The organism is Humitalea rosea, from assembly GCF_003253705.1.
GTDB lineage: Bacteria > Pseudomonadota > Alphaproteobacteria > Acetobacterales > Acetobacteraceae > Humitalea > Humitalea rosea.
In genome coordinates, this window is record NZ_QKYU01000013.1 from 55,374 (window position 1) to 111,577 (window position 56,204).

A 56,204-nucleotide genomic window follows, 5' to 3' on the forward strand; every position below is an offset into this window, starting at 1 on the left:
TGAGGGGATATCGGTCAGGATCACATCTCCTCAACGCCGGGCGAAACCTCGCGGTTTTGACGCGTCACGCAAACGTGAGATGGCTCAGTCCTGCCAACTCAGCCCCGCGCGACGCATCCGCACGACGACATAGGCGGCCCATGTGGCCTGCACCGCGAGAGCGGGCAGCACCACCAGAGGCTTCATCGTACCCGGCAAGGCCAGAAAGAGCCAAACCAGCCCCCCATGAAACAATGCGAAACCCCAATGAATGCCCGCCACCACCCGGATGGGAACGCCCGAAAGCTGTGCCGTCTGATAGAGATGCGCGCGATGCGGGGCCGCGACCGAGACCCCCTTGAGCGCCCGCCGGAGCAAGGTGAAGGCGGCATCGGCGAGCAGGCCGAACATCAGCAGCGGCACGATAAGGAACGAGATCTGCGCGGAATCGAACCCCGCCGCCGCAACCGCCAGCACCGCCAGCATGAAGCCGAGGAACTGGCTGCCCACATCGCCCATGAAGATGCGCGCGGGATGCAGGTTGAACGGCAGGAAGCCGAGGATGCCTGACCCCAACAGCAACGCTGTGGCATAGACGAACCAGCCCCCTTGCCCGGCCGCGACCACGGCCAGCACGGCGCAGACGATCAGGCAGGTGCCGCCGACCAGCCCATCCAGCCCATCCATGAAGTTCACCGCATTGGTGCAGCCGACGATCCAGAACACCGTCGCCAATGCGCCCCAGTATCCCAGCGACAGCTCCCCCACCCAGGGGATGGCGATCCGGTCCACCACCAGCCCCGAGCCGATCGCCACCAGCGCCGCCAGGGTCTGGGCCGCGAGCTTGGCCGAAAATCGCAAATTCTTCACATCGTCGATGAAGGAGACGATGGCGATCGCCAGCGCCGCGGCGATCACGCCGAGGAACTGCATCTCCTCGATCCGGGCGAAGCGCGCGGCCACATAGAGCGCGGCGATGCCGGTCATGAAGGCGACGACGATGCCGACGCCGCCGCCGCGCGGGGTCGGCACCTTATGCGCCTTGCGCGCCTCGGGCGGGTCCATGACCGGGAAGCGGATCATGAAGGCCACGACAAGCGCAGAGAGCAGCGCCAGCGCCGCGCCCAGGGCCAGATGCCGGGTGAGGGCCTCGAAGGTCACGGGAGCAGCACGCGCCCATCCAGCGCCGCATAGACATCGCCCGAATTGGCCGCATGCGGCAGGGCCTGGATCCAGGCGGCCATATCCTCGGCGCCGACCGGGCCTGGCAGCGCCAGACGATAGGATTCCCCGAGGCAGGCATTGAAGCGATAGGGCCCGAGCTGCCCCAGCCGCGAAAGGCAGGCCAAAGCCACGTCGCGCTGGATGGTGGTGAATTCGAAGGACAGCGCCGTCACCGCGCGGCTCAACCCGGCCAGCGCCTCGGCCTCATAGCCCTCCACATCGATCTTCACGAAGGCGGGCGGGCCATGCTCCGCCGCCAGCGCATCCAGCGTCGTCACCGGCAGGAGCAGCGCGCCATCCCAGACCTGGTCGTCCCAGCCCGCGGCCCCTTCGGCTGCGGCGATGAAGGCCTCTGAGGCGGAGGCCACGGTCGGGTTGCGGGAATTCAGCCGCAGCGTGGCGCTGCCTGGCGCCGCCCCCACCAGGGCCGCGACCAGCGCCACGCCCGGGTCACGGTGGAAGATCAGCCGCAGCGCGCGCAGCAGCGCCGGCTGCGGCTCCACCGCCACGGCCCTCGCATGCAGGCGCCGAAAGCTGGCGCTGCGATCCCCGACATGGGCGCCGATGTCGAAGCCGACATCGCCCGGCCGTAGGAACCGGGCGTGGAACCCATCCAGCAGCGCCGCCCGGCCAGGGGCGTAGTAGCTCCGCAGCGAGGCCCCGACCGTGCTGGCCCTCATGCAGCGAAGACCAGCGCGGTGCCTCCGGCGAGCTGCGGTTCCACCATCAACCCACCCGGCACCGGCCGCACCGGCAGCGCGCTGGCGGCGGCATTGCCGTCATCGGTGCGCAGCGTCACCCCGGCGAGAAAGGGCAGGCCAGGCGCCACCACACCGGGCAGCACCGCCTCCAGCGCCTCGGGCGGGAGGATGCGGACCCGCCCGCCCTGGGGCAGCGGCAGCGCGAAGCCGCCCGCCGGATCGGGCAGCAGCGGCAGGCCGCAGAGGCGGGAGAGCCGGGCGGCGCTCTCGGCCGGGCTGGCCGCGATGAGGAGGCTCTCCTCCAGCGCCACCGCGTGGTTGGCGTGGGTGAGCCAGCGCTCCTGCCACAGCAGTTCCGGGGTCAGATGCTGGATCAGTTGCAGCCGGCCCTCGGGCGCGTCCGGGAAGGGCAGGCGGGCGAAGCGGGCGCGGGGGCCGTCGGGCGCCTCGACCGGCCGTTCCAGCCAGGCGATGCCGGGGATGTCGAGCCCGGCGGCGCGCAGCCGGGCGAGGTTCGCCTCGGCATCCGCCATCGCGAAGGCGACGATGTGCTGGCCCTGGTAGCGGTCGAGGAACCGCGACAGCCCATTGTCGAACAGCGTGGGATCGACGATCCCCAGCAGCTCGACATAGCCCCGCCGCAGCATCGCGCAGCGGTTGCCGGTGCCGAGCAGCGCCGGCGGCGAACCGCCCGATTGCTGCGCGAAGGGGGAGAGGGTGAAGCCCAGCGCCTCATAGGCGGCCCAGACCGGGCGCGGGTCGGTCGCGCAGATCCCGACGTGGTCGAGCAGCGTCGCGGTGTTCATCGCAACTGCTCGTCCGAAATCATCGCCTCGTAATGCGGCAGGATCCATTCCGCCGGCTCGGCATCGGCATCCGCCTGCCATTCGCGCATGGCGGGATGCGCCAGCAGCGCCTCGACATAGGCGCTGGCCGCCGGCGGCAGCGTGAGGTTCCAGCCGTGGATACGGTTCACCACCGGGGCATACATGGCATCGGCGGCACCCGGCGCGGCGCCGTTCAGGAACGGCCCGCCGGTCAGCGCGATTGCCTGCGCCCAAAGGGCGGCGATCCGGGTGAGGTCGGCCGCGATCTCCGCCGACATGCGCGCGTCCCGCACTGCGGTGCTGGCCCGTGCGCCGAGGTTCATCGGGAAGGCCCGGCGCAGCGGCAGGAAGCCGCCATGCATCTCGGTCGCGATGCTGCGCAGCGTGCCGCGCGCGGCCCGGTCGGCGGGCCAGAGGGCGGGGGCGAGTTCCGCGCAATATTCGCAGATGGCCAGGCTCTCCCAGACCAGCGCGCCCTGGTGTTCGAGGAAGGGCACCAGCCCGGCCGGGGCCACGGCCTTGATCGCCGGGGTGGCACCGGCGCCATCCACGCGGGTCATCGGGATGGTCGTCACCGTGACCTTGAGCCCGGCGAGCCGCACGGCCATCCAGCCGCGCAGGGACCAGGAGGAATACCGCCGATTGCCGATTACGAGCCGTCCGTCCGACATGACCTTGCCTCCCCGATTTCCGGGCTGGTCTAGCCGCCCGGCGTCGCCGCCGCAAAGGGCGGCTGTTGCCAAAGCGGATCCTTCAGCTTCGCGACGAAAGCGGCATGGGCGGCCAGCGTCGCGGCATCGAGCAGGATCGGGCGCGGCACCCGCGGGCCGGCGAGCCCGGCGATCACCGCGATCGGGGCGTCATCCTCCTGCGCCGCATTGGCGGCCAGGGTCAGCCCCGGCTGCCGCCCGCCGCGCAGTTCCAGATAGACCCGCGCCAGCAGCTGCACGTCCAGCAACGCATTATGGGTAGTGCGTTCGGAGAGATCGATCTCGAACCGCCGGCACAGCGCATCCAGGCTGTTGGGGGCCGCCGGGTAGCGTTCGCGGGCGATGGCGTAGGTATCGACCATCCGCGACCGATCCAGCGGTTTTTGGCCGGCGCGTTTCAGCTCCGCGTCCAGGAAGCCGAAATCGAAGGGCGCGTTATGGGCGATGATCGGGGCATCGCCGAGGAATTCCATCATCTCCGCGACGATCTTGAAGAACAGCGGCTTGCCGCGCAGGTCGTCGCGGGTGAAGCCATGGACCTTGGTCGCCTCGGCCGGGATGTCGCGCTCGGGGTCCACCAGGCAATGGAAGGTGCGGCCGGTCGGAAGCAGGTTTTCCAGCTCGATGGCCGCGACCTCGATCACCCGGTCGCCGAGCAGCGGGTCGAGGCCGGTGGTTTCGGTGTCGAGGACGATCTCACGCATGGGACCGCACCAATCGGCGGATCGCCGCCTGGGTGTGGTGGCGGGACAGGCCGGTGGGGATCACCCGGTCGGCCAGGCGGCGTTTCTGGGAATCGGGCATCTGCCGCGCCAGGATGGCGGCGAAGCGCTCCGGCGTCATGCCCCGACGGCGCAGCACCCGCGCCCGCTGGACGGCGTGAGGGGCGGAGACGACCAGGATTTTGTGGATGTAGCGGCGTTCGGTGGCGTTGCGGGTCTCGAACAGCAGCGGGATATCCAGAAGGGCGATCGCATCGCCGCGGCGGCGGCAGGCGCGGAGGAAGCGGGCCTCGGCGTCCCGCACCAGCGGGTGGACGATCGCCTCCAGCCGTTTGAGCGCGGCGGGATCGGCCAGCACGGCGGCGCGCAGCGCCTCGCGCACCACCGCCCCATCGCGGACCGTGCCGGGGAAGGCGCTACCGATCGGGCGCACCGCGGCCCCGCCGCGCGCCTGCAAGGCATGCACGGCGGCATCGGCATCGAAGACCGGCACGCCGAGGCGGCGGAAGGCATTGGCGGTGGTGGTCTTGCCCATCCCGATGCTGCCGGTGAGGCCCCAAATTTTCATGCCCAGATATTCATTTGGGGGGGATGTCGGCCGCCACGACCCGGCGCAAATCGGCATCCACCTGGGGGTCCACGCCGAACCATGCGTGAAAGCCCGGGCGCGCCTGGTGCAGCAGCATCCCCAGCCCCTCGGCCCCGCGCAGCCCGCGCGCCCGGGCGGCCGCCAGCAGCGGGGTCTCCAGCGGCACATAGACGATATCGGCGACCACGGCGGTGGCAGGCAACGGCGTGAGGTCGATCTCCAGCGGCGGCTGCCCATGCATCCCGAGGCTGGTGGTGTTCACCAGCAGCGCCGCGCCCGACAGCTCCGGCCGGGCCGCGATCTCCACCAGCCCGCCCAGGCTGCGGGCCAGCGCCTCGGCGCGGTCCAGGCTGCGGTTCACCAGGATCAGGCGCGGGCAGCCCTCGTCCAGCAGCCGCGCGGCAATGGCCCGCGCGGCGCCGCCGGCGCCCAGCATCACCGCGGGCCCCGCATCCGCCCGCCAGCCCGGCACCTGCTCGCGCAACGACTCGCAAAACCCCCAGCCATCGGTGTTGCTGCCGATGATCCGCCCGTCGCGGAAGACCAGCGTATTCACCGCCCCGGCGCGCTCGGCGGTGGCCTCGCGCTCGTCGCAGAGGTCATAGGCCGCCTGCTTGTGCGGGATGGTCACATTCGCCCCCCGGAAGCCGAGATGCATCAGCGCGCGCACGGCGTCGGCGAAATGCTCGGGCGCCACCGGCAGCGGCAGATAGGCGCCATCGATGCCATGGCGTTCGAGCCAGGTGCCGTGGAGCAGGGGGGATCGGGAATGGGCGACCGGCCAGCCGAGCACCCCGGCCACCCTTGCCGCCCCGGTCAGGGGTCGCATGGGGGGAACAAGCGACACTGGCGCGCTTCGGTCAACTGGCCCTGGGCGTTTGCCAGTGGGCGCGGGCTCTGCCATCGGTGGCGAAATCATCCGAGGACTGTTGGTATGGCGCGCCCCCTGAAGATCGCGGTGCAGATGGACCCGATGGAAAGCATCGGCATCGACGGCGACAGCACCTTTGTCATGATGCTGGAAGCCCAGGCGCGCGGTCACGCGCTCTGGCACTACCATGTCCGTGACCTGACCTATGCCCATGGCCAGATCCGTGCCCGGGCGCATCCGGTCGAGGTCCGGCGGCAGAAGGGAAACCACTTCACCTTCGGCCCCGTCGAGACGCTGGATCTCTCGACCATGGATGTGGTGCTGATGCGCCAGGATCCGCCCTTCGACATGGCCTATATCACCGCAAGCCATCTGCTGGAGATGATCCATCCCAAGACGCTGGTGGTGAACGACCCTGCCTCGGTCCGCAACGCGCCCGAGAAGCTGTTCGTTCTGAACTACCCGGATCTGATGCCCGACACGCTGGTGACGCTGGACAAGGCTGAGATCGCCGCCTTCCGCCAAAAACACGGCCACATCATCATCAAGCCGCTGTTCGGCAATGGCGGGGCGGGGGTGTTCCATTTGCGGCCGGAGGATTCCAACGTGAATTCGCTGCTCGAACTCTTCGCCGAGCGCACGCGCGAGCCGTTGATGGTGCAGCAATATTTGCCGGCGGTGCGGGAGGGCGACAAGCGCATCATCCTGATCGACGGCGAGCCGCTGGGTGCCATCAACCGGGTGCCGGCGGCCGGCGAATCCCGCAGCAACATGCATGTCGGCGGCCGCCCCGAGCCCACCGTGATGACCGAGCGCGAGCGCGAGATCTGCGCCCGCATCGGCCCCGACCTGAAGAAGGCGGGGATGATCTTCGTCGGCATCGATGTGATCGGCGGCTACCTCACCGAGATCAACGTGACCTCCCCCACCGGGCTGCAGGAGGTCGCGCGCTTCGATGGCGTGCATCTTGAGGCGGCGATCTGGGACGCCATCGAGTCCCGGCGGACATGAGCCTTCCGGCCAGCCTGGCGGCCAATCCGCGGCTCTCCGCCTGGCCTATCCGATCCTGCGCTTTTCCGAGGTGCCGGTGGTCGGGGTCCGCCTGATCCGGCGCCCCGACCAGCCCTTCCAGGGCACGGGCGAACCGGGTTTCGCCCCAACCGTCGCGGCGCTGGCCGCTGCCATCCATGACGCTGGGCCTGCGCCCCCGCGCCATCCCTTCACGCCCGAGACCCTGTTGGGCTGAGGCCCCGGCTGGTAGCATGCCGGCCGTGGCACGGAGGCTGGCATGAGGCGATTGGGCTTGGCGGCGGTGATGATCGCCTTGGCATTTGGGGCCTCGGCGCGGGATCTGACCGTGGTCGCCGGCGGCGGCCCCTTGCAGGATCACATGCGGCGGACCCTGTTCCAGCCCTTCGCCGCGGCCAATGGCATCGCGGTCGCCGACACCGCCTATGACTACAATGTCGGGCCGATCCGGGCGATGGTGCGTGCCGGCAACGTGACCTGGGATGTGGTGCTGGTGGAGGCGCCGGATCTCGTCCAGGGCTGCGACGATGGCATGTTCGAGCGCATCGACTGGTCGGTCGTGGATCGCCAAAAATTCCTGCCGGGCGGCACCAGCGAATGCGGTGCGGGCGCGATCGGTTGGGGCGTCTCGGTCTTCTATGACAACCACCGGCATGCGAACGGTCCCGCGAGCTTCGCCGAGTTCTGGGATGTGGCGCGCTTTCCCGGCCGTCGCGCGATGCGGCGCGGGGCGCGCATGACCATGGAAATCGCTTTGCTCTCCGATGGCGTCGCCATGGCTGATGTCTATCCGCTGCTGGCGACGCCCGAGGGGCAGCGCCGTGCCTTCGCCCGGCTGGACCAGCTTCGCCCCTCGCTGATGTTCTGGAGCGGCGGGCAGCAGCCGATCGAACTGATCAATGCCGGCGAGGTGGATTACGCCTTCGGCTTCGTCGGCCGGACCGCCAATGCCATCCGCGCCGGGGCGCCGCTGGCGCTGCGATGGGAGACCTTGCTCTACACCTATGATTTCTGGGCGGTGGTGCGTGGCTCCGAACACACCGCGATGGCGATGCGGCTGATCGAAAGCCTGACCGATGAGGCGCCCTTGCTCGCCCTGTCGGCGGCCTGGCCGGTCAATCCCGTCACCGCCTCGGTCGCGCGGAACCCGGCGTTGCTGGCGGCCAATCCGCTGATGATGAGCAACCATGTCGATGGCGCCTTGCGGATGGATACCGAGTTCTGGCTGGAGCACGGCTCGGACCTCGAGCAGCGCTTCACCGCCTGGCTGAACCGCTAGGCCCTTGGCACGGCGGCACAACCGCCTCGCGGCGCTGCTGCTGGCGCCATTGTTGCTGCTGCTATGCGGAAGCTTCTTTATTCCGGTCGCGCGGATTCTGGTCACCGCCGTGGCCGATCCCGAATTATCCGAGGCGCTGCCGCGAACCGCGGCGCTGCTGCGCGGCTGGGACGGGCAGGGGCCGCCGCCCGAACCGGTCTTTGTCGCCATCGGCGAGGAATTGGCGGCGGCGCTGCGCGACCGCCGGATCGGCCGGGTCGCGCAGCGGCTGAATTTCGAACAAAGCGGGATGCGAAGCCTGCTGCTGCGGACGGCGCGGGCGGGGGTGACCTCGCGGGCGGCGCTGGTCGCGCTGGATGCGCGATGGGGGGCGCCCGAGACCTGGACACTGCTGCGGGGCGCGGCCGGGCCGGCAACAGGGCTCTATCTGCTGCGCGCCCTCGATCTTGTGCGGTCGCCGGATGGTGCGATCCAGCCCGTGCCCAAGGACGACGCGCTGTATCGGACGCTGTTCCTGCGCACGCTCTGGATTGCCCTGGTGGTGACGGCGATTTGCGTCGTGCTCGCCTATCCCGTCGCGGCGGTGCTGGCGGGCTTGCCGCCGCGCTGGTCGCGGATCGGAATGCTGCTGGTTCTGGTGCCGTTCTGGACCTCGGTCCTGGTCCGCACGACGGCATGGTTCGTGTTGCTGCAACGGGAAGGACCGTTGAATGCCGCGCTGGTGGCGCTCGGGCTGGTCGACCAGCCGGTGCAGCTGATCGGCACGCGCTTCGCCGTGGTGCTGGCGATGGTGCATGTGCTGCTGCCCTTCGCGATCCTGCCCGCCTATAGCGTGATGAAGCGCATCGATCCGGCGCTGATGCGGGCGGCCGCCTCGCTCGGCGCGCCGGGCTGGTGGCGGTTCCTGGCGATCCATCTGCCGCTGAGCCTGCCCGGCGTCGCGGCGGGGGCGGCCTTCGTCTTCCTGCTCTCGGCTGGGTATTTCATCACCCCGGCCCTGCTCGGCGGGCCGCAGGACCAGATGGTCGCCTCCTTCATCGCCTTCTTCATGAACCAGACGGTGAATTGGGGCATGGCCTCGGCGCTCGCCTGCCTGCTTCTGGCGATGGCCGGTGCCGTGCTGGCGCTGGCGCGCGGGCTGTTGCCGGGTGTTTTGTCGGGGCGGTTTCGCGCATGAGGCGCATCTTCGCCTGGGCGGTGTTGCTGTTCCTGATGGCGCCGATGCTGGCGGTGGTGCCGCTGTCGTTTTCGGGCAGCGAGGTTCTGCGCTTTCCGCCCGAAGGCTTTTCCTGGCGCTGGTATGTGGCCTTCTTCGCCTCCGACCGCTGGCTGCTGGCCAGTCGCAACAGCCTGATCGTCGCGAGCGCGGTCGCGGTGGTCGCGACGCTGCTCGGCACGCTTGCGGCGCTGGGGCTGCATCTTGCGCGGTTCCGTGGCCGAGGGCTGATCCTGGCGCTTCTGGCCATGCCGATCGTAACCCCGTCGATCGTGACGGCGGCGGCGGTGTTCTTCGCGTTTTCGGTGGTGGGGCTGACGGGATCGCTGGTGGGACTCGTGCTGGCGCATACGGTGATCGCCGTGCCCTTCGTCGTCATCGCTGTGCTGGCCTCGGTGCAGGGCTTCGATCCGGTGCTGCTGCGGGCGGCGGCGGGGCTTGGGGCCTCACCCGCGGCCGCGTTCCGCCGCGTGATGCTGCCGCTGATCGCACCGGGGGTGGCGACGGGGGCGGTCTTCGCCTTCGCCACTTCCTTCGACGAATTCATCATCACTCTGTTCATCGCGGGGCCGGGGCAATTCACGCTGCCAAGGCAGATGTATGCGAGCGTGCGCGAATTCCTCGACCCCACGATCTGCGCCGCGGCGGTGCTGCTGTTCCTGTGCTCGCTGGTATTGCTGCTGCTGTCGGAGGCCGCGCGGGGGCGGCGTTAGACGCCGAGCAGGCTCACATGCGCGGCGACGACCTTCCAGCCTTCCGGCATGCGCGCCCAGGTCTGGCTTTGCCGCCCGCGCTGGCCGCTGGCCAGGATCGCATATTCCGTGTTGGCGACGGCGAAGTCGCGGCCGAAGCTGGTGATGCGGGTGTTTTCCAGCCGGCGCGCCCGCGCCTGGTGCTGCGCCGGGGTGCGGGCGGCGCGGAACCCCGAGATTTCGGCGTAGCCGTAAAGATTCTCGGTCACGCCGTAACGCAGCGTCTGCGCGCTGTCCCAGAAACTGTCGTTCAGCACCGGCACGTCGTTCTCGACCAGGCCGCGATCGTAGCGTTCGAAGGCGGCGCGGACCTCGGCCACCACCTCGGGGATATTGATCTCGGGCGCATTGGTCATCGGATCGGTCCTGTCACTGCAAGGCTTGGGCGATGGCCGCCAGCCGCGCATCGCTGCCGCGCCAGCCGATGATCGAAAGCCCTACCGGCTTTCCCGCGACCATGCCCAAAGGCAGGCTCAACTGCGGCAGCCCGGCGAGGCCCGCGAAGGAGGTCAGCACCCCGATCCGCCCGGCCAGCCGATCCAGCTCCGCCAATGGCAGCCCGACCGGGGGGGCGGTGAAGGGCGTCGTCGGCATGCAGAGGATGGCGCCATCCTCCAGCAGCACCCGCGCACGCTCCACGGCACGGCGCCGGACGACGCAGGCAAGCTCGATCTGTTCGGCGGTGATCATCGAGGCCACCGCGAGGTTGCGCGCCACGCTGTAGCCGAAGCGCGGGTTCACCGCGTCGATCCAATCCTTGAAGGTCGCCCAGGCCTCGGCACGCTGCACGATATTGCGCTGTGTGCCCCAGATCTCCAGCTCGCCCGGTTCGGCGAGGCTGATCGTGGTGGCGCCGCCGAACAGGGCGCCAAGGCGCGAGACGGCCGGCGCCAGCGCCTCGGCCACCGCGGCATCGGCCAGGGCGAAGGCGTCCTCGGCGGCCAGAACGCGGGAGGCGGTTGCCTGGGGCAGGGTTTCGCCCAGCAGCACTTCGGCGGCACGGCCGAAGGTCTTGGCGTCGCGGGCGAACCAGCCGACGGTGTCGAAACTCGGCGCCTGACGGCACACGCCCTCCAGCGACACGCGCCCGAGGCTCGGCCGCAGCCCATATAATCCGCACAGGCTGGCCGGCACCCGCACCGAGCCGCCCGAATCGGTGCCCAGCGCCAGATCGCAAAGCCCCGCCGCGACGGCCGAGGCCGAACCGCTGGAGGAGCCGCCAGGCAGGCAGCCGGGGGCGGCCGGATTCGGCGGCGTCCCATGGAAGGGGTTGAAGCCGAGGATGCCGAGCGAGATTTCGCAGGTGATGGTCTTGCCGGCGAGGTTGGCGCCGGCGGCCAGCAGACGCTCGACAGCCCAGGCATGGGCCTGCGGCACCGGATGGGTTGCGGCCCAATCGGGGTTGCCGCCGCCGGTGCGATGACCGGCCACGTCGAACAGGTCCTTGGCGGCGAAGCTCAGGCCGGCAAGTGGCCCACCGGGCGCCCCGGGCAGAAAGGCCCGGGGGCCTGGCAGAAAGGCGTCGGCGGCGAATTCCATCGGGTTCTCCTTGGAAGACGCCGCCTATCGGCGCCTCAGGCCTTCTTTGCCTTACGCTTGGCGCGCTTCACGCCGGCGAGGACGGCTTCCTTCAGCGACGGGCTGGCCTTGAAACGCACGGTGGCGCCGGCCTTGACCGCGACCTTCTCGCCCGTGCGCGGGTTCAGCGCGGAACGCTTGGAGGTCTCGCGCACGATGAAGGCGCCGAAATCGGGGATGGTGAATCGGCCGTTCTCGATGATCTGCCCCTTGATGGCGGCAATGATATCGGCGGCAAGGCGACCGGCGGATGCAGTCTGCATCTCCGTCGAGGTGACGATGACGTCGGTCAGAAACTTCTTCGACACGCGGGGTGCTCCTGGTTTGGGGGATGCTCCTTAGCGCCTGTCGCAGAAAATGTCAGTGCTGCTTTGCAATTGCGGCTTCCGCCTCCAATTCCGCAACGGGGCGCCCGAACTTCTGAACGGCCCGGAATCGGCTGACCAGGTAATCGCCGGATTTGATCGGTTCGTACCGGGCGGGATGCTCGGGCGAGAGGCATTGTGGCAAAGCCCGGACCGGAGCGTCATAGTCCAGATTGAAGAAAGTCGGTATGGAGTAACGCTCTTTGCCGGATCGGTTCACAACCCGGTGCATATTCGAAATGTAAAGATCGTTGGTCCAAACCTTGAACATGTCGCCGAGGTTGACGACGAAGGTGCCCTCGACGAAGGGCGCGCGGACCCATTCGCCATCGCGCTTGCGCAGTTCCAGGCCGCCGATCGGGTCCTGTGTCAACAAAGTGATCATCCCGTAATCCGAATGCGGGGCGACTCCGAAGGCGCTGGCATCGGTCACCGGCGGCGACGGCGGATAGTGGAACAGCCGAGTCTGGACCATCGGCTTCTTGGTGTATTGCAGGAAAAAATCCTGTGGCAGGTCGAGGCTGGTGGCGAAAACCCGCAGAAGCCGTTTGCCGAGCGCCATGGTCTCGTTGAAATAGGCCTCGGCCGCCTCACGCAGCCAGGGGTGCTCCTCAGGCCAACGGTTGGGCCCGTGCAGCGGCAGGCCGGCCACGACCGAAGGGTCGTCCAGCGGCAGGTCCAGCGCGAACTCGTAACTTTCCTTGATATCCGGGGCGAAGCCGGGATGCTGGTTGATCCCCTGCGGCATGAAGCCGCGGCGGAAGCGGTCGTCGATCTTCAGCCGCATCCGCTCCTCGAGCGGCAGGTCGAAGTAGCGCCGGGTCGCGTCGAAGACGGCATCGACCACGGCCTGCGGCACGCCGTGGTTGCGGATGTAGAAGAAACCGATAGTCTCGCAGGCGTGGCGCAATTGCCGCGCCAGGGCGTCAATGGACCCGCCCGTATTCAGCGGGGTCAGGTCCAGGATCGGCATTTCCTCGGCCGTCGCGGCGCGCGGCATGGTGTCGTTGCTCATGCTCGTCTCTCCTCAGGCACCGATGACGCGGTCATGGCCGCTGTCCATCCAGAAAACCACGCGACGCTGGATTGCCATCACCGCCAGATGCAGCCCGATCCCCATCAAGGACAATATGATGAGGATGGCGAAGACGCCGGCCATGTCCAGATTGAAGTTCCGCTGCAGGATCAGATAGCCGAGCCCGGCCTGCGAGCCCACGAACTCCCCGACGATCGCCCCGATCACCGACAGCACGATCGCCACATCCAGCCCCACGAAGACATAGGGCAGCGCCTGGGGCAGACGTGCCATGCGAAAAATCTGCCAGCGGGTGGCGGTGAAGGCGACCATCAACTCCACCTGGTCACGCGGCACCGCGCGGAGGCCGACGATGGAATTGGCCAGCACCGGGAAGAAGGCGATGGTCGCGGTGATGATCACCTTGGACGACATGCCATAGCCGAACCAGATCACGATGATCGGCGCGATGGCGACTTTTGGCAGGGTCTGAAAGGCGACGATATAGGGATAGACCGTTCGTTCCAGCAACGGAAACAGCCCGACCAGCACGCCGATGACGAAACCTGAGCCGGCGCCGAACACGAAGCCGAGCATGACCTCGGCGAAGGTCACCCAGAAATGCGTGACGAACTCCCCGCTGGCGAGACCCGTCCACATCGCCTGCGCGACCGCCGAGGGCGCCGGAACCACGATGGCGGGAATGGCGAACAGGCGGACCGCGCCCTCCCACCCGCCGACGAAGGCAATGAACAGCAGGATCGCCAGCGGCACTTCCGGCTTCGCCCAGAGCCGCTTCATGCGTCCAGCGCCCCGAGCGACTGGAAATGCGCCCGGATCGCCGCGACATGCGCCCCGAAGCGCGGCGTCACCATCATGCCGAGGTCACGTGGCCGGGGCAGGTCCACATCGATGATCTCACTGATCCGGCCCGGGCGCGGCGACATCACCACCACCTTGTCGGCCAGGAACACCGCCTCGGGGATGCTGTGGGTGACGAGCATCACGGTCTTGCGGCTTTCCTCCCAGATGCGGAGGAGTTCGAGGTTCATCGACTCCCGCGTCATCGCATCCAGCGCCCCGAACGGCTCGTCCATCAACAGCAGGTCCGGGTCATGCACCAGCGCGCGGGTGATGCCGACCCGCTGTTGCATGCCGCCGGACAGTTCGGAGGGATATTTGTTCTCGAAGCCCGCGAGCCCGACCAGTTTCAGCAGCGCCCGCGCCCGGCCCTCATGATCGGCGCGCTTCAGCCGCTGGATGTCGATCGGCAGCAGCACATTCTGCAACACGTTGCGCCAGGGCAGCAGCACAGGCGCCTGGAACACCACGCCGACATTGCGCGAGGGGCCATCGATCGGCCGCCCCGCCAGCGACACCTCGCCCGAGCTGCGGGCCAGGATGCCGGCCAGGATCTTCAACAATGTGCTCTTGCCGCAGCCGCTGGGGCCGACGACGGTGACGAAGGCGCCGGGCGCGATATCAAGAGATACATCGCGTAAGGCCACCACATCCTCACCCGTCTGGGTGCGATAGATCTTGTTCAGCGCGCGCGTCGAAATAAGGGGCTGGGGCATGATCAGCCGATGGTGCAGGCCTGGGCCTGGGCGCGCACGGCGGCCGCGTCGAAGTCGTTGATCTTTTCGTAGAAGTTCGGAATGCCGATCATGAAGGTCGCCGGGTCCACGGCCCGCTGGATCAACCCGGCCTCCAGCATGAAGGACTGGATGCGGCCATAGGCCTCCGGCGTCGCACGGCCCCAGAGCTTGCCGCCATTCATCGCCTGCGCGGCCCGCATCGAGGCGAGCTGGGCTTCCAGGTTGTTCAGATCCCAGCGCGCCAGGGTCGCGTCATCCGCGCCGGTCGGCTTGGTCGTGGGGAAGCGCGCCCAATGCAACCGGCGCTGGCAATCGGGGCTGGCCATCACGAATTCCGTGGCCTTGGCGCAGCCGCGGGCGATCGCCTCGACCATCGCGGGTTCGCCCTTGGCCGTCGCCTCCATCGTGGAGAAGGTGAAATCCGGGAAGCTCGCCCAGGCGTCGTCGCGGATATAGCGCAGCTTCAGCCCGGCATTCTCGAATCCCGCCTGCGCCGATGCCCAGAAAAGCAGCGCCTGCACGCGGTTTGACCGCAGCGCCTCGATCGGCGGCGCGCCGAGGCCGACGGGGATGATGCGGATATCGCTGTCGGGGTTGATGCCACTGGCGCGCAGATAGGCGCGCATGAAGGCGATCCCGCCGGTCGCCAGGCTGAACACGCCGATGGTCTTGCCGCGCAGATCCTGCACGCTCTTGATCGGCCCATCCTCCAGCACCGACATCGACCAGTCGATCACGCCATTGTTCATGACGACGCGGACCGGGATGTTGTTCTGCACATTGGCCTGCACGACGACCGAGGAGTTGAGCTGGGCGAAGGCCACATTGCCCGCCACCATCTGTTGCAGCGCCTGCAACGAGGCCCCGACCGGCAGCACCTCCACCTCATAGCCATCCTCGCGCCAGTAGTTCAGCGCCAGCGGCAGGGTCAGCCAGGGGTAGGCGAGGTTCAGGTTGGTGGTGCCGACGCCGATGGCGACGCGACGCAGCCCGCCTTGGGCATGGGCGCCGCGGGTGGTGGCGGCCAGGCCGAACAGCGCCGGCAAGGCCAGCGCCCGGCGCCGGGTGAGATCATCGCGAATGGGGCTCATGGGGTTTCTCTCCGGCCGGCCGGGTTGTCGTCTGGGGGGCTTGCGGTCCAATGAGGACCAGCACCTTTCATGCCAGTCAGAGGTTACCCCCGGTCATGACCGAACTGCTCCACACGCTGATCGCCGGAATGCCCAAGGCGGAGTTGCACATGCATCTCGAAGGCTCGCTGGAGCCGGAGATGATGTTCCGTCTGGCGAAGCGGAACGGGATCGACCTCGGCTTCGCCTCCGAGGATGCGCTGCGCCAAGCCTATGACTTCCAGAACCTGCAAAGCTTCCTCGACCTCTACTACGCCGGGCTGCGCGTGCTGCTGACGCGGCAGGATTTCCTCGACATGACCACGGCCTATCTCGACCGGGTGCGGCAGGACAATGTCGTGCATGCCGAGGTGCTGCTCTCGCCGCAGGGCCATACCCGCCGCGGCGTCGATTTCGCCGAGATGTTTTGCGGCGTGCGCGATGCGCTGCGGGAGGGGGCGGTGCGGCATGGGATGACCACCGGCCTCATCATCGGCTTCCAGCGGCATCTGACGGAGGAGAGCGCCTTTGAGACGCTGCGCCAGTCCGAACCCTATGCGGCAGACATCCTCGCCTTCGGCCTCGGCGGCGCCGAGCTGGGCAATCCCCCGGAAAAATTCGCGCGCGTCTTCGCCGAATGCCGCGCCCGGGGCTTCCGCACCGTGGCCCATGCCGGCGAGGAAGGCCCCCCGGACTACGTTCGCGACAGCATCGACCTGCTGGGCGTGGACCGCATCGACCATGGCGTGCGGGCCGCCGAGGACCCGGCGCTGGTCGCGCGCCTCGCGCAGTTGCGGGTGCCGTTGACGGTCTGCCCGCAGTCCAATGTGAAGCTGCGCGTCTATGACACCATGGCCGAGCACAGCCTCGCGGCGCTGCTGCGCGCGGGGGTGATGGTGACGATCAACTCCGACGATCCGCCCTATTTCGGCGGCTATATCACCGACAATTTCCTCGACGCCCAGGCGGCCCTCAACCTGACCGAGGCCGAGATCTATCGCATCGCCCGCAATGGCTTCGAGGCAGCCTTCATCGACGTGGCGCATCGCGACCGGCTGGTGGCGGGGCTCGACGCCTTCTGGATACGCGAGGCGGGCGCGCTGCCGGCATGACCCATGTTGCAACAGCGCTGAGGCGTGACCAGACTGCGCAACGATCAAGGATGACCCGATGCGCCGTCGCACCCTCCTCGCCAGCCTGACGCCCCTGCTTCTGGCCGCACCCGCGCGGGCGCAGGCGCCCTGGTCGCCCGACCGGGCGATCCGGCTGGTGGTGCCCTTCGCCCCCGGCGGATCGCAGGATGTGCTGGGGCGTTTGCTGGCGCAGGCGGCGGGGCCGTTGCTGGGGCAGCAGGTGCTGGTCGAGAACCGCGCCGGCGCCGGCGGCGTGGTGGGCGCCGATGCGGTGGCCCGTGCCGCGCCCGATGGGTACACCCTGCTGCTGTCCACGGCGGGCCAGTTGACCATTGCCAAGGCGATCGGGCGGCGGCTGACCTATGACCCGCTCACCGATTTCACGCCGGTGCTCTACATCTCCGACAGCCCGGCCGCGCTGATCGCCGCCCCCAGCCTGCCGGTCGATGACCTGGCCGGGCTGTTGCGCCTGGCCAAGGAGGCACCGCAGCCGCTGCCCTATGCCTCCACCGGGGTCGGCACCAACACGCATCTGGTGATGGAGGACCTCAAGGCGCGGCTCGGGCTGAACATCGAGCATGTGCCCTATCGCGGGGCGGCCGGGGCCTTCACCGATCTGGCGGCCGGGCGGATCGCGATGATGTTCGTCTCGGTGCCCTCGGTGCTCGCCGCCTCGGGCGGGCTGTTCAAGGTCCTCGGCGTCACCTCCCGCACGCGCTTCCCGGCCATCCCCGATGTGCCGACCCTGATCGAGGGCGGCGTGCCGGATTTCGAGGCCAGCATCTGGACCGGCCTCTCCGCCCCGGCCGGGACGCCGCCCGAAATCGTCAAGCGGCTGGCCGATGCCTTCGGCCAGGCCGTGGCCTCGGATTCGGTGAAGGCGCGGCTGGCCGGGCTGGGTGCCACGCCGAACGGCGCCGATGGCGCGGCCTTCGGGGCGATGCTTCGGGCGGATCTGGAACGCTGGACGCGGGTCGCGGCCCCCCTGGACATCAAGCTGGATTAATCCCGGCCGATGCCGTGCTCCAGTGCTGCATCCAGCCGCGCCGGGTCCAGCGCATGCAGCAGGGGGTTGGTGCGGAGGTCGCGGCCCCATAGCGCCTCCAGGCTCGTGACCACCGCCTCCGTCACCGGCATCGCGACGCCGCGCGCGGCGGCCAGCCACAGGTAGAAGGCGAGGCCATAGGGCACGTCCTCGGTGACGTAGCGGGTGTCCATCGCGGCCGGTCCCAGCACGGCCCCGCGCGAGACCGCGATGGCCGCGGCCATGTCCTGCAGGCGCCCGAGCGGGACGCCGTTCGCGCGATGCAGAGACTCCTCCAGCCCCAGTACCGCCATGCCGAAGGATGTGGCGAGCACGTCGCGCTCGGCGGCCATGGCCTCCATCAGCCGGCAGGCGGCCGGCGTCATCATGGCGTATTGCGGCCAGGCCTCGGCGCATTCGATGCGGGTCGTGTTGGTCAGCGCCAGCACCGCATGGATGATCGGATTGGCATTGCCGAGGCCCGCCTGCAGCACATTCGGCCCGGCCGGCGAGGCATGGCCGAACAGCGCGGTGGCCAGCGCGCCCATCTCCATCGCCGCCCGCGCCGGCACCGCCGCCATATCCACCGCCGCCCGGATGGCCGCGACCCGGACGCGATCGGGGGCCAGGCGCCGTGCGGTGACCGGCGTCGTGGACATCGCCCCGATCGGCGGCCGGCCCCGCCCCGGGAGCATCGCATCCAGGGCGAGGGGGGCGAGGCTCGCCGCCGGCGTGATCAGCAAGGGCAGGCGCAGCACCTCGGCGATCCGCGGCAGCAGCGCCGGATAGGCATAGGCCGGCACCGCCAGCAGCGCCGCATCCGCGCCCGCCAAGGCATCCGCCAGATCCCAGGCGACGCGCAGCGCGAACCAGCCCTCGACGGCGCCCTCTGCGGTGACGCCGCCCTCGATCCCCGCCGTCCCGGCGCCGGAGGGCGACCACAGCACCACCGCATGCCCGCGTGAGGCCGCCAACACCGCCGCCGCCGGGCCGATGGCCCCGGCCCCAAGCACAGCCAGCCGCATCGGGCTACTTCGGGACCAGCGGGTCGCCGAGCGACAGCATCAGCCGGTTGGCATTGGCGAACATCGCGATGGAATGGATCAGGTCCAGCACCTCCAGATCATCCAGCCCGGCCGCGCGCAGCGGTGCGAGCTCCGCCGCCGTCATCGCCTGCGGGTCCCGCGTCATGGCCTCGGTGAAGGCGGAGATCGCCGCGCGGCGCGGGTCGGTTTCTGCCGAAAAGCCGCCGTCGAACACCGCCTGCATCGCCTCCGGCTTGCCGGTCGCATCGACGAAGCGGCGGGCATGGACGGAGGTGCAATAGACGCAGCCATTGACCATCGAGACCACCGCCGTCGCGTATTCACGGTCGGCGGTGGGCAGCCCGCCCTTGGCATACATGACGATGGAGAACAGCGCCCCGCGTTCGCCGAGCGAGCCCGGATCATGCGCCAGGGTGCGGGCATAGGCGCCGCTGCGCTGCGCCGGCGGGCAGGCCTCCAGCGCCGCCAACTCGGCCGGGGTCGCGGTTTCGGCGCGGATCGGGGTGAGGCGCGGGCGCCAGCCGACCGGCTTCAGGGTGAAGGAGGTCATGCCGCCTGCTCCTGCTGCAACAGCCGCAGCCCGGCCAGCAGCCGGATCTGGTAGGGCACGAAGGAGACAAGCTGCGTGATGGCAACGATGTCGCGCGGCGTCAGCCCGAGCGCGGTCAGCGCCGCGATCTCCGCTTGGCCGCATCCGGCGGGGTCGGTCGCGAGGATGTCGGCATGGCGGAACAGCACGGCCAACCTGCCGTCGCCGGCCGGGCCGGCAAGGTCTTCGGCCGCGACGATGGCCGGATCGGCCGCATCCACCAGCGCGCGAAACCGCCCGGCCAGGACCGGATCGCCTTCCCGCAACGCGACCCGCAACGCCAAAGCGGCGCGTTCGGCCAGGCTGACGCCGCCCGGATCGCCCGGCCGCAGCAATTCCCGGAAAGCGCCTTGGGCATGCTGCCGCGCCTCGGGGCGCTGGGCGCGCAAAAGGGCCAGCGGCGATCCGGGGGCGAGCCCGAGGATCTCCTCGATCAGATCGGTGTCAGGGCTCACGGGCGGCTCCGGCGAAGGGTTCGGCACCGACACTATCCAAGGGTTGCGCCGCGACATAGGGGCTCAGCCCGGGTCCCCCGGGGCGCGCTTGCGCAAGGGGCGGGACAGGGTCAGCGCGGGACCGGTAAAGCCGAGGGCCGCACAGAATGCCTCGGCCTCCGGGCTGCCCGGGGGCAGGGCGATATCCAGCCGGTCGCAGCCTGCCACTCGCGCCGCCTGGGAACCGGCCTTGACCAGCAGGCGGCCGATGCCGGAGCGGCGGTCCTCCTCCGCGACCAGAAGTGTGGTGATCCGGGCGATCGGGCGGTCCGATTGCAGGCTTGGCGCCCAATCCAGCACGATCAGCCCACAGGGCAGCCCGGTCCATCCCGTCGCGACCAAGGCGGCGGCGAAGGGATGGGCGGCCAGGGCCTCCAGCCGCGCCGCGATCCGTGGCGAGGCGTCGTGCAGCAGGGCGGCCAGATCGGCCGCATCCCCGCCGGCCGCGGCGCGCAGGTCCACCCCGGCACGTCGCGTCGCGGCCAAGGGGGGTGTCAGCCCCGGCCGATGGGGCGAAGGGGGCTCAATCGAGCCCCGAGCAGCCCAGCTGGCGCAATGAGACATTGACCCATTCGCGGTCGCTGGTGCCGGCCTCGATCTCGGCCATCTGCCTGGTCTCGGCGGCATGCTTGGCGGTCGCTGCCTTGCAGACGGCCTCGGCGTCGTCATAGCCCACGGCGAGCACGCCATCGGCATCGCCCAGCACCAGATCGCCCGGGGCGATGGTCATGCCGTCGATCGCGATGACCACGTTGATCTCGCCGGGGCCGTTCTTGTAGGGGCCGCGATGGCTCACCCCGGCCGCGAACAGCGGCAGGTTGGTCACCCGGATCGCATCGGCATCGCGGATCGAGCCATTGACCACGAACCCCGCGACGCCGCGCTTGATGGCGTGGGCGAGCATCATCTCGCCCATCAGCGAATTGGTCAGGTCGCCGCCGCCATCGACGACGATGACGTCGCCCGGCTCGGCCATGTCGATCGCCTTGTGCAGCATCAGATTGTCGCCCGGGCGGGTGCGGACGGTCAGCGCCGGGCCGGCCAGCACGCCCGCGGTGTGCATGGGCCGCAGGCGGGGCCCCGCGGCGGTCAGGCGGGACATGGAATCGCTCACATTCGCGACCGGCAGCGTGCGGAACCGTTCGACCAACTCGGGGCTGACCTTGCGGGTGCGGGGGTAGATGGCGAAACCGATGGGCATCTGGACTGTCTCTCCGGGGCAATCTGTGCGGGCTTCTGCACGCGGGTGCCATGCTGCATCATGGTGGGATGAGCACGACAACCCCCTTGCAGGTCTTTCTCACCCACACTGAGGAAGAATTCGCCGCCTATTACGGCCCCGCCGGGCTCGCCGGGCTGCTGGCACATGCCAGGGTTGTCCGCAACACGACAGGGCGGGTCCTGGCCGGGCGCGAACTGGCCGAGGCCGCGGCGGGGTGCCAGGTCATCGTCGCCCATCGCTCGGCGCCGGGTAACGCCGAGACCTTCGCCCATGCCCCGGCGTTGCTCGCCTTCCTGCGCGGCGCGGTGGATATCAGCACCATCGACGTGCCCGCCGCCTCGGCCGTCGGCGTGCTGGTGACGCGGGCGACGCCGGGCTTCACCGATGCGGTGGCCGAGCTTGCCATCGGGATGATGGTCGATCTGGCACGGGGGGTGTCCGCGGCGGTCTGTGCCTACCGGGCGGGGCGGGAGCCGGTGCCACCGATGGGCATGCAGCTGACCGGCGCCATGCTGGGCATTATGGGCTATGGGCGGATCGCCCGGCGCCTCGCGCAGATGGCCCTGGGCATCGGGATGCGGGTGCAGGTGCACGACCCCTATACCCCGCCGCGGGAGCCGGGCGTCGCCGCCGTCTCCTTCGCCGAGGTGCTGGCATCGTCGGACGTCGTCGTCTGCCTCGCGCTCTCCACGCCCGAGACCGCCGGGCTGTTCGATGCCGGCGCCTTCGCCGCGATGAAGTGGGGGGCGATCTTCATCAACCTCTCCCGTGGCGAATTGGTGGATGAGGCGGCGCTGGAGGCAACGCTGGACGCGGGGCATCTGCGCGGTGCGGCGATGGATGTGGGCCAGGCGCCGGACCAGCGGCCGCAGCCGCATCTGGCGCGGCGCGCGGATGTGGTGGCGACGCCGCATATCGGCGGGCTGACCGCCGAGGCGCGGGACCACCAGATGATGGATACGGTGCATCAGGTCGCCGCCCTCGCCGCCGGGCGGATGCCGGATGGCGCGGTCAATGCCGCGGACGCCCGCCGCCTCCGGCAGTTCTGGGCCTGACAGCGGCGTGACGCGGGTCGCCGTCGAGGCGCTCCGTTTCCTGCCGGGGCGGGAGGTTTCCGACGACACCGCGATCCTGACGCTCAAGAACCTCGTCGTGGAACCGCTGTGCCGCGGCCCGAGGCGCGGCTCGCGATCAACCACGCCGTGGACAAGGCCGCGATCATCGTCAGCCCGCATCACTCGGGTGCCCGCGCCTGCGCCTTGTCGCCCATCCCCTATGACCCGTACCGCGCTCGGCAGCTGTTCGATCGCTGCGGCATCGCGGGCCCGGTCGTGATCCGCACCCCTCTCGCGATGCCGGTCTCGCGATGCCGGCGAAGGCGCCGCAGGTCACCGAAGCGATCGCCGCCTCCCTGGCCGCCATCGGCGTGGCGACGCAAGTGGAGCTTCAACCCGACCGCCCCGCCTATGCCCGCGAGGTCGGGGCCAAGCGGATCGGCGACATGGCGATCTTCGATTCCACCCCCTACGGCAGCTTTCGCGTCCTGAACGACAAGGTCTCGGCCACGACCCAGGCGTTGTGGTGGCAGGGCCATGATGATCCGGCGCTGGAACTCCTGGTCCAAAGGGCCAATGCTGCGGTCGCGGAACCGGAGCGCGAAGACGCCTACGGCCGTTGCCTCGCCTGGCTTCGGCACACTCCGCCCTGGCTTTACCTGTTTCATCCAATCGATGTCTGCGCCGCGGGCCGGGCCATTGCCCCCCCAGCCCTGGATTGCAGAGGAGTGTTGCAATTCGTGGGACGATAGCCGGCAGCGGGCGAAAGGGATGATGCTCACGTCATCGCGACCGGGCGGTGCCACGCCGCCCCTTGCGCCGGAAGCCGCATTCTGCGCCCGTCCGGCCAGCACGAACATACCCTGTTGCTTAGATGAAAGGAGGCCGTGGTGAGTGGGATCATCAGCCCGAAGGGCGCCATCGACGCCCGGCGGGCGCCCGGTCGCGCCCCGGCCGGCACCTGGCCGCTCGCGCGGGTGATCGCCTTGCTCACCGCCCTGGCCACCATCCCGCCCACCGTCGTCGCCACCATATCGGCCTGGAACGCTGCCGAGCGTGAGGTCAGCTCCAATCTCGATGTCGCCAGCGAAGCGGCGCGGCGGGGCGCGCGGAACATCCAGCGTGCCTTGGGGGAGCAGAGGGCCGCCATGCTCGCCCTGGCGGCAACGGAAGGCCCGCATACGGAGAACCTTGCCTGGCTGGTCGCCGCCTGGCCGCAGGCGACGGGTCTTTGTGTCCTGCTCGCCGATGCCGCGGGCGGGGTGGTCGCTGCCAATGACAGCGTGAATGGCGCGGTGCCGTTGCCGCCACCAGCCCGCGCCGCGCTGATCGCCGCCGCCATATCCGGCACCAGCCAGGTCAGCAGCGCCTTTACAGTGGCCGGGTCGACCGAGGTGGAGACGCTCGTCGCGGTGTCGGCGGGGCCCGGCACCCGCATGGCGCTGGCGATCCGCGCCAGGGTCGGCGCCTTCTGGTTGCCGCTGCTGGACACGCTGCAATTGCCGGCGGGCTGGACGGCCTCCCTGGTGGACCGGGGCGGTGTGATCCTCGGCCATATACCGATCGGTGCCGGCCAGGCTGCCGCACGTCTGCGGCGGCCGATGGGCGATTGGCTGCGCTCCTCCGCGCGCGGCACCCAAGGGGTGATCCGCAACACGGCCGAGCTGGAGCAGGTCTATACCGCCTGGCATGACCTCGACGACGCGCCCTGGACCGTGATCGTCACGATCCCCGCGCATCTGGTGGAGGATGCGCGGTACACCGCGCTGATGCCGGTGCTGCTGGGGGGGGGGCTTGCCTTCATCATGACCGGCCTGCTGGGCTGGGGCGCCGGGCTGCGGCTTGGCTCGGCGGTACGCCGCATTGAGGGCGCGGCGGCAGGACTTGGGTCGGGGCCCGGCTCCGGCGTGCCGACCAGCTCGACCCGGATCACGGAAGTCGCCGCGGCCGAGGCGGCCATCGCCGCTGCGGCCGGCCGCCTGCAGTCGCAGGAGGCGGAAGCGCGGACCCTGGCCAGCCGGCTGGTGGTGCTCCAGGAATCCACCGCCGATGCGATCCTGGGGCTGGATCGCGCCTTCCATGTGACCTGGATGAATGGCCGGGCGCGACGGATGCTTGGCGAATTGGCCGAGGACATGCTGGGCAAGGGGCTGTTCGACATGCTGCCCGCCTGCACCGGTGGGCCGTTCGAGGCCGCCTACGTCCGCGCCATGAACGACCGGGCGCCGCAGCGCGTCACCGCTTGGCATGCCTCGCTCAACCGCTGGATCTCGGCCGACGCCTATCCCGGCGAGGATGGCGGCCTCACACTCTTTCTACGCGACGCGGGCAGCCATCGCACCGCCGAGGACGCGCTGCGGGAAAGCGAGGCGCGGCTGCGCGCCGTGCTGGACCATGTGCCGGTCGGCGTGCTGCTGGCCGAGGCGCCCTCGGGCCGCGTCGTCTTCGGCAACCGGCGGCTGGAGGAGGTGATGGGCCATCCGGTCCGCCAGCTCAGCGATCTCGGCGCCGATGCCGGCTGGGATGCGTTCAATGCCGATGGGCGGCGGTTGCAGCCCTCCGAGACGCCGCTCGGCCAGGCGCTGGCCCATGGCGCCGCGGCATCGCGTGAACTGCTGTACCGGCGCGGGGACGGCACCACCACCTGGCTGCGTGCCTCGGCCGCGCCCATTCGCGATGCGGATGGGCAGATGACCGGGGCGGTGATGGCGGTGACCGACGTCGCCGTGGAACGCCGCGCCGGCGAGGCGCTGCGGGAAAGCGAGCTGCGGTTCCGCACCCTGGCCGAGGCCGTGCCGCAGATCGTCTGGTCGGCCCGGCCCGATGGCGGGGTCGATTACGTGAACCCCCGCTTCACGGAATTCACCGGCCGTCCGGCGCATGAGGCGAGCCTGCCCGGAAGCCCGGTGCTGCATCCGGATGACGCCCCCGCGGTCCGCACCGCCTGGGTCAGCGCGCTGGCGGCGGGCCGTGCCTTCGCCGCCGAGTACCGGATGCGCGGCGCCGATGGCTCCTGGCGCTGGTTCGCCGCCCGCGCCTTGCCCGCGCGCGGGCCGGAGGGCGCCGTGCGGCGCTGGATCGGGGCGGCAACCGACGTCACCGACCTGATCGCCGCGCGGGAGGCCTTGCAGATCCAGGTGCTGGCCGAGGCCAATGCGCGCGCCGAGGCCGTCGCCAGCGCCAATGCCCTGGCGATCAGCGAGGAACGCTTCCGCCGCTTCGGCAGCGCCAGCCCGGATGTGCTCTGGATCACCGATGCCGCCGGGACCCGCGTCGATTACGTCAGCCCCGCCTTCGAGCGGATCTGGGGCGCGGGCTGTGCCGCGCTGATGGGCGATGCCTCGCTCTGGACCCGGCTCGTGCATCCCGATGACCGGGACCGGGTGGCGGCAACCCGCGCCGGCCCCTCCCGCGCCGACAGCATCGAGTTGGAATACCGCGTCGTCCGCCCCGATGGGCAGGAGCGCTGGATCCGTGACCGCGCCTTCCCGATCGCCGATGCGGTGGGCGGCTTTTACGCCCGCGGCGGCATTGCGCGCGACGTGACCGAGGCCAAGGCGGCCGAGGCGCGGCAGCGCCTGCTGATCGGCGAGCTGAACCACCGGGTGAAGAACACCCTGGCGACCGTGCATTCGCTTTCCCTGCAGACCGCGCGCGGGCCCCTGGCGGCGGCCGGGCTGCGGACCTTGCCGCAGGAGGCGGATGCCGCGGCCGGCGGCGCGATCGTGCGCTTCGTGCTGGATTTGCAGGCCCGCATCATGGCCCTGTCCCGGGCGCATGATCTGTTGACCGCGACCACCTGGCAGGGCGCGACCCTGCGCGAGACGGTGCGCTCCGCGTTGACGCCCTGGCTACCCCGCGTGCCGGATGAGGTGGCGCGGGTCGAATTCGGCGGCGAATCGGCCTGGCTGGCCCCGAAGCAGGCGCTGGGCCTGGCCCTCGCCTTGCATGAATTGGCGACCAATGCGGCCAAGCATGGTGGGCTATCGGTGCCGGAAGGACGCGTCGAAGTGCGCTGGCACCGCATTGCCGAAGGGCGGTTGCAGCTCGACTGGATCGAGCGCGGCGGCCCGCCTGTGGCGCAGCCGACCCGCCAGGGCTTCGGCACCCGGTTGCTCCAACGTGGGCTGGCAGGGGAGCTGGGTGTGGGGGCGAGCGTCGCGCTCGACTATGCGCCGGCCGGTTTTGCCGCCACCATCATCTTCGCGCCGACCGCGCATGGTCCAGGGGCCGGCATTCCGATCGAGGTGGAAACGTGACATGCCTACCAACGGCCGTGTGATGGAGGGGACATTGTTGGCAGGCCGGCGTGTCCTCGTGGTCGAGGATGAAGCCCTGGTGGCGATGCTGGTCGAGGACGCGCTGCTCGATGCGGGGGCGGAAGTCCTGGGGCCGGTGCGCAGCGTGCCCGAGGCGCTGGCACTGATGGCCAAGCAGGTGCCCGACGCCGCGGTGCTCGATGTGAATCTCGATGGGGTGCCGAGCACGCCCATCGCCGATGCGCTGGCTGCCGCGGGCGTGCCGTTCATCGTCGCGACCGGCTATGGCATCGACGGCCTGCCGCCGGGCCATGCCGGGGTGCTGGTGCTGGCCAAGCCCTATGACCCGGTCGCCCTGACCCAGGCGCTGGCCGGATTCTGGCCAGCGCCCAAGTAGCGGGTATCAGTAGTAGCGCAGGTCCGTGGCTTTGCCGCCGAAGATGCGCCAGACGAAGATGGTGTAGCCCAGGATGAAGGGCAGCACCGCCAAGGCCCCGAACAGGATGATGAGCAAGGATTCGGGCGGGCTCGCGGCCTGGAAGATGGTCAGTCGGTCGGGCACGACATAGGGCCAGAACGAATAGGCCAGGCCCTGGAAGCACAGCACGAAGATGCCGACCACGGCCGCGAAGGGCACCCAGTCCAGCCGGTGGTCCACCCGCGGCATGTGGCGCAAGGTCAGCATCGCCACCAGGAACAGCCCGGCCGTGGCGATCGGGATCGGCGCCAGCCCCAGGATTTCGGGCAGTGCGAACCAGCGCTCCAGGATACGCGGGCTGGCCAGCGGGGTTGCCGCCGAGACCACCACCACCCCGGCCGCCGTCAGCCACAGGCAGGTCCGCGCCCAGGCGATGGCTTGCTTCTGCAGCGCGCCTTCCGTCCGCCAGACCAGCCAGACGGCGCCCACCAGCGCATAGCCCGCGACCACGAAGATGCCGGTGAGCATCGCGAAGCCAAGCGAGACCCAGCCCGGATCGGGCAGGCCCTGGATGTAGAGCCCCAGCATCCAGCCCTGCGAGAAGGCGGCGAGCACGCTGCCGGCCTGGAAGGCGATGTCCCACCGCGGCTTCTGCGTGGGCGGCGCCTTGACGCGGAACTCGAAGGCGACGCCGCGCACGATCAGCCCCGCCAGCATCAACACCACAGGGATGTAGAGCGCGGTCAGGATCACCCCATGCGCGAGGGGGAAGGCGGTCAGCAGCAGCCCGACGCCCAGCACCAGCCAGGTCTCGTTCGCATCCCAGAAGGGACCGATGGAGGCGATCATGCGGTCGCGTGAAGGCTCGTCCGGCATCCGCCGCAGCAGAATGCCGACGCCGAGGTCAAAGCCGTCCAGCACCGCGTAGAGCAGCATGGAGAGCGCCATCAGCCCGGCGAAGACGATCGGCAGCCAAGCACCGGGGGGAAGGGTGTCCATCATCGTCACTCCGCCGGAAGGGCTTTGGGGTTGGTGCCGCCGGGATCTTCCGTGGTTGGCAGGTCGGGGCGCCGGGCCAGATGCAGCAGCGTGCCGATATAGGCCGAGAGCAGCACGAGATAGAGCACCACATAGAGGCCGAGCGAGCCGATGATCGTCGTTGCCGGCACCGGGCCCACGGCATCGCTGGTGCGGAGCAGCCCCGTGACCAGCCAGGGCTGGCGGCCGATCTCGGTCACGTACCAGCCGGCCAGGGTCGCGACCCAGCCGGAGAAGGTCATCCCCACCAGCACCCAGCCGATGAGCCGGTTCGGGCCACGGCGCCACAGCAGCCAGGTGGAAATCCAGGACACCGCCAGCATCAGGAAACCGAGCCCGACCATGACGCGGAAGGCGAAAAACACCGGCGCCACGGGCGGGTGGTTGCCGATGAACTCATCGAGACCGAGCACCCGACCATCCCATTCATGCGTCAGGATCAGCGAGGAGAGGTTGGGGAGCGGGATCTCGTAGCGGTTGGAGCGTGTCGCCTCATCGGGGATGGCGAAGAGGCGCAGGGCGGCGCCGTCCTCGGTCTGCCAGATGCCCTCCATCGCCGCGACCTTCTGCGGCTGGTGTTCCAGCGTGTTCAGCCCATGCGCGTCGCCCACGAAGATCTGCACCGGGATCAGCACCGCGGCGAGGGTGGCACCGACCCGCATCACCCGCAGCACGCTGGCGCTCGTGTCACCACGCAGCCAGCGCCAGGCCGATACCCCCGCCAACAGGAAGGCGACAGTCAGCGACGAGGCGATCAGCATATGCGTCAGGCGATAGGGCATCGAGGGGTTGAAGATGATCGCGACCCAGTCGGTCGCATGCACGATGCCGTCGCGGATCTCGTAGCCCTGGGGCGTCTGCATCCAGGAATCCAGCGCGATGATCCAGAAGGCCGACAGCGTGGTGCCGCCGGCGACCAGCGCCGTCGCGAGGGTATGAATACGATTGGGGACCCGGCCGATGCCGAAGAGCATGATCGCGAGGAAGGAGGCCTCCAGGAAGAAGGCGGTCAGAACCTCATAGGCCAGCAGCGGCCCGGCGACGGGGCCGACCTTCTCCATGTAGCCGGGCCAGTTGGTCCCGAACTGGAAGGACATGGTGACGCCCGAGACCACGCCCATGGCGAAGGACAGGGCGAAGATCTTCACCCAGAACTTGTAGGCGTCCATCCAGGTGTCGTCGCGGGTGCGGTTGAAGCGCAGCTTGAAGAACAGCAGCACCCAGCCCAGCGCGATGGTGATCGTCGGGAACAGGATGTGGAAGGACATGTTCGTCGCGAATTGGATGCGTGCCAGAACGGTGGGGTCCATGGCGGTCACTCCTTCGAAGTGGCATGGGGCAGGGAGGCACGGGGCAGGGCGGTGCGGGGCAGGGCGGTGCGGGGCTGTCGCGGCTTGCCGCCGAGCACGACCGTCAAGCGATCCTTGGCATCGAGCAGCTTGACGACTCCGGAACCAAGTTTCAGCAATTGGATGAGGCGCTCATCCGGCAGGCGCTGCACCTCATCGGCCCAGGTGGTCAGCAATTCTATGGTGTTGGTGAGGGCGCGCAGCCGCTCCTGCGCGTGGATCTCCTCCTCCGACGCCGGCTGCTGCATCAGCAGATCGCGCAGCACGGAGAGCGTCGGATCGACCTCGCGCTTGCGGCGTTCCTCGGCCAGGGTGCGGACGATCGCCCAAGGGTCCTCCAGCGCGGTGAAATAGTCGCGCCGGTCATCGGGCAAATGCCGCAGCTTCACGAGCCGCCAAGTGTCCAACTCCCGCAGCCCCATCGAGACATTCGAGCGTGAGACGCCAAGGCGCTGGGTGATCTCCTCGGCGTTCAGCGGCCGGTCGGCGGCGTAGAGCAGCGCATAGATCTGCCCGACCGTGCGGTTGATGCCCCAGCGCGATCCCATCTCGCCGAAATGCAGGACGAAGGCCTGGATGAGGGGAGGAAGTTCCATGCCTGACAGTTATTTCAGAAATGTCTGAAATACAAGCGGATCGCATCGATGGTCCCCAGCAAGGTTGATCCGACATGGCAATCATGATGCCTTCGCATATCGTAACGGCCGGCGGCGCGCCCTTAATTCCGCCAGCCCCGCGGGGCGCGGGAGGCAAGCGCCGGACACTGGCGCGCAACACAATGACGACGCAGCCGCGGTGCAAGCGTCGCTGAAAGGCGGTCCATGCCCAAAGATCCAGCACTCGCCAGGCGCAACTTCCTCAAAGGGGCGGCCGTCGGCGGCACGGCGGCGGCGACCCTCGGCGGGGCCGCGCTCACCACCCCGGCAGTCGCCCAGCCCGCGCCCGCACCGGCCGCCCCGGCGGCTGCGGCACCAGCGGCCGCCGCGATGCCGGCCCCGGGCTACATGTTCCTCAAGCCCGAGGAGGTCGCCTTCGTCGAGGCCATGGTGGACACCATGATCCCGGCCGATGCGTTCACGCCCAAGGGCACGGACATGGGCCTCGCCACCTTCATCGACCGCGCGCTGGCCGATGGCTGGGGCAAGGGCGACCGGCTCTATCTGCAAGGCCCGTGGAAGCAGGGCACGCCCAACCAGGGCTACCAGCTCTCCCTGACCCCGGCGGCGCTGTGGCGCGCGGGGATCGAGGCGACCAACGCCCATTGCGTGAAGGCCCATGGCCAGCCCCTCGACCAACTGACCGAGGCGCAGCGCAACCAGGTGCTGCTCGACCTCGACGGCGGCCGCATCACCTTCGAGGACGGGCTGCCGGCCCGGACGTTCTGGAGCATGGCCTATGGCAATGTGATGGAGGGGATGTTCGCCGACCCGATCTATGGCGGCAATCGCGACAAGGCGGGCTGGCGCCTCGTCGGCTTCCCCGGCGTGATCCAGAACAACCGCAACAACGTCGTCACCTGGCGCAACCGCAAATACGACGTCGAGCCCGTCTCGATCTCGGACATGAGCTGAAGGGGTCAGGCAGATGGCACGCAAACTTCCTGAAGTGGACGTCGTTCTTGTTGGCCTGGGCTGGACCGGGGGCATCCTTGCCAAGGAATTGTCGGAGGCGGGGATGAAGGTCATCGCCCTTGAGCGCGGCGCGATGCGCCGGCCGGAGGAGGATTTCCAGGTCCCGCGCATCCGTGACGAACTGCGCTTCGCCAACCGCACCGACCTGATGATGAATACCACGGTCGATACCATGACCATCCGCAACACGCCCGCTGAGGAAGCGCTGCCGATGCGGCGCCTCGGCTCCTTTCTGCCCGGTGAGGGCGTGGGTGGCGCGGGGTCGCATTGGAACGGCGTCACCTGGCGCTGGGGCGACATGGAGCTTCAGATCCGCAGCAAGTACGAAGAACGCTACGGCAAGGACTACATCCCGGCCGACCTGCTGTTGCAGGATTGGGGCATCACCTACGCCGAGCTCGAGCCCTATTACGAGAAGTTCGAGCGCACAGCCGGTGTTTCGGGCAAGGCAGGGAACTTGCGCGGGCAGCGTATCCGTGGCGGAAATGTCTTCGAGGATGCGCGCGCCAGCGAATACCCCTTGCCGCCACTGCAGGATTCTCTGGCGGGCATGATGTTCGCCAATGCCGCGACAGAGATGGGCTTTCATCCCCATGCCCGCCCCGCGGCGAATGCCAGCGAGGCCTATACCAACCCCGATGGCGCGCAGATCGGCGCCTGCCAGTATTGTGGCTTCTGCGAACGCTTCGGCTGTGAGAGCAATGCCAAGGGCACGCCCGATGTCACCGTGATCCCGCAGGCGATGCGGAGCCCCAACTTCTCGCTGAAGACCCATGCCTGGGTCACCAAGGTCAACAAGGACAGCGACGGCCGCAAGGCGACCGGCGTCACCTATACCAACCTGCTGAATGGCGAGGAACTGGAGCAGCCCGCCGGCATCGTCGTGCTCTCCGCTTATGGGCTCAACAATGTCGCGCTGCTGCTGTGGTCCGGCATCGGCACGCCCTACAACCCGAGCACGGGCGAGGGGCTGGTCGGGCGCAACTACTGCTACCAGACCGGAACCGGGGCGACGCTGTTCTTCCCCGACAAGGCCTTCAACCCCTTCATCGCGACCGGGGCCTGGGGCCACAACATCGATGATTTCAACACCAACTGGGACTTCGACCGCAAGCCGCACAACTACATCGGCGGCAGCACGATCTCGGCGGGGCAGTCCAACGGGCGGCCGATCGGCTACCGTCCGGTGCCCGCCGGCACGCCGCGCTGGGGCAGCGAGTGGAAACGCGCGACAAAGACCTGGTACCAGGGCTCGATGGCGATCGGCTCCTCCGGCTCGGTGATGCCGAACCGGGCGAACTTCCTCGACCTGGACCCGACCTGGCGCAATGCCTTCGGCCAGCCGTTGATGCGGATGACCTTCGACTACAAGCCCAACGAAATCCGCATGACCGAACATGTCGCAGGCGTGGTCAACAACATCGCCCGCACCATGGGCGCGGCGCAGGTTTCGGCCGCGGGGCCGCGGCGCAGCTGGTCGGCGGTGCCGTATCAGTCCACCCACAACACCGGCGGCGCGATCATGGGCAGCAATCCGCGGGAAAGCGTGGTGAACAAGTATCTGCAATCCTGGGACATGCATAATCTGTTCGTGATGGGGGCCAGCGCCTTCCCGCAGAACTCCTCCTACAACCCGACCGGCCCGGTCGGCGCCATGGCCTATTGGACGGCGGAGGCGATCAAGACGCGCTACCGCCAGAACCCCGGCCCGTTGGTCCAGGCATGAGACGCGCGGTGCTTCTCGCCGTGGTCCTGGTGCCCGCGGCGGGGCCGGTCCGCGCCGCCGATGCCGAACATGGCGCGAGCCTGTTCGAGCAATGCCAGGCCTGCCACACGCTGACGGTGGAGAATGGTGTGGGGCCCACGCTGAAAGGCGTCATAGGCCGCCACGCCGGCGCGATCGCGGGGTTCCGCTACTCGCCGGCGATGCGGCGCGCCAATGTCGTATGGGATGCGGCGACGCTGGATCGTTTCCTGGCCGATCCCCAGGCGGTGGTGCGCGGCAACCGGATGCCCTTCGCCGGCGTCACCGAGGCCGGCGACAGGCAGGACATCATCGCCTTCCTGGCGAAGGAGGGGTCCTAGCCGACCGGGGGCGCGGCGCGCTTGCCGCGCCTCTGCGTGCGGATGCGTGACAGGTGCTCGGTCATCGCAGCGTCCGCCGCCTCCGGGTCTCGCTGCGCGATGGCGGCGAGGATGCGCTGATGGTCCTGCCAGCTACGTCTGGTCGCGCCCGGGGCCTCAAGCACCGGGCGGCGCAGTTGCTGCGCCTGACCATAGATCTCCACCAGTATGGCGGCCAGAAGCCGGTTGCCTGAGGCGCGGTGGATGCCGGTATGAAACTCCGCGCCGCAGATGTGGAAGATCGCGGGATCGCGCAACGCGCGGCCCTGTGCCTCCACCAGAACGTGCAGATGCTGCAATGCTTCCGTGCCGATGTGCCGCGCGGCCTCGCTTGCCGCGGCGACCTCCAGTTGCAGGCGCGCGCCATGGATCTCCGCGGCGCTGTAGCGGCTCACGGCCAAGGCCGGCTTGGCCGCCAACCAGCCCTCCTGGCCCAGCACGCGGGATCGCGCGCCTTGCGCCACGCCGATCATCCCCCGCGCGACCAGCGCCTGGATGGCGCCACGCACGGTTTCCCGGCTTACCTCGAGCGCTTCCGCGAGGTCGCGTTCCGATGGCATTTCGTCGCCCGCGCGCAGCAGGCCGGTGACGATCATGCCGGCAAGCTTGTCGGTGATCTGCGCGCGGACCGTGCGTTTGGACAAGCCGGCACGCAGGTCGGCGAAGGTATCAAACATCGTCACCTCTGAACTAAGCGTAATGCTCCGGGCGCACTGGTCAACTGGTCTGGTAGGTAGACCGGTTGACAGTCTCAGCACGGCAGGGGCAGGCTGGTGGAAGACCCGGAACAGGGTAGTGAGGAGACCAAGATGCGCGCCATGCGCCGTGGCGAATGACATCGCCGCCGATGCGACCGGCCACGCCCCGCCATCCCTGTTCCGACCATCGCGCCAAGGCGATGCCGCGTCATAACGAAAAAAATGGGAGAAACACCATGACGATCACCCGTCGCCTGCTGATCGGCGCGCTGGCCACCCCGGCGCTTCTCGGCCGCGCCAATGCCCAGGCGATCCGCCTGCGCTTCGCGCATCCGCATCCCGACAGCGACAGCTGGAACCGCGCCTCCCGCATATTCGCCCAGATGGTGAACGACCGCAGCCAGGGCACGCTGAACGTGCAGGTCTTCGGCAACGGCGTGCTGGGCAGCGATCCCACCACCATCGCCGCCGCCCGTGGCGGTTCGCTCGACATCGTGCTGACCGGCAATCCCTATTTCACCGGCCTGGCGCCGAAGCTGAACGTGCTCGATCTGCCCTTCCTGTTCAAGGACCGGCGGCACGTGACGGCGGTGCTCGACGGCCCCATCGGCCAGGAACTGCGCGGCGATCTCGATGGTTCCAACCTGCATGTGCTCGGCTTCTGGGATATCGGCTTCCGCAATCTCACCAATTCGCGCCGGGCCATTTCCGCCCCGGCCGATCTGCGCGGGCTGAAGATACGCACGACGCCGAACCCCGCCCACATTAAGGCGTTCCAGCTGCTCGGCGCGAACCCGGTGCCGATGCCCTTCACCGAGCTGTTCACCGCGCTGGAAACCCGCACCGTGGATGGGCAGGAAAACCCGACGACGTTGATCCTCAACGCCCGCTTCTACGAGGTGCAGCGCCATGTGAGCATCACGCGCCACGCCTATACCGCCGGCATCCTGGCCGTCGGCAAGCAGCGCTGGGACTCGCTGACGCCGGCGCAGCGCGACATCCTGCAATCCGTGGCGAATGAGGTCACGCCGCAGCAGCGGGCGATGAACGAGGATGCCGAGGCCTCCTCCCTCGCCGAGCTGAAGGCCAAGGGCATGGAAGCGGTCGAGCATCCCGATCGCGAGGCCTTCGCCCGCGTCGTCACCGAGGAGGTACGGCGCGACTTCGCCAGCCGCTACGGCACCGCCTTGCCGGATGCCATCGACGCCGCCGGCGCCTGACCCATGCGGATCGTTGATCTCTCCATGCCCATCGCGCCGCATTTCCGCTGGCGCACCGAGCTCAACATCACCGGCAACATCAAGGCGGGGGACCAGTTCCGGGTTTCCCGCCTGGATGGCGCCTGCCACGGCTTCAGCCATGTGGATGCGCAGGCGCATATTCTCGCTGACGCACCAACGATTGAGGCGACGCCGCTGGACCGCGTCGTTGGCCCCTGCCGGGTGCTGAACCTACGCGATGCGCCCGCGAACCAGCCGATCGACGCCGCCCGGCTGCGGGCGGCCGACCCTGGCGGGCCGGAGGGCGAGATCCTGCTGCTCTCGGCCGGCTGGGACCGGCAACGCGACTGGAACACGCCGGAATTCTGGCGCGAGGCCCCATGGCTCACGCGCGACGCCGCCGAATGGTTGTTGAGCCGCAAGCCCAGCGCCGTCGCCTTCGACTTCCCGCAGGACTTCCCTATCCGCTTGCTGCTGGATAAGATTGAAGTCCCTTTCGAGCAACATGTGACGCATGACGTGCTGCTGCGTGCCGGCGTCACGCTGATCGAGTATCTGGTGAACACCTCGGCGCTGCCCGGTCCGCGCAGCTTCCTCTGCGCCGCGCCACTGCTGTTGCCGGGCGCGGATGGCGCGCCCGCGCGGATCTTCGCGATCGAGGGCCTCGCCGCGTGATGCCGCCAGTATGATCGGGCGCACGGCGGATCGCGTGCTGGCGGCGGCCGAGGCGCTGCTGGCGTTGGCCCTCGCGGCCATGGTGGTGATGGTCTTCGGCAATGTCGTGCTGCGCTACGTCTTCGATTCCGGCATCACCGTGTCGGAGGAGCTGTCGCGCTTCCTCTTCGTCTGGATCACTTTCATTGGCGCCGTGGTGGTGATGCGGCGTGGCGGACATTTGGGATTCGACCTCGTGGTGCGCATGCTGCCAGGGGTCGGGCGGCAGGCCTGCCGGATCGTCTCCGACCTTTTGATGCTGCTGTGCTGCGGCATGTTCCTGCGCGGCGCCTGGAGCCAGACCTTGTTGAACCTTGACAACCCGGCGCCGGTCTCGGGCGTGCCGCTCGGCTGGGCCTATGCGGCGGCGGTGCTCTCGGCCGTGGGGCTCGGGCTGCTGGTGGCGGCGGACCTGATCGGGGCGTTGCGCGGACAGGACCCGCCCGAACCGCCCACCTTGCTGGAAGACCCCGGCGCATGACCGTGCTCCTGTTCATGGGCGTGCTGCTCGCCGCCATGGCGATCGGCATGCCCATCGCCTTCGCGCTGCTGGTCTCCGCCATCGCCATGATGTGGCAGCTGGATGCGCTCGACTCGCAAGCCATGGCGCTGCAGATGATCAATGCGTCCGACAGCTTCGCGCTGCTCGCCGTGCCCTTCTTCCTGCTGGCGGGGGAGGCGATGACCGCGGGCGGGCTCTCGCGCCGGCTGGTCGGCTTCGCGCTCGCTTTGGTCGGTCATGTGCGCGGTGGGCTCGGCTATGTCGCGGTCATCGCCGCGATCCTGCTGTCCTCGCTGTCGGGCTCGGCGGTGGCCGATACCGCCGCACTCGCGGCCGTGCTGGTGCCGATGATGCGCCGCGCGGGCTATGACGTCGGCCGCGCCGCCAGCCTGATGGCGGCGGGCGGCACCATCGGCCCAGTGATCCCGCCCTCCATCGGCTACATTGTCTTCGGCGTGGCCGCGAATGTCTCGATCACCTCGTTGTTCCTCGCCGGCATCGTGCCGGGTCTGCTGATGGGCGCGGCACTGGCGGTGACCTGGTGGCTGGTGGCGCGGCGCGAGAATGTGGAACCGCTGCCGCGCGCGACCTGGGGCGAGACGGCGCAGGCGCTGCGCGACGGGCTCCTGGCCCTCGGCCTGCCGGTGCTGATCGTGGCCGGTATGAAGTTCGGCCTGTTCACGCCGACGGAAGCCGGGGTGGTGGCGGCGGTCTATGCCATTCTGGTCGGCATGTTCGGCTATGGCGAGTTGAAGCCCTCGATGCTGCCGGGCGTGTTGCTTTCGGCGGTGCGGACCAGCGCCTCGGTGATGTTCCTGGTCGCGGCGGCCAGTGTCACCGCCTATTTCATTACCATCGCCGATATTCCCGGCCAGATACGGCCCTATTTGGAACCCTTCATCGGCCACCCTGTGATGCTGATGGCGGTGATGATGCTGCTGGTGGTGGTGGTCGGCACCGCGCTCGACTTCATTCCCACCATCCTGATTCTCACGCCGGTGCTGATGCCGCTGGTGCGGGAGGCCGGGATCGACCCGGTCTATTTCGGCGTGCTGTTCATCATGAACAACTCGATCGGGCTGATCACCCCGCCGGTCGGCACGGTGCTGAATGTCGCCTCGGCGGTGGCGGGCGTGGATCTGGGCAGGGTCACCCGCGCGGTGGTGCCCTTCCTCATCTCACAGCTTGTGGTGCTGCTGCTCCTGGTGCTGTGGCCAGGTCTGGTGACGGGGCCACTGCACTGGCTGCGCTGACCCCATTACAGGGCGCGGGCGGCCTCGATCACCTGGGCGGCATGGGTCGCGGGCTTCACCTTGCGCCAGATCGCCTTGATCAGCCCGTCGGCGCCGACCAGGAACGACGAGCGCTCCATGCCCATGTAGGTGCGGCCATACATGCTCTTCTCGACCCAGACGCCATAGGCTTCCGCGGTCGTCTTTTCGGCGTCGGAGGCCAGCGGGAAGGTCAGCCCAAATTTCGCGGCGAATTTCTCGATCGGCGGCATCTTGTCGGGTGACACGCCAATGACCGTCAGCCCGGTCTTGCCGCCGACGCCGCCCAGCGCCGGCAGCGCCTCCTGGATGCCGCAGGCTTGCGTGGTGCAGCCGGGGGTATCGGCCTTGGGGTAGAAGTACAGCAGGAAGGGGCTGCCCTTCAGCGCATCCCGACTGACGGTGCGGCCGCCGCTCGCGGGCATGGAAAAATCCGGCGCCGCATCGCCCACTGCCAATTCGCTCATGATCCGGTCTCTCCTGGCCGCGGCGGCTTGTCCGGCAGCGGCGCCACATGGGTGTTGAAATTGGCGCGCACGGTGTCCGCGACGCTGCGCATCTGTGCCAGCAGCGCCTCCTGGTCAACCGGCGGGGTGTCGCAGAACGGGGCCACGGCGCGCAGCAGGGCCGCGGCGGTGGGGCCCGGCAGCAGCGGCTGGCGCCAGCGCCCGACCGTGAGCCGCAGGATCGAGAGCACCGTCCGCCACAGCCGCTCCGCCCGCACGAGCCGCGCCCATTCGGGCAGCAGCCCCGCCGCGCCCAGGCTCGCCAGCGCCTCCCGCGTCGTGGTCCGCAGCAGGGCGGGCTGTTCGCGGGCATGGGCGAGGGAGAGCGCCTGGGCGATGAACTCCACCTCCACCAGCCCGCCCGCCATGGCCTTCACATCCCAGGGGCCATCGGCCGGCAGGTCGCGGAGCATGCGCGCGCGCATCGCCCCGGCATCGGCCAGCACGGTCGCCGGTTCGACCGGGCGCAGCATCGCCGCACGGATCGCGGCGGTGACCTTGCGCGATAGGCCGGGCGGGCCCGCGACCACCCGCGCGCGGGTCAGTGCCATGCGCTCCCAGGTCCAGGAATCGGAGGCATGGTAGGCCTCGAAGGAGGCGAGCCGCACGGCGACCGGGCCTTTGCTGCCCGAGGGGCGCAGCCGCATATCCACCTCGAACAAACGCCCCTCGGCCCCCTGCGCGGTTAGCCCGGCGACCAACTGCTGCGCGAGCCGTGCGAAATACTGGCTGGGGGGCAGGGAGCGCGGGCCGCGGGTGGAGGCCTCCGCCGCCGGGTCGTGGTCGTAGATCAGGATCAGGTCGAGGTCCGAGCCCGGCAGCATCTCCCGCCCTCCGAGCTTGCCCAGCGCCACGACGACCATCGCGCCGCCCTTCACCTTGCCGAAGCGGGTGGCGAAATCGGCGGCCAGCACCGGCAGCAGCGCGGTGATGGCGGCATCGGCGAGCGCGCTGCGCGCGGCGCCCGCGGCATCCACATCGATGCTGCCCTCCAGTGCGGCGGCATCGATCTCGGCGCGGTGCTGCACGGCCAGGTGGCGGGTCGCGTCCAGCGCCTCCTCCAGGTGCCGGGCGTCGCGGACCAGAGCGGGCAGGCAGGCTGCGGCATCGCCGGAGGGGCCGACCTCGGCCTCCGGCGCCGCGCCGTAGAGCAGCCCCTCCAGCACCGCCGGGTTGCTGGCGAGGTGATTGGCCAGGGCCGGGGCGGCGGCGAGCAGGAAGGCCAGCCGGTCCAGCAGCTTCGGGTTGCGCGCCAGCAGGGACAGCGCCTGCACCCCGGCCGGCAATTGCGCCAGCACGGTGTCGAAGCGGGCCAGCGCCGCATCCGGCCCCTGCTGGCTCGCGAAGGCCGCGAGCAGCGGCGGGATCAGCCGGGCCAGCAGTTCCTGCGCCCGTTCGCTGCGCGTCGCCCGCCTGCGTCCATGCAGCCAGCCGCGCACCATGGCCATCACCGAGCGCGGTTCGCTGAAGCCCATGCCGGACAGCGTCGCGAGGGTGGCGGGGTCTTCCTCGACGCCGGTGAAGACCAGGCTGCCGCCCTCCGCCCCGTTGCTCGGCGCGGTGAGGCTCGGCATATGCTCGAACAGCGAGGCATAGTGCCGCGAGACCCGGCGCAAATGCCCGGTCAGCGTGGCGGAGAAGGCCTCCACCCCCTCGAAGCCCATGAAGGAGGCGATGTTGGCCAGCCCCTCGGCATCCTCCGGCAGGCGCTGAGTCTGGCGGTCGGCGACCATCTGCAGCCGGTGCTCGACGTCGCGCAGGAAGACATAGGCATCCGCGAGGTCGGCCGCCGCCCGCCGCCCCATCCGCCCGGCAGCGGCCAGGGCCGAGAGCGCGCCGAGGGTGGTGGGGTCGCGCAACCCCGGCTCCCGCCCGCCCCAGATCAGTTGCAGCGCCTGGACGGTGAACTCGACTTCGCGGATGCCGCCGCGGCCGAGCTTCACGTCATGCCCGGCGACGGCGATCTCGGGCCCCGCGCCACGGGCGGCCTTGGCGGCGTTGATCTGGCGCTTGATCGCGCCGATGTCGGCGACCATCGCGAAGTCCAGGTGGCGGCGCCAGACGAAGGGGCGTATTTCGCGAAGGAAGGCCTCGCCCGCCGGCCGGTCCCCGGCGACGGGACGGGCCTTGATCATGGCCGCCCGTTCCCAGTTCTGGCCCATGCTCTCGTAATAGGCGATAGCGGCCGGCAGGCTCACGGCAAGCGGAGTGGCAGCGGGATCGGGACGCAGGCGAAGATCGGTGCGGAAAACATAACCCCCCTCCGTTCGTTCCTCCATCAGGCGGACGAGGTCGCGGGCGATGCGAACGAATATGCCTTGGGCGGCGTCCGGGTCATGGGCCGCCGCCGGGTCGAACAGCAGGACGAGGTCGATATCCGAGGAATAGTTCAGCTCGCGGGCGCCCAGCTTGCCCATGCCCAGCACGGTCAGCCCCGAGCCGCGCCCGTCCCGGCGCGGCCGGCGCAGCTCTCCGCGCGCATGGGCCGTCGCGAGCAGATGGGCGACGGCGCAGCTCAGCGTGGTCTCCGCCAGCTCCGACAGCGCCCCGGTCACGCGGTCCAGCGGCCAGAGCCCGCCGACATCCGCCGCGGCGATGGTCAGCGCGGCCTGCCGCTTGGCGGTGCGCAGCAAGGCGGCGATGGCGGCGGTCGGGCTCTCGGGCGCGGCGTGGGCGAGCGGGGCCAAAGCGGTGGCGAAGGCCGCGTCCGGCCCGCGGGCGAGCAACAGCGCGAGGCAGGCCGATTCCCGGACCAGAAGCTCGGCGAGGTAGGGGCTGTGCCCGGCCAGGGCATGGATCAGCTCGGTTGCGGCGGTGGCGGCGGCCGGCTCCCGTTCGGCGAAGGCCTCGGCGGCGCGCGCGGCGGCCTCCGGATCATGCGGGCTGGGCAGCCGCGTGAAAATGGCCGCCTTGGCGGGGGCACGGTTGGTTTCGGTGACGGACATGCGCAGGCAGGCAAGCCGTGACCGGGCCTGCTGGTCAAGCACCGTCTGAAGGGCCGCTCGCCGCCGCCCCATCCGCGCCCGCCCCCGCCGCCGCCCGGCGACGCCCACCGAGCCGGCTTCACCGTACCGCGTGCAGCTTCGATGCCGCCTGCGGGCGCATGCTGCGGCTGCTCATGGCGGTGGCGTTGCTGACCGGGCTCGGCATCGCGGCGCTGGCCTGGCGCCTCGGCAAGGAGCCGATCGACCTGCCCTGGCGGGCCGCCGCCCTGCAACAGCTGCTGGACGAACAGGCCGGCACCACCCGGATCCGCATCGGCGGGATGAGCATCGCCTGGGCCGGCTGGCGCGAAGGCCATCTCTCGCCGCTGGCCCTGCGCATCACCGAGGTCGAGATCACCGATGCCGCGCAGCATCCCCTGGCCGCGGTGCCGGTGGTGGAGGTCGGGGTCTCCCTCACCGCGCTGCTGCGGGGGGATATCCTGCCGAGCAGCATCGACCTGGATGCCCCGAGCGTGACCCTGCTGCGCGGGGCCGATGGCGTGGTCGCGCTGGATATGGGCGGGCTGCTCGATGGCGGCGCGGCCCCGGCCGACGCGTCCGCGCCGATTCACGCCAAGGATGCGCTGGAGGATCTGCTGCACCCGCCGCCCGGCACCCTGCTGGCCGAGCTGCGCCGCGTCCGGGTGCGGGGCGGGCGAGTGCTGGTGCATGATGCGGTGCTCGGCGCTGATTGGATGGTCGACCGGGTGATGGTGACCATCAGCCGCGCGGCCACCGGCACGCTGGGCATGGAGGGGGCGGCGACGCTGACCCTCGGCAAGGCGCTGCTGCCCCTGCGGCTGAGCGGCGAGCACCGGCCCGCGATGGCCGGAGAGGCGGCGCGGGGCAGCCTGCGGCTCGATCTGGCCAATATCCGCCCGGCCACTCTCGCCGCCAATTTGCCCAATCGTGACACCACCCTCGCCCAGGCGCTGCACACGGCCCTGGGCACGGTCGATGCACCGGTCTCCCTGGGGGTGACGCTACGGACGGAGGCCAGCCAGGCGCCGCGCTTCGAGGCCCGGGTGGAGCTGGGCGCCGGTACGCTCGGCGCCGCGACCGGCCCGCGCGCCAGCATCGCCGGGGCGGAGGCCGTGCTCAGCGGCACCGCCGAGCGGATCGAACTGTCCCGGGCCACGCTGCGCCTCGCGGCCGTGGTGCGCGAGGCGGGGGCCGCCACGGCGCCGGCGCCGGTCCTCGCCCTGTCGGGCAGCGGCTGGCGCGACGGCGAGGGACTGCGCGCGGCGGTCGATCTGCGGCTGGACCGCGTCGAGGTCGGGGACCTCGCCGGCTACTGGCCGCCCGGGCTGGGCCGCGGGGCACGGGACTGGGTGCTGGAGAACGTCAGCGCCGGCACGGCGACCGATGGGCGCTGGCGGATCGAAGCGTCGGCCAGCCCGTCGCTCTCGGGCCTGGAGGTCACCTCGGTCTCGGGCACGCTGTCGCTCTCCGATACGACGGTGCATTGGCTGCGGCCGATGCCTCCGGTCGGACGGGCCCATGGCACCATCACCTTCGGCAAGGATGAGGTGCTGGTCCAGGCCGAAGGCATGCAGGGCGGGATCGAGGTGCGCGACGTCTCGGCCCGCTTCTTCGCCCTGACCCAGCCGCAGGAGCTGGCGGAGATCCAGGTGCGCTCGGCCGGCGCCATCCCCGATTTGCTGGCCCTGATCCGCCACCCGCGGCTGAAGCTGTTCGACCGCCGGCCGCTGGAGCTGAGCCAGCCCGGCGGGCGGGCCGAGGCGGCGGTGACGATCACCTTCCCGCTGATCTCCAACCTGCCGGTGGAACGGGTCGATGTGCATGCCACCGCCCGGCTGACGCAGGTGCGGCTGGCCGATGTGCTGCTGGGGCGGGGGATCGAGCGGGGAACCTTCGACCTGACCGTGAACACCGAAACCCTGCGCGCCACCGGCACCGCCACCATTGCGGGGATTGTCGCGCGGACCATCGTCGAGATGGATTTCCGCAACGGCCCCGGCAGCCAGGTGATCGAACGCGAAAGGATCGAGGCGCGGGGCGAGGCGCGGCTGCTGGCCGGGCTCGGGCTGGACGTCTCAGCCGTGGCGGACGGGCCGGTGCGGGTGGAGGCGGTGCGGGAACAGCGGCGGGACGGGCAGGGCCGCGTCACCTTGAACGCCGACCTCGCCGAAACCCGCCTCTTCGCCGAGCCGCTGGCCTGGGACAAGCCGTCGGGGGCGGCGGCCTCGCTGGAGGCGGTGCTGCGGCTGGCCGGCAAGGATCTGACCGCCATCGAGAGCTTCCGCCTGACGGCCCCGGCACTTTCGGCGCGGGGGCGGGTGGGGTTCGGCAACGGCGGCCGGCTGGATCGGATTGAGGTCACCGAGGCCGCGCTGCATGGCGGGCGCTTCGCCGCCGACCTGCGCCCCCCCGCCGGCGCGGGCCAGCCCTGGCGGGTGCGATTGAGCGGGGCGAGCTTCGACATGGGGCCGATGCTGCTGCAGCCGGAGAGCGCGACACGGACGACGGCGGCGACCGACCCGCCGCTGCAATTGGAACTGCGGCTCGCGCGGTTGCTGCTCGGGCCGGAGCGGTGGGTGGCGGATGTTTCCGGCGAGGTGCGGCTGGATGCCGAGGGCGCGGTGCAGCAGGCGCATGTGACCGGCGCCGTGCCGGCGCGCACCGCGGTCCTGGGCGGGCCGCAAGGCAGCGGCGCCGGCACCTTCGAGGCAACGGTCACGCCCGATCGCGAGGGCCGCGCGCTGCGCCTCATCGCCACCAATGCGGGGGGGCTGCTGCGGGCGCTGGATGTGCTGGAGAGCTTGGAGGGCGGGCGGCTCTCGGTCACCGGTCGATGGCAGTGGGGAGGGCTGTTGAGCGGGGATGCGACGATGGAGGATTTTGCCATGCATGGCGTGCCGGGCTTCGGCAAGGTGCTGCAGGCGCTGACCCTTTATGGGCTGGTCGATGCGCTGCAAAGCTCGGGGCTGCATTTCGACCGGCTGGTGGCGCCCTTCACCTTCCGCGCGGGGCAGCTGACGGTGCGGGAGGCGCGGGCCTATTCATCCTCGCTCGGCATCACCGCGCGGGGGTGGGTGGACCGGCGGCGGCAGCGGCTGGACCTGCAGGGCACCATCGTGCCGGCCTATATCATCAACAGCCTGCTGGGGAATCTGCCGCTGATCGGGCGGCTCTTCAGCCTGGAAAGCGGTGGTGGGCTGTTTGCCGCGACCTTCGGCATGACGGGCTCCCTGGCCGATCCGCAGGTCAGCGTGAACCCGCTGGCGGCGCTGACGCCGGGTTTCCTGCGCGGGATCTTCGGCACGGCGCCGCAGCCGGCCCCCGCCAACCCCTGAAACGAAGCCCCTGGCGTGAACGGGGCGTAGAGGAATTCCGGGCATGCTTCCGGCCATGTCCCCTCAACCCCCACTCCCCGAGGATGGTGCCGGCCTTGGCCGCCGCGCCTGGCTCGGCGCTCTCGCCCTGGTTGCGGTGTCGTCTCAGGATGCTTGGCCAGAGGCAGGAAAAATGTCTCAATGGGATATTTTCAAGACACGTTTCCTTGCGCGAGACGGCCGTGTGATCGACACCGGCAATGGCGGCGTGTCGCATTCGGAGGGGCAGGGCTGGGCGCTGCTGCTTGCCCAGCGGGCGGGTGACCGCGAAGCCTTCGACCGTATCCTGCGCTGGACGCGCCAGACCCTCCGGCGCCCCGGTGACGCCCTGTATGGCTGGCGCTTCCGCCCCGGCGCGGGGGTGGACGCCAATAGCGCCACGGATGGAGATCTGTTCATCTCGGCCGCGCTGGTCCTGGCGGGCGAGCGTTGGGGCGAGCCGCACCTGGTCACGAGCGGGGCGGAAACCGCGCGCGACATCCTGCGCCTGCTGTTGCGGCGGGCCGGGTCCCTGACCCTGCTGCTGCCGGGGGTGGAGGGGTTCGAGCGGGCGGACCGTATCATCGTGAACCCCTCCTATTACGCATTTCCGGCGATTCGCGTGCTCGCGCGGGCCTTTCCGGACCCTGCCTGGATGCGGGTGGCAGCAGATGGGCTGACATTGCTGCGCGCGGCGCGGTTCGGTCGCTGGGGCCTGCCGCCGGACTGGCTTTCGGTGGCGCGGGCGGATGCGTCGCTGGCCTTGCCGCGGCGCTGGGCGCCGCGCTTTTCCTACGATGCCGTTAGGATTCCACTCTATTTGACCTGGGCGGGACTGGCCGATGAGCCCGCGCGGCTGGCAGCCGCCGCCTTTTGGGGGGATGCCGGAAATGAGCACCTGCCGGCCTGGACCGACCTGACGAGCGATGCAATTTCTCCCTATCGCGCGGCGGATGGCGTTGCGGCCGTGGCTCGGCTGACGCTGCTGCCACAGGTTGCGCCAATTCCGGACGTGGCTGCAGCCCAGGACTACTATGGAGCTGTGCTTGGTCTGCTCACGCAATGTGCATGGCGTGATACCGTGGCCACACCGTTGTGAATCTCCCGCATTGCAAAAAAAAAGCGTATTCCGTTAATCGGCTGTAGCACGCATTATCAGCCCACGAGGGGTGAGTGCGAATGGCGATGGATACCGATGTGGCGAGGGTGGCGGCCGCTCTGCGCACACCCGGGCTGCGGTACAGGAGTTTTGGAAATGATCCGGTGCGGACAGCATCAGAGGCGCCGTTGCCTCAAGCTGTTGCTGTGCCTGAGCCTCCCGCTGCCCCTTTTATACCGGAGGAACATAGCCCCGCTCCGGTGATGCAGGCGCCTGTGGAGCCTGAACCGGCCGCCGAAACGCCACCTGAGATGGCGCCCGAACTGGCTATGCCGGCACCGCTGCCGGAAGCGCCGGAGCCCGCGCCCGCCCCGGAGCCGCCGGCTGCGTCTTCGATGTCGATGCTGGATGCTGCGATGAACGCGCTGCGTAACGTGGCGCCTGTGGTTGCCGCTGCCTCGGAGCCCGCGCTGGCACCTGCCGCGCCGGTGCTCGAGGCGCCGGCGTCGCGGCTGCTGGATTTGACCATCAGGCAACCCGCGCCGGAGATGCCACGCCCTTCCTCCCTGCTGCTCGATCTTGGCGCCGCAGCGACCGCCGAGCCCGGCGGGCTGCTTGGCGCCGATTGGCGCAACGCGAAGCCGGTGGTGCCGCCCGCCGCGGAACGTCCGGCGCCGGTGTTCTCCCTGCTCGATGCCTTGGGCTCGGCGCCGGCGATGAGCTTTGCGCCACAGGCCGCGCCGCCGCCGTCGGCATCGCCCCTGGCTGCGAGCGGCTTGCTCGCCTCCCTGATGCCCATCGCGCCGATGCCCGCGGAGGCTGAGCCTGCCCCGGCCCAGGTTACGGCCTGGACGGCGGCGGCGTTCGTTGCCATCGAACCCGCGGTGCCAGCCCCGCCGCCGCCGTTACCCGTGCTGCCGGCTGCTGCTGTCAGCTTGACGCTTTCCCAGGTCTTTTCTCGCCTTGCAGGCCGATCCGATGTCGAGGCTCTCAGCCCCGGTGACGACATGCCCGCGCCGGCCCCGCTACCGTAAGGCTGACCACACATGCCCTTGCTCTGCTTCGCCTCTCCCAAAGGCGGCGTCGGAAAGACGACGCTCGCCGCGAATGTCGCCGACGCCCTGCGTCGCAGCGGCCGCCGGGTCCTGGCGATCGACACTGACCCGCAGAACACGTTGCGTCTTCATTTCGGTGTGCCTTTGTCCGACTCGGCCGGGTTCATGGCCGACCTGCCGAAGCGGCCCGATTGGCGGATGGCCGTGCGGCAGACCGCGTCGGGCGTGTTGCTGCTGACCCATGGCGCGATGGAGCTGCGTGGTGCCCTTGGGCTGAATGCGGCGCTGGAACGGGACCCCGAGCTTCTGGCGGCCCCCCTGCGGGCGATGCTGGCCGATCCGGGCCTGCTTGTGATCGCCGACACGCCTCCGGGCCCGTCTCATGCGCTGGCCATCATGGCGCCGATGGCAGCACTGGTGGTGACCATCCTGCAGGCCGAGGCGATTTCCGCGGCGCTCATCCCCGATATCGACAGTGGCCGCTTCCTGGGTTCGGGCACCATGGCGGCGCTCTATGCCGGGCGCCTGCGGGTGGTGTTGAACGAGGTCGATCTCGCCTCCCGCCTGTCCCGCGCCGCGGCGGATGCGGTTGCCCGGCATCTCGGGCCGCGTCTTCTGGGCGCGGTGACCCGCGACGAGACCTTGGCCGAGGCCTTGGCCAGCCAGCGGCTGGTCATGGATCTGGCCCCGGAAAGCCGGGCCTCGGAGGATATCCGCGAAATCGCCCAGGCGATCGAGGCGGCGCTCCCCTCGGCACCGGATGCAACATTTCCGCTAGCGGGCTGGGGCGCGCGCTGATGGCATTCCGGCCCTACGCCGCAGGGCGGCGAATGCTGGTCCACAGTCCGCTGGCCGGCTTCCTCTCGGCGGTCATCGGTTTTGTGATCGCCATCACCTTTATCGTTGTCCCTCTCGATGCGGAGCAGCAGGCCTTCCTGGCGCTGGGCGGCTTCCTCCTCTTCCTGATTGCCAACCGGCTTCCGGGACGGGGCGTGACCCTGTTCCTGATCTTCTTTTCAGGGTCGATCTCGCTTCGCTACCTGTACTGGCGGGTGACGGATACGCTGGATTACACCTCGTATTTCCAGACCTTCCTCGGCACCGGGCTGCTGCTCGCCGAGGGCTATGCCATCCTGGCGCTGCTGCTGTCGTATTTCCAGCAGGCTTGGCCGCTGGATCGCAAGCCGGCGCCGATGCCTGAGGATTCCGACCTCTGGCCCACCGTCGATATCATGATCCCGACCTACAACGAGCCGCTGTCGGTGGTGAAGCCGACCGTCTTCGCCGCGATGGCGATCGACTGGCCGCGGGACAAGATGCGCGTGCTGCTGCTGGATGACGGCCGGCGCGAGGAGTTTCAGCAATTCGCCGCGGAAGTCGGCTGCGAATATTTGACGCGACCCGACAACAAGGGAGCCAAGGCCGGCAACATCAACAACGCCCTGGCGCAGACCGATGGCGAATACGTTGCCGTCTTCGACTGCGATCACGTGGCGACGCGCGGGTTCCTGCAATTCACGGTCGGCTGGCTGCTGCGCGACCGCGACTTGGCGATGGTGCAGACGCCGCATCATTTCTATTCGCCCGATCCGTTCGAACGGAACCTGGCCTCGGGCCAGCGCGTGCCGAATGAGGGCCTGTTGTTCTATGGGCTGATCCAGCAGGGCAATGATCTTTGGAATGCCGCCTTCTTCTGCGGCTCCTGCGCGGTGATGCGTCGCGTGGCGCTGGAGGAGGTTGGCGGGGTGCCGACCCAGACCGTCACCGAGGATTGCCACTGCTCCCTGAAGATGCAGCGCCTCGGCTGGCGTACCGCCTACCTGCGCGTGCCGCTGGCCGCCGGCCTGGCGACGGAGCGTCTTATCCTGCACATCGGGCAGCGCATGCGCTGGGCCCGGGGAATGGTGCAGATCCTGCGCGTCGAAACGCCCTTGTTCAGCTCGGGGCTGCGGCTCGCGCAGCGGCTTTGCTACTTCAATGCACAGCTGCACTTCCTGTTCCCGTTGCCGCGCGTGGTATTCCTGACGGCGCCGCTGGCCTTCCTGCTCTTCGGTGAAAGCGTGATCGCGGCGAGCCCGCTCGCCATCGTCGCCTTCGCCGGCCCGCATGTGGTGCATTCGATCGCCACCGCCTCGCGGATCCAGGGCGCCGTGCGGCACTCCTTCTGGTCCGAGATCTACGAGACGGTGCTGGCGCTCTATCTGCTGCCGGTCGTCCTGACGACGCTGCTCGACCCGTCCAAGGGCAAGTTCAATGTGACCGACAAGGGCGGCACCTTGCAGGAAGGCTATTTCGACCTGCGCGCCGTGCTGCCGAACGTCATCCTGGGCGTGCTGCTGATCATCGGCCTGCTCTCGGGCATCCATGGCCTGGCGACCAACCCGATCGAGACCACGCAGTTCCAGGCCAATGCGCTGAATACCGTCTGGGTCGTGTTGTCGCTGGTGACGGTGCTCGCCGGGCTGGCCGTGGGCCGCGAACGCCGCCAGGTGCGGGAACGCGCACGCATCGGTGCCGTCGTGGCCGCGACCGTGGTGCTGCCGGATGGGCGCGTGGTGGAGGGGCAGAGCCTCGATCTTTCGCTCGGCGGTGCCGCCATCGCGGTGGCGCTGCCGGCCGACATGCCGCCGGATGCCGTGGTGACCCTCGAGCTGGATGTTGGCCCGGAGCGCGTCGCGATCCCGGCCGAGGTGCTGCGGTGGAGCGAAAACCGGCTGCAGGTGCGGTTCATCCCGCAGGATTTGCGGGACGAGGGAAACATTGTGCGGTCCGTGCTCGGGCGTGCGGATGCCTGGGTTGACTGGGATTCGGTGCGCCGCGATCGGCCTTTGCGTTCTTTGAAGGAGGTCGCAGTGAGTATCGGTGGTTTGTTCCGTGGCGACAGCCAACTCTCCTTCCGCGGCAGGCGCGAGCGTCGGGCCGCGATGCGGGCCGCTCGTGGTCGTTCTGAGACGGCGCATGTGCCCGAGGTGGTGATCGCCGACTCGCCTCTGCCGGAAGGGCCCCGTACCCCGCCGGCCTCCAGCACGGAGGCCGAGCGCGCCCGTCGCCGGATGGCGGCAGGCATCGCCCTTCTCCTCGGCCTTGGTCTTGCCGTGCCGGCCGAAGCGCAGCGCCAGCAGGCCCCGCCACCGCCGCCGCCTTTCGGCGTAGCCCCGGCACAGACGCCGTCCGTCACGCCGCAGCCGCCGGTTGTCACCCAGCAGCAGTATGTCGTTCCCGGCGATCTGGCGCCGACCTTCGTGCCCCCCGCTTTCGCGTCCCCTCCTGGCGTGACCCAAGGGGTGCCGCCAGGGACGGGCGGCATTCCAGGCGCAGCGCTGCCCGGATACACCGGCGGCCCCTCGCCGCAGCTGGGCGGGGGCGTGGAGGCCAACGGCACCAGCCGGATCGAAAGCCGCACCTTGCGCCAGCTCGGCCTGCGCGGCCCGATGCAGCTGCGCGGCCTGTCGGATCTCCAGGGCCTGCTCTTCGGCGTGCGCGGTGATGAGGTCGTGACCGCGGCGCGGCTCGTGCTGCAGGGCGCGACCAGCCCGGCGCTGATCCCCGAGCTGTCGCAGATCGCCTTCACCCTGAACGAGCAGTTCGTCGGCACCATCACGCCGGATCGCATGCGCCCCGCCTTCGGGCCGCTCGAATTTCCGATCAACCCGGTGTTCTTCGCCGACAGCAACCGGCTGAACTTCCGCTTCACTGGGCGCTACGCGGTCGAGTGCAACGATCCGCTCTCGGGGCTGCTGTGGTCCACGATCAGCGATCTCTCGACCCTGCACCTGACCTTGGAGCGGCTTCCGCTGGCGCGCGACCTCGCACGTCTGCCCGAGCCCTTCTTCGATCCGCGCCTGATGCGCGAGCCGCTGGTGCTGCCCCTCGTGGTGCCGGATGGCGCCGGCAATGAGGTGATCAAGGCAGCGGCGGTCGTCTCCTCCTGGTTCGCGGTGCAGGCCGATTATCGCGGGGCGAATTTCCCGGTGTCCGCCGCCATACCGACCCGCGGCAATGCCGTGGTGATCGCGACCGGCCAGGACAGCGTGCCAGGCCTGGCCCTGCCGCGCCTGGATGGCCCGACCCTGTCGCTCGCGCCCAATCCGAACGACGCCAATGGCTTGCTGCTGATCGTCGGCGGCCGTTCAGGCGCCGAGGCGGTGCTTGCGGCCGAGGGGCTGGCGATCGGCCGGACGGCGCTCTCGGGTGAGACTGCGTTGGTCCAACGGACCGATGCGCCGCCGCGCGAGCCTTATGATGCGCCGCGCTGGCTGCGCAGCGACCGACCGGTGCGCGTCGGCGAGTTGATGGATGTGTCGGAACTCCAGTCCTACGGCTTCGCGCCGGGGCCGATCTCCGTGCCGTTCCGCAATTCGCCGGATCTGTACACCTTCCGCAGCCGCAACCTCGAGACGGACATTCGCTTCCGCGCCCCCCCCGGGCCGATCATGGATGTCGCGGTCAGCCGGGTGGATGTCGCGTTGAACGACGTCTACCTGCGCTCCTTCCCGCTGGGTGAGCAGGAGCCGGGCTGGCCCTGGAACCAGATCCGCCGTTGGGTCGGAAGCGCGCCGGGCGGTGAGCGCGGCGAGGGCCATGCCGGCCTGCCGCCTTACCTGATCTTCGGGTTGAACGAGTTGCAGCTCCGCTTCGATATGCGGCCGTTGAACCGGGGCGATTGCGTCAGCATTCCTGGCGACATCCACGCCTCGATCGACCCCGACAGCACCATCGATATCAGCCGTGCCTTCCGCTTCACGGCGATGCCGAACCTCGCCTTCTTCGCGGGCTCGGGCTTTCCGTTCTCGCGGCTGGCCGATCTCGGCGACACCGCCGCGGTGCTGCCGGACCGGCCGAACGCGCTGGAGCTGACCGCCTTCTTCAACATGATCGGGCGGATGGCGGCGAATGTCGGCCATCCCGCGACCAGGATCGAGATCGTGCGCGCGGCGGCGTTGGAATCGGTCGCCGACCGCAACCTGCTGGTCTTTGGGGTCCTCGGGCGCCAGCCGGCGCTGACCACGCTGTTCCCGAACGGGCCGGTGGTGGTCGAACCCAGCGGGCGGACGAATGTCGGCCTGCCGGATGCGCTGGAAACCTTCCGCCAGATCTTCCTGCCGGAAGACCGCCGGCGGGAGCGGGAACGGTTGACGGCAGTGCTGTCGCAGCCGGGCGACGGGATGGGCATGTTCATCTCGGGCGAGAGCCCGCTGCGCTCGAACCGCACCGTGGTCGCCGTGACCGGCACCAATCCGCAAGGGTTGGAAGCGATCGTCGCCTCCCTGCGCGATCCCGAGCTGCAGCCCCGCATCCAGGGCGACGTGTCGATCCTGTCCGGGGGGCGCATGACCTCGTACATGGTCGGGCCGGTCTACCATGTGGGATCGCTGCCCTGGTGGCTGGTCCCGCAATACTGGCTCGGGAAGCGGCCGGATCTGCTGCTGCTGGCCGTTGCCCTTGCGGCGCTGTTGATCGCCATCCCCTCTTACTGGGCGCTGCGCCGTCGCGCGGCCCTTCGGCTTAGGACGCGGACGCCATGACGATGCGAACCCGCCTGCTCGCCTCGGTCTTCGCGGCAGCCCTTCTACCGTTCCTGCCAGGTTCGGCGCCGGCCCAGCAGCAGACCGATCCGGCGATCGCGGCGTTGCTGGACCAGGCGAATTACTGGCGATTGCAGAACAAGCCGGAGCAAGCGATCCGGGCGCTGGAGCGCGTGCTGGCGGCCGATCCGCGCAACGTCGAGGGCCTTGCCGCCGCCGCCGCCTCCAGCGCGGAAGCCGGCAACCGGGCTGCCGCTGACCAGTACCTGCGGCGGCTGCGGCAGATTGCGCCGAATGATCCTCGCCTCGCGCGCACCGACCTCGCGGTGCAGGGCGCCTCTCTTGATCCCGCCGGCCTCGATGAAGCGCGGCGTCTGGCGCGGGCGGGCAACAATGCCGCCGCCGCCCAGCGGTTCCGCGAATTGTTCCGCGGCAATGTGCCGCCGCCGAATGTGGCCGTTGAATATTACCAGACGCTGGCCGGCACCGAGGCCGGGTATGCGGAGGCGCAGCGCGGACTCGCGCGGCTGGCCGCGGAGAACCCGAACGACCGTCGCATCCAGCTCGCCTATTCGCAGATGCTGACCTTCCGCGAGGGCACCCGAAGCGTTGGCGTGGAGCGGCTTCGCGCCTTGGCGCAGACGCCGGATGCCGGGCAGGCGTCGGTCGCCTCCTGGCGGGACGCGCTGATCTGGAGCGGGCCGAACCCGCAGATGATCCCGGAATTCCGTGCCTTCCTGCAGCGCTTCCCCAACGACCAGCAGGTCCAGGGCTTGCTCGCCCAGGCGATGAACCCGCCCCAGGGCCCCGCCGATGCGCAGGGCGAGGCCCGGTCCCGCGGCTTCACCGCCTATAATGGTGGCCGCCTGCCCGAAGCCGAGCGCGAGTTCCAGGCGGCGCTGACGCTGAACCCGCAGGATTCGGATGCGCTGGGCGGTCTCGGTCTCGTGCGGTCGCGGCAGGGGCGGACGCGTGAAGCGCGCAGCCTGCTGCAGCAGGCGATCGACGCCGACCCGACGGATGGCCGGCGCAAGTGGGGCGCGGCCCTGGCCGGGACCAATGCGACCGGCGGCGGCGGCAATGCGCGCGCCAGTGGCGGTGACGTCAACCAGGCGCGCAGCCTGTTGCTGCGCGGCGATGTGGATGAGTCCGAGCAGGCCTTGCTGCGCATCGTGCGCCGCGACGGCGGCGACCGTGCCGATGCCGAGGCCTTGCTGGGCGATATCGCGCTGCGTCGCGGCGATCCGGTGGCGGCCGAGCAGCGGTACCGCGCCGCACTGTCGCGCCGCCCGGCGCTGCCCACGGCGCTTGCCGGACTTTATGATTCGCTGCAGCAACTCGGGCGCTTCGCCGAGGCGGAGCAGCTTCTGCAAGGGCGCAACGGCGCGGCGCTGACCGCGGCCGCGGGCACCCAGCGCGCCGAATCCCTGCGCGCCGAAGCCACCCGTACCGATGACCCCGAGGCCGCGCTGGCCCTGCTGCGCGCCGCTGTCGCCGCCAACCCGGCGGACCCCTGGACCCGGCTCGATGCCGCGCGCCTGTTGTCACGCCAGGGCCGTGGCGCCGAAGGGCGCGCGCTGATCGAGGAGCCGCTCGCGGCCGGCCGGCCGAGCAACGAGGCCCTCCAGGCCGCGGCGCTCTTCGCGAACGAGGAAGGGCGGGTGCAGGACGCCGCGGCGCTGATCGAGCGCATTCCCAACCGCGTCCGCACCGCCGACCAGACCATGCTGCTGCGCCGCGCGCGCATCCAGCAGCAGGTCGCGGCCGCGGCCGCGCCAGGCAGCATGGGCGACCGGACCACGGCCCGCACCCGCCTGCTGTCGCTCGCGACCCGTCCCGATCCGACCGGCGAAGTGCCGGCGGCGGTGGTCCGCGCGCTGATGGGGCTGAACGACCCGCAGGGGGCCGTCGAGGCCGCGCGGGTCGCGGCCAGCGTGAACCGCCGTGCGCCGGTCTCCGGCCGCATCGCGGTGGCCGATGCGCTGCTCGACGCGGGCCTGACCTATGAGGCCGCCGTGCTGGCTCAGGGTGTTGCCCAGGATAGCCGCCTGACCAGCGATGAACGCCGCCGCGTCAACAGCCTGATGGCCGGTGTTGCGGTCCGCGAAAGCGACCGCCTGAACCAGCAGGGCAACCAGGCCGCGGCCTATGAGCGGCTGGCGCCGGCGCTGGTGCAGGACCCGACCAACCCCAGCGCGAACCTGGCCCTGGCCCGGCTCTATCAGGGCGCGGACGAACCGCGCGACGCACAGCGCATCGCCGAGGCGGTGTTGCAGCGTGACCCGCGCAACACCGACGCGCGTCAGGCCGCGATGGATGCCGCCGTGGCACTGCGTGACTGGGGCCGGGCCGAGGCACTGCTGGCGGAAGGCCGGGCGCTGCTGCCCAACGACCCGCGCATTTCCATGCTCGAAGCGCGGCTCGCGCGGTCCTGGGGCGATACCCGCCGGGCACAGGTCGCCCTGGAGCAGGCGGCGACCCAGCGGCGCAACCAGCTTGGCGTGAACCAGCCGATCGGCTCCTACGCGCCCGCCATCCCGACGGCACCGCAGCCGGCGGGGCTCTACGACAACCCCTTCCGCCGGACCCCGCTGGCTGGCCAGGACCAGCCGATGCCCCCGGTCTGGGCCGCGCAGCCCGAGCGTGGCGAGCGTGCCGTCCGCGCCGCACCTACACCGGCACCGGCACCGGCACCGGCACCGGCACCGCGGCAATACGCGCAGGCCTACCAGCCGCCCGCGGCATCGCCGCAATATCCTGCCGCGGCCCCGCAATATGCGGCCCCACAATACGCCGCCCCGCCGCAATACTCGCAGCCCTATGCGAGCCCGGGCGGACCTGCGGCGCCTGCCGTGGATCAACGCTATGTCCGCCCGGCGCAATACGCCGCGCCCCCGCAGTCACCGACGCCGTTCCGCCTGATGCCCTCGGGCGGCGTGCAGACGCCGGTCACCTCCGACCCGCTGCTGAACGACATCTCCCGCCAGTTGACCGAAGTGCGGGAGGAGGCGGCTCCCCGCCTCAGCGCGTCCTTCGGCGGGCGCGCCCGTTCGGGCGATGCCGGGCTGGACCGCCTGACCGAATTTGGCGGCACCGCCGAAGCCTCGACCTCGATGCCCGGCATCGGTGGCCGGATCATCGCGCGGGTCTCGCCGGTCTCGATCAACGCGGGCGATCTCGCGAGTGATGTGCCGACCCTGCGGCGCTACGGCAGCAACGTGTTGCAGCTGCCGGGCGGCCTGAACCCCGCGATCACCACGGCCCAGGCGCGGGCAACCCAGCCGGGCGATGGTTCGGCCAGCGGTGTCGGGCTCGGCGTCGCCTATGTGCGGGACAATTTCTCGCTCGACGTCGGCAGCACGCCGATCGGCTTCGAACGGCAGAACATCGTCGGCGGCATCGAAGTCGCGCCCAGCCTCGCCCAAGGCGTCCGCCTGCGGCTGACCGGCGAGCGGCGCGCGGTTACAGACAGCCTGCTGTCCTGGGCCGGCATGCGCGACAGCTCGACCAACAAGACCTGGGGCGGCGTCGTCCGCACCTCCGGGCGCGCGGCGATCGAGCTGACCGAGGGCGACACCGAATTCTACGCCCTGGGCGGCTACGGCACTCTCGAGGGCGAGAACGTCGCCGACAACTCCCGCGTCGAGGCCGGGGCCGGCTTCCGCACCCCGATCTATCGCACCGCCCGTGATGAGCTGGTGGCGGGGCTCGACCTCACCTACATGGCCTATGACCAGAACCTGCGGCTGTTTACCCTGGGCCATGGCGGGTATTTCAGCCCGCAGTCGTTCTTCTCGGCCACGGTTCCCGTCGACTACCGCGCCCGCACCGGCAATTTCTTCTGGCGGGTGGGCGCCTCCGCGGGCTTCTCGACCTTCCGCGAGGATCGTGCGGCGCTCTTCCCGGATGATGCCTCGCTCCAGCGGCAGGTGGAGCAGCGCGCTGCCTCCGACAGCACCATCTCCGCCTTCTACCCCGGCCAGACGCAGAGTGGGTTTGCGGGCGGGCTGCGGGGCGATATCGAATACGCCGTCTCGCCGGCGTTGCGCCTCGGGGCGCTGGCGCGTTACGACCGCTCCGGCGATTGGAACGAGGGCCGCGCCATGGTCTTCGCCCGCTACCGGCTTGGTGGACAATGATCAGGGATATTCGGGCATGACGACGAACGCCCCCATGCTCGGTTTTCTGGCGCGGCGGCAGGTCTCCGCCCAGTGGCGCGGCTTCGTGCGGAGCCTCGTGGAAACGCTCGACGTCAATCTGGAGAAGGATGACCGCGACGCCTTGCTGCGCGCGGTTGGCGCCCGGCTGGCCGCACAGATGCCGCTGCCGACGACGACGAGCCTCGACGC

At 69.8% G+C, this 56,204-nt stretch carries 50 protein-coding genes (2 of these 50 cut by a window edge); 24 read left to right on the forward strand and 26 right to left on the reverse strand.

Features of this window, described 5'->3' with window-relative positions; all coding sequences use genetic code 11:
- The 8 genes in view from otsB to C8P66_RS12560 are tightly spaced (at most 60 nt apart) and all read right to left on the reverse strand, a layout consistent with a single transcriptional unit that may run on beyond the window.
- On the reverse strand, positions 1 to 24 hold the beginning of the coding sequence (gene otsB / locus C8P66_RS12525; RefSeq protein WP_111398604.1) for a trehalose-phosphatase. 723 nt of this gene lie to the left of the window's left edge; only the first 24 of its 747 coding nucleotides appear in the window; it begins with the start codon at positions 22 to 24; its stop codon lies off the left edge, out of view.
- 60 nt (positions 25 to 84) lie between these two features.
- A complete protein-coding gene (locus C8P66_RS12530; protein ID WP_111398605.1) occupies positions 85 to 1,140 on the reverse strand; it encodes a glycosyltransferase family 4 protein in 1,056 nt (351 codons plus the stop codon).
- Complete coding sequence (locus C8P66_RS12535; RefSeq protein WP_111398606.1) at positions 1,137 to 1,883, reverse strand: FkbM family methyltransferase; 747 nt, start codon at positions 1,881 to 1,883, stop codon at positions 1,137 to 1,139. The genes C8P66_RS12530 and C8P66_RS12535 overlap by 4 nt, the downstream gene beginning before the upstream one ends.
- Positions 1,880 to 2,710: a VOC family protein gene (locus C8P66_RS12540; RefSeq protein ID WP_111398607.1), complete on the reverse strand. Its 831-nt coding sequence runs from the start codon at positions 2,708 to 2,710 to the stop codon at positions 1,880 to 1,882. The genes C8P66_RS12535 and C8P66_RS12540 overlap by 4 nt, the downstream gene beginning before the upstream one ends.
- Positions 2,707 to 3,402, reverse strand: a complete 696-nt coding sequence (locus tag C8P66_RS12545) for a glutathione S-transferase N-terminal domain-containing protein (RefSeq protein ID WP_111398608.1) — start codon at positions 3,400 to 3,402, stop codon at positions 2,707 to 2,709. Before C8P66_RS12545 ends, C8P66_RS12540 begins: the two co-directional genes overlap by 4 nt.
- A gap of 29 nt (positions 3,403 to 3,431) precedes the next feature.
- The gene (gene dnaQ, locus C8P66_RS12550; protein ID WP_111398609.1) at positions 3,432 to 4,145 is read right to left on the reverse strand and encodes a DNA polymerase III subunit epsilon; all 714 of its coding nucleotides are present in this window, start codon (positions 4,143 to 4,145) and stop codon (positions 3,432 to 3,434) included.
- Positions 4,138 to 4,731, reverse strand: a complete 594-nt coding sequence (gene coaE, locus C8P66_RS12555) for a dephospho-CoA kinase (RefSeq protein WP_111398610.1) — start codon at positions 4,729 to 4,731, stop codon at positions 4,138 to 4,140. The genes dnaQ and coaE overlap by 8 nt, the downstream gene beginning before the upstream one ends.
- Before the next feature lie 10 nt (positions 4,732 to 4,741).
- Positions 4,742 to 5,581, reverse strand: a complete 840-nt coding sequence (locus tag C8P66_RS12560; protein WP_111398611.1) for a shikimate dehydrogenase — start codon at positions 5,579 to 5,581, stop codon at positions 4,742 to 4,744.
- Positions 5,582 to 5,686: 105 nt separating this feature from the next.
- On the opposite strand from C8P66_RS12560, the gene gshB reads away from it, so the two are divergent.
- The 4 genes from gshB to C8P66_RS12580 all read left to right on the forward strand — a co-directional run bounded on the left by gshB (position 5,687) and on the right by C8P66_RS12580 (position 9,860).
- Positions 5,687 to 6,634: a glutathione synthase gene (gene gshB, locus C8P66_RS12565; protein WP_111398612.1), complete on the forward strand. Its 948-nt coding sequence runs from the start codon at positions 5,687 to 5,689 to the stop codon at positions 6,632 to 6,634.
- 277 nt (positions 6,635 to 6,911) lie between these two features.
- A complete protein-coding gene (locus tag C8P66_RS12570; RefSeq protein ID WP_111398613.1) occupies positions 6,912 to 7,931 on the forward strand; it encodes an extracellular solute-binding protein in 1,020 nt (339 codons plus the stop codon).
- Positions 7,932 to 7,935: 4 nt separating this feature from the next.
- Positions 7,936 to 9,108 carry an ABC transporter permease gene (locus C8P66_RS12575; RefSeq protein ID WP_111398614.1) on the forward strand — a complete coding sequence of 391 codons (1,173 nt, stop codon included), beginning with the start codon at positions 7,936 to 7,938 and terminating at the stop codon, positions 9,106 to 9,108.
- Positions 9,105 to 9,860: an ABC transporter permease gene (locus C8P66_RS12580; protein ID WP_111398615.1), complete on the forward strand. Its 756-nt coding sequence runs from the start codon at positions 9,105 to 9,107 to the stop codon at positions 9,858 to 9,860. Before C8P66_RS12575 ends, C8P66_RS12580 begins: the two co-directional genes overlap by 4 nt.
- Here C8P66_RS12580 and hpxZ read toward each other — a convergent pair.
- Genes hpxZ through C8P66_RS12615 form a run of 7 tightly spaced genes read right to left on the reverse strand, consistent with a single transcriptional unit; the run spans position 9,857 to position 15,546 of the window.
- On the reverse strand, positions 9,857 to 10,255 hold the full coding sequence (gene hpxZ, locus C8P66_RS12585) for an oxalurate catabolism protein HpxZ (RefSeq protein WP_111398616.1): 399 nt from the start codon (positions 10,253 to 10,255) through the stop codon (positions 9,857 to 9,859). The genes C8P66_RS12580 and hpxZ overlap by 4 nt on opposite strands.
- A 13-nt stretch (positions 10,256 to 10,268) precedes the next feature.
- Positions 10,269 to 11,438, reverse strand: a complete 1,170-nt coding sequence (locus tag C8P66_RS12590; RefSeq protein ID WP_111398617.1) for an amidase — start codon at positions 11,436 to 11,438, stop codon at positions 10,269 to 10,271.
- Positions 11,439 to 11,473: 35 nt separating this feature from the next.
- Positions 11,474 to 11,785, reverse strand: a complete 312-nt coding sequence (locus tag C8P66_RS12595) for an HU family DNA-binding protein (protein ID WP_111398618.1) — start codon at positions 11,783 to 11,785, stop codon at positions 11,474 to 11,476.
- A gap of 52 nt (positions 11,786 to 11,837) precedes the next feature.
- Entirely contained in the window at positions 11,838 to 12,857 is a 1,020-nt protein-coding gene (locus C8P66_RS12600) for an isopenicillin N synthase family dioxygenase (protein ID WP_111398619.1), read from the reverse strand.
- 12 nt (positions 12,858 to 12,869) lie between these two features.
- Positions 12,870 to 13,658, reverse strand: coding sequence for an ABC transporter permease (locus C8P66_RS12605; protein ID WP_111398620.1), 789 nt, complete (start codon positions 13,656 to 13,658; stop codon positions 12,870 to 12,872).
- Entirely contained in the window at positions 13,655 to 14,434 is a 780-nt protein-coding gene (locus C8P66_RS12610) for an ABC transporter ATP-binding protein (RefSeq protein WP_111398621.1), read from the reverse strand. The genes C8P66_RS12605 and C8P66_RS12610 overlap by 4 nt, the downstream gene beginning before the upstream one ends.
- A gap of 2 nt (positions 14,435 to 14,436) precedes the next feature.
- A complete protein-coding gene (locus C8P66_RS12615) occupies positions 14,437 to 15,546 on the reverse strand; it encodes an ABC transporter substrate-binding protein (protein WP_111398622.1) in 1,110 nt (369 codons plus the stop codon).
- 95 nt (positions 15,547 to 15,641) lie between these two features.
- Here C8P66_RS12615 and C8P66_RS12620 point away from each other — a divergent pair, with 95 nt between their 5' ends.
- Together C8P66_RS12620 and C8P66_RS12625 are read left to right on the forward strand one after the other, a co-directional pair.
- Positions 15,642 to 16,676 (forward strand): adenosine deaminase, encoded by a 1,035-nt coding sequence (locus C8P66_RS12620; RefSeq protein ID WP_111398623.1) that lies wholly within the window; start codon positions 15,642 to 15,644, stop codon positions 16,674 to 16,676.
- A gap of 58 nt (positions 16,677 to 16,734) precedes the next feature.
- Entirely contained in the window at positions 16,735 to 17,703 is a 969-nt protein-coding gene (locus tag C8P66_RS12625; protein WP_111398624.1) for a Bug family tripartite tricarboxylate transporter substrate binding protein, read from the forward strand.
- On the opposite strand, the gene C8P66_RS12630 is transcribed toward C8P66_RS12625, so the two are convergent.
- From C8P66_RS12630 to C8P66_RS12650, 5 genes are all read right to left on the reverse strand, one after another.
- Positions 17,700 to 18,746 (reverse strand): NAD/NADP octopine/nopaline dehydrogenase family protein, encoded by a 1,047-nt coding sequence (locus C8P66_RS12630; RefSeq protein ID WP_111398625.1) that lies wholly within the window; start codon positions 18,744 to 18,746, stop codon positions 17,700 to 17,702. The genes C8P66_RS12625 and C8P66_RS12630 overlap by 4 nt on opposite strands.
- A 4-nt stretch (positions 18,747 to 18,750) precedes the next feature.
- Positions 18,751 to 19,317, reverse strand: coding sequence for a peroxidase-related enzyme (locus C8P66_RS12635; RefSeq protein ID WP_111398626.1), 567 nt, complete (start codon positions 19,315 to 19,317; stop codon positions 18,751 to 18,753).
- Positions 19,314 to 19,811 (reverse strand): CMD domain protein, encoded by a 498-nt coding sequence (locus tag C8P66_RS12640; RefSeq protein ID WP_146422843.1) that lies wholly within the window; start codon positions 19,809 to 19,811, stop codon positions 19,314 to 19,316. The genes C8P66_RS12635 and C8P66_RS12640 overlap by 4 nt, the downstream gene beginning before the upstream one ends.
- A gap of 63 nt (positions 19,812 to 19,874) precedes the next feature.
- On the reverse strand, positions 19,875 to 20,336 hold the full coding sequence (locus tag C8P66_RS12645) for a GNAT family N-acetyltransferase (protein ID WP_211314128.1): 462 nt from the start codon (positions 20,334 to 20,336) through the stop codon (positions 19,875 to 19,877).
- Between the two features lie 37 nt (positions 20,337 to 20,373).
- On the reverse strand, positions 20,374 to 21,051 hold the full coding sequence (locus C8P66_RS12650; protein ID WP_111398629.1) for an RraA family protein: 678 nt from the start codon (positions 21,049 to 21,051) through the stop codon (positions 20,374 to 20,376).
- Positions 21,052 to 21,119: 68 nt separating this feature from the next.
- Between C8P66_RS12650 and C8P66_RS12655 the strand changes: the two genes are divergently transcribed.
- From C8P66_RS12655 to C8P66_RS12670, 4 genes are all read left to right on the forward strand, one after another.
- Positions 21,120 to 22,127 (forward strand): NAD(P)-dependent oxidoreductase, encoded by a 1,008-nt coding sequence (locus C8P66_RS12655; RefSeq protein WP_111398630.1) that lies wholly within the window; start codon positions 21,120 to 21,122, stop codon positions 22,125 to 22,127.
- A 311-nt stretch (positions 22,128 to 22,438) separates the two neighbouring features.
- On the forward strand, positions 22,439 to 22,879 hold the full coding sequence (locus C8P66_RS12660; RefSeq protein ID WP_111398631.1) for a periplasmic substrate-binding domain-containing protein: 441 nt from the start codon (positions 22,439 to 22,441) through the stop codon (positions 22,877 to 22,879).
- A gap of 138 nt (positions 22,880 to 23,017) precedes the next feature.
- On the forward strand, positions 23,018 to 26,386 hold the full coding sequence (locus tag C8P66_RS12665) for a PAS domain S-box protein (RefSeq protein WP_146422845.1): 3,369 nt from the start codon (positions 23,018 to 23,020) through the stop codon (positions 26,384 to 26,386).
- Position 26,387: 1 nt separating this feature from the next.
- On the forward strand, positions 26,388 to 26,783 hold the full coding sequence (locus tag C8P66_RS12670; protein ID WP_245903483.1) for a response regulator: 396 nt from the start codon (positions 26,388 to 26,390) through the stop codon (positions 26,781 to 26,783).
- 6 nt (positions 26,784 to 26,789) lie between these two features.
- Here C8P66_RS12670 and C8P66_RS12675 read toward each other — a convergent pair whose 3' ends face one another.
- Genes C8P66_RS12675 through C8P66_RS12685 form a run of 3 tightly spaced genes read right to left on the reverse strand, consistent with a single transcriptional unit; the run spans position 26,790 to position 29,787 of the window.
- Complete coding sequence (locus tag C8P66_RS12675; RefSeq protein ID WP_211314129.1) at positions 26,790 to 27,806, reverse strand: cytochrome d ubiquinol oxidase subunit II; 1,017 nt, start codon at positions 27,804 to 27,806, stop codon at positions 26,790 to 26,792.
- A 2-nt stretch (positions 27,807 to 27,808) separates the two neighbouring features.
- Positions 27,809 to 29,152, reverse strand: a complete 1,344-nt coding sequence (locus C8P66_RS12680; protein WP_111398697.1) for a cytochrome ubiquinol oxidase subunit I — start codon at positions 29,150 to 29,152, stop codon at positions 27,809 to 27,811.
- Positions 29,153 to 29,157: 5 nt separating this feature from the next.
- Positions 29,158 to 29,787 (reverse strand): GbsR/MarR family transcriptional regulator, encoded by a 630-nt coding sequence (locus C8P66_RS12685; RefSeq protein ID WP_111398634.1) that lies wholly within the window; start codon positions 29,785 to 29,787, stop codon positions 29,158 to 29,160.
- A gap of 225 nt (positions 29,788 to 30,012) precedes the next feature.
- Here C8P66_RS12685 and C8P66_RS12690 point away from each other — a divergent pair, with 225 nt between their 5' ends.
- From C8P66_RS12690 to C8P66_RS12700, 3 genes are read left to right on the forward strand one after another with little or no spacing between them, the layout of a single operon-like run.
- Entirely contained in the window at positions 30,013 to 30,762 is a 750-nt protein-coding gene (locus C8P66_RS12690; RefSeq protein WP_111398635.1) for a gluconate 2-dehydrogenase subunit 3 family protein, read from the forward strand.
- Positions 30,763 to 30,775: 13 nt separating this feature from the next.
- Positions 30,776 to 32,548: a GMC family oxidoreductase gene (locus C8P66_RS12695; protein WP_111398636.1), complete on the forward strand. Its 1,773-nt coding sequence runs from the start codon at positions 30,776 to 30,778 to the stop codon at positions 32,546 to 32,548.
- Complete coding sequence (locus C8P66_RS12700) at positions 32,545 to 32,907, forward strand: c-type cytochrome (RefSeq protein ID WP_111398637.1); 363 nt, start codon at positions 32,545 to 32,547, stop codon at positions 32,905 to 32,907. Before C8P66_RS12695 ends, C8P66_RS12700 begins: the two co-directional genes overlap by 4 nt.
- Here the strand turns inward: C8P66_RS12700 and C8P66_RS12705 are convergent.
- Positions 32,904 to 33,785 carry a FadR/GntR family transcriptional regulator gene (locus C8P66_RS12705; protein WP_111398638.1) on the reverse strand — a complete coding sequence of 294 codons (882 nt, stop codon included), beginning with the start codon at positions 33,783 to 33,785 and terminating at the stop codon, positions 32,904 to 32,906. The two genes, C8P66_RS12700 and C8P66_RS12705, sit on opposite strands and share 4 nt — an antisense overlap.
- Before the next feature lie 95 nt (positions 33,786 to 33,880).
- Here C8P66_RS12705 and C8P66_RS12710 point away from each other — a divergent pair, with 95 nt between their 5' ends.
- The 4 genes from C8P66_RS12710 to C8P66_RS12725 are packed head-to-tail and all read left to right on the forward strand — an operon-like array spanning position 33,881 to position 37,333.
- Positions 33,881 to 34,864 (forward strand): TRAP transporter substrate-binding protein, encoded by a 984-nt coding sequence (locus C8P66_RS12710; RefSeq protein WP_111398639.1) that lies wholly within the window; start codon positions 33,881 to 33,883, stop codon positions 34,862 to 34,864.
- A 3-nt stretch (positions 34,865 to 34,867) separates the two neighbouring features.
- Positions 34,868 to 35,539, forward strand: coding sequence for a cyclase family protein (locus C8P66_RS12715; RefSeq protein ID WP_111398640.1), 672 nt, complete (start codon positions 34,868 to 34,870; stop codon positions 35,537 to 35,539).
- Positions 35,540 to 35,549: 10 nt separating this feature from the next.
- On the forward strand, positions 35,550 to 36,059 hold the full coding sequence (locus tag C8P66_RS12720) for a TRAP transporter small permease (RefSeq protein WP_111398641.1): 510 nt from the start codon (positions 35,550 to 35,552) through the stop codon (positions 36,057 to 36,059).
- A complete protein-coding gene (locus tag C8P66_RS12725) occupies positions 36,056 to 37,333 on the forward strand; it encodes a TRAP transporter large permease (RefSeq protein WP_111398642.1) in 1,278 nt (425 codons plus the stop codon). Before C8P66_RS12720 ends, C8P66_RS12725 begins: the two co-directional genes overlap by 4 nt.
- Positions 37,334 to 37,338: 5 nt before the next feature.
- Here the strand turns inward: C8P66_RS12725 and bcp are convergent, their stop codons facing one another.
- The gene (gene bcp / locus C8P66_RS12730) at positions 37,339 to 37,818 is read right to left on the reverse strand and encodes a thioredoxin-dependent thiol peroxidase (protein ID WP_111398643.1); all 480 of its coding nucleotides are present in this window, start codon (positions 37,816 to 37,818) and stop codon (positions 37,339 to 37,341) included.
- Positions 37,815 to 40,802 carry a bifunctional [glutamine synthetase] adenylyltransferase/[glutamine synthetase]-adenylyl-L-tyrosine phosphorylase gene (locus C8P66_RS12735; RefSeq protein ID WP_111398644.1) on the reverse strand — a complete coding sequence of 996 codons (2,988 nt, stop codon included), beginning with the start codon at positions 40,800 to 40,802 and terminating at the stop codon, positions 37,815 to 37,817. The genes bcp and C8P66_RS12735 overlap by 4 nt, the downstream gene beginning before the upstream one ends.
- A gap of 158 nt (positions 40,803 to 40,960) precedes the next feature.
- Between C8P66_RS12735 and C8P66_RS12740 the strand changes: the two genes are divergently transcribed.
- From C8P66_RS12740 to bcsD, 7 genes are all read left to right on the forward strand, one after another.
- Positions 40,961 to 44,158: a YhdP family protein gene (locus C8P66_RS12740; protein ID WP_111398645.1), complete on the forward strand. Its 3,198-nt coding sequence runs from the start codon at positions 40,961 to 40,963 to the stop codon at positions 44,156 to 44,158.
- A 55-nt stretch (positions 44,159 to 44,213) separates the two neighbouring features.
- On the forward strand, positions 44,214 to 45,275 hold the full coding sequence (locus C8P66_RS12745; RefSeq protein ID WP_111398646.1) for a glycosyl hydrolase family 8: 1,062 nt from the start codon (positions 44,214 to 44,216) through the stop codon (positions 45,273 to 45,275).
- 311 nt (positions 45,276 to 45,586) lie between these two features.
- Positions 45,587 to 46,309 (forward strand): hypothetical protein, encoded by a 723-nt coding sequence (locus tag C8P66_RS12750; protein ID WP_146422847.1) that lies wholly within the window; start codon positions 45,587 to 45,589, stop codon positions 46,307 to 46,309.
- A gap of 12 nt (positions 46,310 to 46,321) precedes the next feature.
- Positions 46,322 to 47,128, forward strand: a complete 807-nt coding sequence (locus C8P66_RS12755) for a cellulose synthase operon protein YhjQ/BcsQ (protein ID WP_111398648.1) — start codon at positions 46,322 to 46,324, stop codon at positions 47,126 to 47,128.
- Positions 47,128 to 51,855 (forward strand): UDP-forming cellulose synthase catalytic subunit, encoded by a 4,728-nt coding sequence (gene bcsA, locus C8P66_RS12760; RefSeq protein ID WP_111398649.1) that lies wholly within the window; start codon positions 47,128 to 47,130, stop codon positions 51,853 to 51,855. Before C8P66_RS12755 ends, bcsA begins: the two co-directional genes overlap by 1 nt.
- A complete protein-coding gene (locus C8P66_RS12765) occupies positions 51,852 to 55,994 on the forward strand; it encodes a cellulose biosynthesis protein BcsC (protein WP_111398650.1) in 4,143 nt (1,380 codons plus the stop codon). Before bcsA ends, C8P66_RS12765 begins: the two co-directional genes overlap by 4 nt.
- Before the next feature lie 16 nt (positions 55,995 to 56,010).
- Positions 56,011 to 56,204: the 5' end (the start) of a cellulose biosynthesis protein BcsD gene (bcsD, locus tag C8P66_RS12770; protein WP_146422849.1), read on the forward strand. Its footprint extends 274 nt past the window's final position; only the first 194 of its 468 coding nucleotides appear in the window; its start codon is at positions 56,011 to 56,013; the stop codon falls past the right edge of the window.

What these genes read in the sequence shown, in the direction of transcription:
- C8P66_RS12755 (WP_111398648.1), top strand. Translation starts at nt 46,322, where the DNA reads ATGCCCTTGCTCTGCTTCGCCTCTCCCAAAGGCGGCGTCGGAAAGACG.
- C8P66_RS12675 (WP_211314129.1), bottom strand. Translation starts at nt 27,806, where the DNA reads ATGATGGACACCCTTCCCCCCGGTGCTTGGCTGCCGATCGTCTTCGCC.
- C8P66_RS12635 (WP_111398626.1), bottom strand. Translation starts at nt 19,317, where the DNA reads ATGACCTCCTTCACCCTGAAGCCGGTCGGCTGGCGCCCGCGCCTCACC.
- bcsA (WP_111398649.1), top strand. Translation starts at nt 47,128, where the DNA reads ATGGCATTCCGGCCCTACGCCGCAGGGCGGCGAATGCTGGTCCACAGT.
- C8P66_RS12725 (WP_111398642.1), top strand. Translation starts at nt 36,056, where the DNA reads ATGACCGTGCTCCTGTTCATGGGCGTGCTGCTCGCCGCCATGGCGATC.
- C8P66_RS12580 (WP_111398615.1), top strand. Translation starts at nt 9,105, where the DNA reads ATGAGGCGCATCTTCGCCTGGGCGGTGTTGCTGTTCCTGATGGCGCCG.
- C8P66_RS12695 (WP_111398636.1), top strand. Translation starts at nt 30,776, where the DNA reads ATGGCACGCAAACTTCCTGAAGTGGACGTCGTTCTTGTTGGCCTGGGC.
- dnaQ (WP_111398609.1), bottom strand. Translation starts at nt 4,145, where the DNA reads ATGCGTGAGATCGTCCTCGACACCGAAACCACCGGCCTCGACCCGCTG.
- C8P66_RS12670 (WP_245903483.1), top strand. Translation starts at nt 26,388, where the DNA reads ATGCCTACCAACGGCCGTGTGATGGAGGGGACATTGTTGGCAGGCCGG.
- C8P66_RS12660 (WP_111398631.1), top strand. Translation starts at nt 22,439, where the DNA reads ATGCCGGCGAAGGCGCCGCAGGTCACCGAAGCGATCGCCGCCTCCCTG.
- C8P66_RS12620 (WP_111398623.1), top strand. Translation starts at nt 15,642, where the DNA reads ATGACCGAACTGCTCCACACGCTGATCGCCGGAATGCCCAAGGCGGAG.
- C8P66_RS12680 (WP_111398697.1), bottom strand. Translation starts at nt 29,152, where the DNA reads ATGGACCCCACCGTTCTGGCACGCATCCAATTCGCGACGAACATGTCC.
- C8P66_RS12535 (WP_111398606.1), bottom strand. Translation starts at nt 1,883, where the DNA reads ATGAGGGCCAGCACGGTCGGGGCCTCGCTGCGGAGCTACTACGCCCCT.
- C8P66_RS12715 (WP_111398640.1), top strand. Translation starts at nt 34,868, where the DNA reads ATGCGGATCGTTGATCTCTCCATGCCCATCGCGCCGCATTTCCGCTGG.
- C8P66_RS12625 (WP_111398624.1), top strand. Translation starts at nt 16,735, where the DNA reads ATGCGCCGTCGCACCCTCCTCGCCAGCCTGACGCCCCTGCTTCTGGCC.
- C8P66_RS12615 (WP_111398622.1), bottom strand. Translation starts at nt 15,546, where the DNA reads ATGAGCCCCATTCGCGATGATCTCACCCGGCGCCGGGCGCTGGCCTTG.
- C8P66_RS12610 (WP_111398621.1), bottom strand. Translation starts at nt 14,434, where the DNA reads ATGCCCCAGCCCCTTATTTCGACGCGCGCGCTGAACAAGATCTATCGC.
- C8P66_RS12690 (WP_111398635.1), top strand. Translation starts at nt 30,013, where the DNA reads ATGCCCAAAGATCCAGCACTCGCCAGGCGCAACTTCCTCAAAGGGGCG.
- C8P66_RS12685 (WP_111398634.1), bottom strand. Translation starts at nt 29,787, where the DNA reads ATGGAACTTCCTCCCCTCATCCAGGCCTTCGTCCTGCATTTCGGCGAG.
- C8P66_RS12750 (WP_146422847.1), top strand. Translation starts at nt 45,587, where the DNA reads ATGGCGCCCGAACTGGCTATGCCGGCACCGCTGCCGGAAGCGCCGGAG.
- C8P66_RS12605 (WP_111398620.1), bottom strand. Translation starts at nt 13,658, where the DNA reads ATGAAGCGGCTCTGGGCGAAGCCGGAAGTGCCGCTGGCGATCCTGCTG.
- C8P66_RS12560 (WP_111398611.1), bottom strand. Translation starts at nt 5,581, where the DNA reads ATGCGACCCCTGACCGGGGCGGCAAGGGTGGCCGGGGTGCTCGGCTGG.
- C8P66_RS12745 (WP_111398646.1), top strand. Translation starts at nt 44,214, where the DNA reads ATGTCCCCTCAACCCCCACTCCCCGAGGATGGTGCCGGCCTTGGCCGC.
- bcp (WP_111398643.1), bottom strand. Translation starts at nt 37,818, where the DNA reads ATGAGCGAATTGGCAGTGGGCGATGCGGCGCCGGATTTTTCCATGCCC.
- C8P66_RS12705 (WP_111398638.1), bottom strand. Translation starts at nt 33,785, where the DNA reads ATGTCATTCGCCACGGCGCATGGCGCGCATCTTGGTCTCCTCACTACC.
- C8P66_RS12700 (WP_111398637.1), top strand. Translation starts at nt 32,545, where the DNA reads ATGAGACGCGCGGTGCTTCTCGCCGTGGTCCTGGTGCCCGCGGCGGGG.
- C8P66_RS12630 (WP_111398625.1), bottom strand. Translation starts at nt 18,746, where the DNA reads ATGCGGCTGGCTGTGCTTGGGGCCGGGGCCATCGGCCCGGCGGCGGCG.
- C8P66_RS12765 (WP_111398650.1), top strand. Translation starts at nt 51,852, where the DNA reads ATGACGATGCGAACCCGCCTGCTCGCCTCGGTCTTCGCGGCAGCCCTT.
- C8P66_RS12600 (WP_111398619.1), bottom strand. Translation starts at nt 12,857, where the DNA reads ATGAGCAACGACACCATGCCGCGCGCCGCGACGGCCGAGGAAATGCCG.
- C8P66_RS12710 (WP_111398639.1), top strand. Translation starts at nt 33,881, where the DNA reads ATGACGATCACCCGTCGCCTGCTGATCGGCGCGCTGGCCACCCCGGCG.
- C8P66_RS12735 (WP_111398644.1), bottom strand. Translation starts at nt 40,802, where the DNA reads ATGTCCGTCACCGAAACCAACCGTGCCCCCGCCAAGGCGGCCATTTTC.
- C8P66_RS12655 (WP_111398630.1), top strand. Translation starts at nt 21,120, where the DNA reads ATGAGCACGACAACCCCCTTGCAGGTCTTTCTCACCCACACTGAGGAA.
- C8P66_RS12650 (WP_111398629.1), bottom strand. Translation starts at nt 21,051, where the DNA reads ATGCCCATCGGTTTCGCCATCTACCCCCGCACCCGCAAGGTCAGCCCC.
- C8P66_RS12720 (WP_111398641.1), top strand. Translation starts at nt 35,550, where the DNA reads ATGATCGGGCGCACGGCGGATCGCGTGCTGGCGGCGGCCGAGGCGCTG.
- hpxZ (WP_111398616.1), bottom strand. Translation starts at nt 10,255, where the DNA reads ATGACCAATGCGCCCGAGATCAATATCCCCGAGGTGGTGGCCGAGGTC.
- C8P66_RS12540 (WP_111398607.1), bottom strand. Translation starts at nt 2,710, where the DNA reads ATGAACACCGCGACGCTGCTCGACCACGTCGGGATCTGCGCGACCGAC.
- C8P66_RS12590 (WP_111398617.1), bottom strand. Translation starts at nt 11,438, where the DNA reads ATGGAATTCGCCGCCGACGCCTTTCTGCCAGGCCCCCGGGCCTTTCTG.
- gshB (WP_111398612.1), top strand. Translation starts at nt 5,687, where the DNA reads ATGGCGCGCCCCCTGAAGATCGCGGTGCAGATGGACCCGATGGAAAGC.
- C8P66_RS12570 (WP_111398613.1), top strand. Translation starts at nt 6,912, where the DNA reads ATGAGGCGATTGGGCTTGGCGGCGGTGATGATCGCCTTGGCATTTGGG.
- C8P66_RS12740 (WP_111398645.1), top strand. Translation starts at nt 40,961, where the DNA reads ATGCTGCGGCTGCTCATGGCGGTGGCGTTGCTGACCGGGCTCGGCATC.
- C8P66_RS12545 (WP_111398608.1), bottom strand. Translation starts at nt 3,402, where the DNA reads ATGTCGGACGGACGGCTCGTAATCGGCAATCGGCGGTATTCCTCCTGG.
- coaE (WP_111398610.1), bottom strand. Translation starts at nt 4,731, where the DNA reads ATGAAAATTTGGGGCCTCACCGGCAGCATCGGGATGGGCAAGACCACC.